The sequence below is a fragment of the Streptomyces sp. NPDC003032 genome (assembly GCF_053591415.1).
In genome coordinates, this window is record NZ_JBSFTT010000003.1 from 406123 (window position 1) to 463543 (window position 57421).

46 protein-coding genes (2 of these 46 running past the window's edge) are annotated in these 57421 nt (G+C 71.2%); 16 read left to right on the top strand and 30 right to left on the bottom strand.

Going from position 1 to position 57421, the window contains the following annotated elements; translation table 11 throughout:
* The 7 genes from ACWDZ7_RS06435 to ACWDZ7_RS06465 all read right to left on the bottom strand — a co-directional run.
* On the bottom strand, nt 1-1123 hold the 5' portion of the coding sequence (locus tag ACWDZ7_RS06435) for an ABC transporter ATP-binding protein (RefSeq protein ID WP_451795276.1). It extends 32 nt beyond the left edge of the window; the window shows 1123 of its 1155 coding nt (coding positions 1-1123); its start codon is at nt 1121-1123; its stop codon lies off the left edge, out of view.
* Complete coding sequence (locus tag ACWDZ7_RS06440; RefSeq protein ID WP_451795277.1) at nt 1116-2171, bottom strand: ABC transporter ATP-binding protein; 1056 nt, start codon at nt 2169-2171, stop codon at nt 1116-1118. The genes ACWDZ7_RS06435 and ACWDZ7_RS06440 overlap by 8 nt, the downstream gene beginning before the upstream one ends.
* 11 nt (nt 2172-2182) lie before the next feature.
* Nucleotides 2183-3145: an ABC transporter permease gene (locus tag ACWDZ7_RS06445; protein ID WP_451795279.1), complete on the bottom strand. Its 963-nt coding sequence runs from the start codon at nt 3143-3145 to the stop codon at nt 2183-2185.
* On the bottom strand, nt 3138-4064 hold the full coding sequence (locus tag ACWDZ7_RS06450; RefSeq protein WP_451795281.1) for an ABC transporter permease: 927 nt from the start codon (nt 4062-4064) through the stop codon (nt 3138-3140). Before ACWDZ7_RS06450 ends, ACWDZ7_RS06445 begins: the two co-directional genes overlap by 8 nt.
* A 78-nt stretch (nt 4065-4142) precedes the next feature.
* Nucleotides 4143-5774, bottom strand: a complete 1632-nt coding sequence (locus ACWDZ7_RS06455) for a peptide ABC transporter substrate-binding protein (protein ID WP_451795282.1) — start codon at nt 5772-5774, stop codon at nt 4143-4145.
* 501 nt (nt 5775-6275) lie between these two features.
* Nucleotides 6276-8150, bottom strand: a complete 1875-nt coding sequence (typA, locus tag ACWDZ7_RS06460) for a translational GTPase TypA (protein ID WP_451795283.1) — start codon at nt 8148-8150, stop codon at nt 6276-6278.
* Nucleotides 8151-8436: 286 nt separating this feature from the next.
* A complete protein-coding gene (locus ACWDZ7_RS06465) occupies nt 8437-10815 on the bottom strand; it encodes an ABC transporter family substrate-binding protein (protein WP_451795284.1) in 2379 nt (792 codons plus the stop codon).
* Between the two features lie 353 nt (nt 10816-11168).
* Between ACWDZ7_RS06465 and ACWDZ7_RS06470 the strand changes: the two genes are divergently transcribed.
* From ACWDZ7_RS06470 to ACWDZ7_RS06495, 6 genes are all read left to right on the top strand, one after another.
* Nucleotides 11169-11483 carry a hypothetical protein gene (locus tag ACWDZ7_RS06470; protein WP_451795285.1) on the top strand — a complete coding sequence of 105 codons (315 nt, stop codon included), beginning with the start codon at nt 11169-11171 and terminating at the stop codon, nt 11481-11483.
* Nucleotides 11484-11553: 70 nt separating this feature from the next.
* Complete coding sequence (locus ACWDZ7_RS06475) at nt 11554-12390, top strand: hypothetical protein (protein WP_451795286.1); 837 nt, start codon at nt 11554-11556, stop codon at nt 12388-12390.
* Entirely contained in the window at nt 12390-14324 is a 1935-nt protein-coding gene (locus tag ACWDZ7_RS06480) for a fumarate reductase/succinate dehydrogenase flavoprotein subunit (RefSeq protein ID WP_451795287.1), read from the top strand. The genes ACWDZ7_RS06475 and ACWDZ7_RS06480 overlap by 1 nt, the downstream gene beginning before the upstream one ends.
* Entirely contained in the window at nt 14321-15091 is a 771-nt protein-coding gene (locus tag ACWDZ7_RS06485) for a succinate dehydrogenase/fumarate reductase iron-sulfur subunit (RefSeq protein WP_451795289.1), read from the top strand. Before ACWDZ7_RS06480 ends, ACWDZ7_RS06485 begins: the two co-directional genes overlap by 4 nt.
* Nucleotides 15092-15184: 93 nt before the next feature.
* Complete coding sequence (locus tag ACWDZ7_RS06490) at nt 15185-16444, top strand: alpha/beta hydrolase family protein (protein WP_451795290.1); 1260 nt, start codon at nt 15185-15187, stop codon at nt 16442-16444.
* Nucleotides 16445-16520: 76 nt separating this feature from the next.
* Nucleotides 16521-17444: a hypothetical protein gene (locus ACWDZ7_RS06495; RefSeq protein WP_451795292.1), complete on the top strand. Its 924-nt coding sequence runs from the start codon at nt 16521-16523 to the stop codon at nt 17442-17444.
* Nucleotides 17445-17514: 70 nt separating this feature from the next.
* On the opposite strand, the gene ACWDZ7_RS06500 is transcribed toward ACWDZ7_RS06495, so the two are convergent.
* Complete coding sequence (locus ACWDZ7_RS06500) at nt 17515-17721, bottom strand: hypothetical protein (RefSeq protein WP_451795294.1); 207 nt, start codon at nt 17719-17721, stop codon at nt 17515-17517.
* A gap of 41 nt (nt 17722-17762) precedes the next feature.
* Nucleotides 17763-18356: an MBL fold metallo-hydrolase gene (locus ACWDZ7_RS06505; RefSeq protein ID WP_451795295.1), complete on the bottom strand. Its 594-nt coding sequence runs from the start codon at nt 18354-18356 to the stop codon at nt 17763-17765.
* A 141-nt stretch (nt 18357-18497) separates the two neighbouring features.
* Between ACWDZ7_RS06505 and ACWDZ7_RS06510 the strand changes: the two genes are divergently transcribed.
* Both ACWDZ7_RS06510 and ACWDZ7_RS06515 read left to right on the top strand, forming a co-directional pair.
* Nucleotides 18498-19442, top strand: a complete 945-nt coding sequence (locus ACWDZ7_RS06510) for a GlxA family transcriptional regulator (protein ID WP_451795391.1) — start codon at nt 18498-18500, stop codon at nt 19440-19442.
* 69 nt (nt 19443-19511) lie between these two features.
* On the top strand, nt 19512-20999 hold the full coding sequence (locus ACWDZ7_RS06515) for a hypothetical protein (RefSeq protein WP_451795296.1): 1488 nt from the start codon (nt 19512-19514) through the stop codon (nt 20997-20999).
* Between the two features lie 75 nt (nt 21000-21074).
* Here the strand turns inward: ACWDZ7_RS06515 and ACWDZ7_RS06520 are convergent, their stop codons facing one another.
* The 3 genes from ACWDZ7_RS06520 to ACWDZ7_RS06530 form a co-directional block, all read right to left on the bottom strand.
* Nucleotides 21075-24020: a SpoIIE family protein phosphatase gene (locus tag ACWDZ7_RS06520; protein ID WP_451795297.1), complete on the bottom strand. Its 2946-nt coding sequence runs from the start codon at nt 24018-24020 to the stop codon at nt 21075-21077.
* A 171-nt stretch (nt 24021-24191) separates the two neighbouring features.
* Entirely contained in the window at nt 24192-24608 is a 417-nt protein-coding gene (locus ACWDZ7_RS06525) for an ATP-binding protein (RefSeq protein WP_451795298.1), read from the bottom strand.
* Nucleotides 24609-24727: 119 nt separating this feature from the next.
* On the bottom strand, nt 24728-25465 hold the full coding sequence (locus ACWDZ7_RS06530) for a dienelactone hydrolase family protein (RefSeq protein WP_451795299.1): 738 nt from the start codon (nt 25463-25465) through the stop codon (nt 24728-24730).
* A gap of 103 nt (nt 25466-25568) precedes the next feature.
* Between ACWDZ7_RS06530 and ACWDZ7_RS06535 the strand changes: the two genes are divergently transcribed.
* Nucleotides 25569-26135 (top strand): MarR family winged helix-turn-helix transcriptional regulator, encoded by a 567-nt coding sequence (locus tag ACWDZ7_RS06535; protein WP_451795301.1) that lies wholly within the window; start codon nt 25569-25571, stop codon nt 26133-26135.
* Between the two features lie 14 nt (nt 26136-26149).
* Here the strand turns inward: ACWDZ7_RS06535 and ACWDZ7_RS06540 are convergent, their stop codons facing one another.
* From ACWDZ7_RS06540 to ACWDZ7_RS06555, 4 genes are all read right to left on the bottom strand, one after another.
* Entirely contained in the window at nt 26150-26335 is a 186-nt protein-coding gene (locus tag ACWDZ7_RS06540; RefSeq protein ID WP_451512573.1) for an SPOR domain-containing protein, read from the bottom strand.
* 434 nt (nt 26336-26769) lie between these two features.
* Entirely contained in the window at nt 26770-27525 is a 756-nt protein-coding gene (locus tag ACWDZ7_RS06545; protein ID WP_451795303.1) for a GntR family transcriptional regulator, read from the bottom strand.
* A 112-nt stretch (nt 27526-27637) separates the two neighbouring features.
* Complete coding sequence (locus ACWDZ7_RS06550; RefSeq protein WP_451795305.1) at nt 27638-28903, bottom strand: alpha/beta hydrolase fold domain-containing protein; 1266 nt, start codon at nt 28901-28903, stop codon at nt 27638-27640.
* A gap of 148 nt (nt 28904-29051) precedes the next feature.
* Complete coding sequence (locus ACWDZ7_RS06555) at nt 29052-30626, bottom strand: S8 family peptidase (RefSeq protein ID WP_451795306.1); 1575 nt, start codon at nt 30624-30626, stop codon at nt 29052-29054.
* Nucleotides 30627-31179: 553 nt separating this feature from the next.
* Between ACWDZ7_RS06555 and ACWDZ7_RS06560 the strand changes: the two genes are divergently transcribed.
* Entirely contained in the window at nt 31180-32361 is a 1182-nt protein-coding gene (locus ACWDZ7_RS06560; RefSeq protein ID WP_451795307.1) for a threonine synthase, read from the top strand.
* Nucleotides 32362-32480: 119 nt separating this feature from the next.
* On the opposite strand, the gene ACWDZ7_RS06565 is transcribed toward ACWDZ7_RS06560, so the two are convergent.
* Entirely contained in the window at nt 32481-32804 is a 324-nt protein-coding gene (locus ACWDZ7_RS06565) for an ArsR/SmtB family transcription factor (RefSeq protein ID WP_451795308.1), read from the bottom strand.
* Between the two features lie 152 nt (nt 32805-32956).
* Between ACWDZ7_RS06565 and ACWDZ7_RS06570 the strand changes: the two genes are divergently transcribed.
* The gene (locus ACWDZ7_RS06570) at nt 32957-34426 is read left to right on the top strand and encodes an MFS transporter (RefSeq protein WP_451795310.1); all 1470 of its coding nucleotides are present in this window, start codon (nt 32957-32959) and stop codon (nt 34424-34426) included.
* A 54-nt stretch (nt 34427-34480) separates the two neighbouring features.
* Here ACWDZ7_RS06570 and ACWDZ7_RS06575 read toward each other — a convergent pair whose 3' ends face one another.
* Both ACWDZ7_RS06575 and ACWDZ7_RS06580 read right to left on the bottom strand, forming a co-directional pair.
* A complete protein-coding gene (locus ACWDZ7_RS06575; RefSeq protein ID WP_451795312.1) occupies nt 34481-35128 on the bottom strand; it encodes an HAD family hydrolase in 648 nt (215 codons plus the stop codon).
* Entirely contained in the window at nt 35115-35849 is a 735-nt protein-coding gene (locus tag ACWDZ7_RS06580; RefSeq protein ID WP_451795314.1) for a hypothetical protein, read from the bottom strand. The genes ACWDZ7_RS06575 and ACWDZ7_RS06580 overlap by 14 nt, the downstream gene beginning before the upstream one ends.
* Before the next feature lie 218 nt (nt 35850-36067).
* Here ACWDZ7_RS06580 and ACWDZ7_RS06585 point away from each other — a divergent pair, with 218 nt between their 5' ends.
* Together ACWDZ7_RS06585 and ACWDZ7_RS06590 are read left to right on the top strand one after the other, a co-directional pair.
* The gene (locus tag ACWDZ7_RS06585) at nt 36068-36499 is read left to right on the top strand and encodes a hypothetical protein (protein WP_451795316.1); all 432 of its coding nucleotides are present in this window, start codon (nt 36068-36070) and stop codon (nt 36497-36499) included.
* Between the two features lie 580 nt (nt 36500-37079).
* A complete protein-coding gene (locus tag ACWDZ7_RS06590) occupies nt 37080-37682 on the top strand; it encodes a TetR family transcriptional regulator (protein WP_451795318.1) in 603 nt (200 codons plus the stop codon).
* Here the strand turns inward: ACWDZ7_RS06590 and ACWDZ7_RS06595 are convergent.
* Nucleotides 37659-38681, bottom strand: a complete 1023-nt coding sequence (locus tag ACWDZ7_RS06595) for a ScbA/BarX family gamma-butyrolactone biosynthesis protein (RefSeq protein ID WP_451795320.1) — start codon at nt 38679-38681, stop codon at nt 37659-37661. The two genes, ACWDZ7_RS06590 and ACWDZ7_RS06595, sit on opposite strands and share 24 nt — an antisense overlap.
* A gap of 307 nt (nt 38682-38988) precedes the next feature.
* Between ACWDZ7_RS06595 and ACWDZ7_RS06600 the strand changes: the two genes are divergently transcribed.
* Nucleotides 38989-39642 carry a ScbR family autoregulator-binding transcription factor gene (locus ACWDZ7_RS06600; protein ID WP_451795322.1) on the top strand — a complete coding sequence of 218 codons (654 nt, stop codon included), beginning with the start codon at nt 38989-38991 and terminating at the stop codon, nt 39640-39642.
* Between the two features lie 12 nt (nt 39643-39654).
* Here ACWDZ7_RS06600 and ACWDZ7_RS06605 read toward each other — a convergent pair whose 3' ends face one another.
* The 10 genes from ACWDZ7_RS06605 to ACWDZ7_RS06650 all read right to left on the bottom strand — a co-directional run bounded on the left by ACWDZ7_RS06605 (nt 39655) and on the right by ACWDZ7_RS06650 (nt 55465).
* On the bottom strand, nt 39655-41208 hold the full coding sequence (locus tag ACWDZ7_RS06605; protein WP_451795324.1) for an MmgE/PrpD family protein: 1554 nt from the start codon (nt 41206-41208) through the stop codon (nt 39655-39657).
* A gap of 104 nt (nt 41209-41312) precedes the next feature.
* Complete coding sequence (locus ACWDZ7_RS06610; protein ID WP_451795325.1) at nt 41313-41681, bottom strand: nuclear transport factor 2 family protein; 369 nt, start codon at nt 41679-41681, stop codon at nt 41313-41315.
* An 89-nt stretch (nt 41682-41770) separates the two neighbouring features.
* Nucleotides 41771-42727 carry a diacylglycerol/lipid kinase family protein gene (locus ACWDZ7_RS06615; protein ID WP_451795327.1) on the bottom strand — a complete coding sequence of 319 codons (957 nt, stop codon included), beginning with the start codon at nt 42725-42727 and terminating at the stop codon, nt 41771-41773.
* A gap of 109 nt (nt 42728-42836) precedes the next feature.
* The gene (locus ACWDZ7_RS06620) at nt 42837-44048 is read right to left on the bottom strand and encodes a cytochrome P450 (protein WP_451795329.1); all 1212 of its coding nucleotides are present in this window, start codon (nt 44046-44048) and stop codon (nt 42837-42839) included.
* Nucleotides 44049-44283: 235 nt separating this feature from the next.
* A complete protein-coding gene (locus tag ACWDZ7_RS06625) occupies nt 44284-45792 on the bottom strand; it encodes an MFS transporter (RefSeq protein WP_451795330.1) in 1509 nt (502 codons plus the stop codon).
* Nucleotides 45789-46550: a thioesterase II family protein gene (locus ACWDZ7_RS06630; RefSeq protein WP_451519606.1), complete on the bottom strand. Its 762-nt coding sequence runs from the start codon at nt 46548-46550 to the stop codon at nt 45789-45791. The genes ACWDZ7_RS06625 and ACWDZ7_RS06630 overlap by 4 nt, the downstream gene beginning before the upstream one ends.
* 35 nt (nt 46551-46585) lie before the next feature.
* Nucleotides 46586-47599: an LLM class flavin-dependent oxidoreductase gene (locus tag ACWDZ7_RS06635; protein WP_451519604.1), complete on the bottom strand. Its 1014-nt coding sequence runs from the start codon at nt 47597-47599 to the stop codon at nt 46586-46588.
* A 73-nt stretch (nt 47600-47672) separates the two neighbouring features.
* On the bottom strand, nt 47673-49337 hold the full coding sequence (locus tag ACWDZ7_RS06640; RefSeq protein WP_451795332.1) for a fatty acid--CoA ligase: 1665 nt from the start codon (nt 49335-49337) through the stop codon (nt 47673-47675).
* A 57-nt stretch (nt 49338-49394) separates the two neighbouring features.
* Entirely contained in the window at nt 49395-55112 is a 5718-nt protein-coding gene (locus ACWDZ7_RS06645) for an SDR family oxidoreductase (protein ID WP_451795334.1), read from the bottom strand.
* A gap of 32 nt (nt 55113-55144) precedes the next feature.
* The gene (locus tag ACWDZ7_RS06650) at nt 55145-55465 is read right to left on the bottom strand and encodes an acyl carrier protein (protein WP_451795336.1); all 321 of its coding nucleotides are present in this window, start codon (nt 55463-55465) and stop codon (nt 55145-55147) included.
* Nucleotides 55466-55726: 261 nt separating this feature from the next.
* Between ACWDZ7_RS06650 and ACWDZ7_RS06655 the strand changes: the two genes are divergently transcribed.
* Both ACWDZ7_RS06655 and ACWDZ7_RS06660 read left to right on the top strand, forming a co-directional pair.
* The gene (locus tag ACWDZ7_RS06655; RefSeq protein ID WP_451519600.1) at nt 55727-57367 is read left to right on the top strand and encodes an aldehyde dehydrogenase family protein; all 1641 of its coding nucleotides are present in this window, start codon (nt 55727-55729) and stop codon (nt 57365-57367) included.
* Between the two features lie 34 nt (nt 57368-57401).
* Nucleotides 57402-57421, top strand: the beginning of a protein-coding gene (locus ACWDZ7_RS06660; protein WP_451795338.1) for an acyl-CoA dehydrogenase. Its footprint extends 1120 nt past the window's final position; 20 of the gene's 1140 nt are visible here — the first part of the coding sequence; the start codon lies at nt 57402-57404; its stop codon lies off the right edge, out of view.

Genomic DNA, 57421 nt, shown 5'->3' on the forward strand with positions numbered 1-57421 from the left:
CGAAGTGACACGCCGACTCATGCGCGGCCGGCGTGTCCTGGCCCTTGAAGCGCTCCGGGACGGCGAGCAGCGGGGTCTCCTTGGCGCACTTGTCCTCCGCTTTCCAGCAGCGGGTGCGGAAGCGGCAGCCGGAAGGGGGATTCGCGGGCGACGGTACGTCACCCGTCAGAATAATCCGCTCGCGGCCCTCGCGGGCCTCCGGGTCCGGGACGGGGACCGCGGAGAGCAGTGCCTGCGTGTAGGGGTGCGTCGGGTGCTCGTAGATCTGCTCGTCCGAGCCGATCTCCGCCATCTTGCCGAGGTACATCACGCCCACACGGTCCGAGATGTGCCGGACGATCGACAGGTCGTGCGCGATGAAGAGGTAGGAGAGGTTGAACTCGTCCTGGAGCTTCTCCATCAGGTTGATGACCTGGGCCTGGACGGAGACGTCCAGGGCCGAGACCGGCTCGTCGCAGATGATGATCTCGGGGTTGAGGGCGAGGCCGCGCGCGATGCCGATGCGCTGGCGCTGGCCGCCCGAGAACTGGTGCGGGTAGCGGTTGATGTACTCGGGGTTGAGGCCGACCACGTCCAGGAGGTCCTGGACCTTCTGACGCCGCGAACCCTTGGGGGCCACCTCGGGGTGGATCTCGAAGGGCTCCCCGATGATGTCGCCCACCGTCATACGGGGGTTCAGGGACGTGTACGGGTCCTGGAACACCATCTGGATGTTGCGCCGGACCGCCTTCAACGCGCGCCCGGACAGCTTGGTGATGTCCTGGCCCTTGTAGAAGACCTCGCCGGCGGTGGCCCGCTCCAGGGTCATCAGGAGCTTGGCGACCGTGGACTTGCCGCAGCCCGACTCGCCCACGATGCCCAGCGTCTCGCCCTGGTACAGGTCGAAGGAGATGCCGTCGACCGCCTTGACCGCGCCGACCTGCTTCTTGAGCAGGATGCCCTGGGTGAGAGGGAAATGCTTGACCAGGTTGCGGACCTGGAGGATCGGCTCGCCGCGTTCGACCGGGGCCTCGATGGCGGCCACGGCCTCCGTCTCAGTGGCGACGTCGACCAGCTCCACCTCGGAGACGTTCGGCATCGCGTCCTGCGGCTCCTCGGGCACGAGCTTCTTCGGCTCAGCCATGGATCGTCTCCTTCCAGAAGTGGCACGCGCTGCCGCGGCCCGGCAGCTCCGCGCCGTCCCGCTCGCTGACCGGCACCAGGGCCGGGATCTCCGTGCGGCAGATGTCCTGCGCCTTGGGGCAGCGCGGGTTGAACGCACAACCGCTGGGGATCTTGAGCAGGTTGGGCGGCAGGCCCTTGATCGCGTAGAGCTCCTGGCCCTTCTGGTCCAGGCGCGGGATCGAGTCGAGAAGGCCACGGGTGTACGGGTGCGCGGGGCGCTTGTACAGCTCGTGGACGGGAGCCGTCTCGACGATGCGGCCCGCGTACATCACCGCGATCTTGTCCGCGACGTCGGCGACGACGCCGAGGTCGTGGGTGATCAGGATCAGACCCATGTTGTACTCGCGCTGAAGCTCCGCGAGCAGATCCATGACCTGGGCCTGGACCGTCACGTCGAGCGCCGTGGTGGGCTCGTCCGCGATGATCAGGTCCGGCTCCAGGGCGAGCGCCATCGCGATCATGATGCGCTGGCGCATACCGCCGGAGAACTGGTGCGGGTAGTCGTTCACCCGCTCCTTGGCGGCCGGGATCCTCACCCGCTCCATGAGCTCGATCGACTTGGCCTGGGCCTCCTTGCGGCTCATCCCCTGGTGGACGCGGAACATCTCGCCCAGCTGGTAACCGACGCTCAGCACCGGGTTCAGAGAACTCAGCGCGTCCTGGAAGATCATGGCGATCTTGCGACCACGGATCTTCCTGCGCTGCTCGTTGGACATCTTGAGCATGTCCTCGCCCCTGAAGAGCACCTCGCCCTTGGGTATACGCCCCGGCGGCATGTCGAGGATGCCCATGATGGCCTGCGCTGTCACGGACTTGCCGGATCCGGACTCGCCGAGCACGGCGAGCGTCTCGCCCGCGGACACGGTGTAGTTGACGCCGTTGACGGCCTTGGCCACGCCCTCACGGGTGTGGAACTCGACATGCAGGTCACGCACTTCGAGCAGTGGGCTGCTGTGGGCGTCGCCCTGCGGGGCAGGCACGCCTGCCGGTTTATCGATGGTGGTCACGTACGTCTCCCTCAGCGCAGCTTGGGGTCGAGGGCGTCGCGCACCGCGTCGCCGAGCATGATGAAGGCCAGAACCGTCAGGCTGAGCATGCCGGCCGGGAAGAACAGGGTGTACGGGTTGTTGCGGAGCTCCCCGGAGGCATCCGAGATGTCACTGCCCCAGGAGATCGCGTCGTCCGACAGCCCCATGCCCAGGAAGGAAAGGGTCGCCTCGGCCGTGATGTAGCCGCCGAGCGCGATCGTCGCGACGACGATCACGGGTGCGGCCGCGTTCGGCAGGATGTGCCGGATCAGGATTCTCCGGGTGCCCGCACCCAGGGCCTTGGCCGCCACCACGTAGTCGGACTGCTTGGTGGTGATGACAGCACCCCGCATGACACGGGTGATCTGCGTCCAGCCGAGCAGGGTCAGGGCGCCCACCACGGACCACACCGAACGGTCGGTCACGGAGTTCAGCACCACCATCGTGCCGAGCAGGAAGGGAACGCCGAAGAACACGTCCGTCAGGCGCGAGATCAGCGCATCCCAGATGCCTCCGAAGTAGCCGGCGAGCATGCCGAAGACGGAGCCGATGAGGGTCACGGCGAGCGTGACGCAGATGCCGACGGTGACGGAATTGCGGGCGCCGTAGATCACCCGGGCGTAGACGGAGCGGCCCTGGCGGTCGTAACCGAACCAGTCGTCCTGGAAGACGTGGCTGTAATTTGGCTTCTGCAGGAAGTGATTGCGCAGATCGCCCTTGGTCGGGTCGGCGCCCGTGAACAGTCCCGGCCAGAACGAGATCGCCAAGATCAACAGGATGAGCAGCCCCGATATCACGAAGAACGGGTTACGGCGCAGATCCCGCCAGGCGTCCGCGGCAAGCGAGCGGGGCTTGCCCGGACCCGGTCCCGCGGCCTCGGCCGGCGCCGTGTCGACTGCTGATGCCGGGTCCGTCTCGGCGAGCGGGTTGGTGGTCTTGGTGACGTCAGGCATAACGGATCCTCGGGTCCAGGACCGCGTAAAGCAGGTCGACGATCAGGCTCGCAGCCAGGTAGACGAGCACGAGGATGGTCACAGTGCCCACGATGACCTGGCCTTCGCGGCGTGCGAGCGCGTCGAACAGGGTGTTGCCGACGCCCGGCACGTTGAAGATTCCTTCGGTGACCACCGCGCCGCCCATCAGGGTTCCGATGTCGGTGCCGAGGAAAGTCACCACCGGGATCAGGGAATTGCGCAGCAGATGCCGGGTCATGATCCGGCTCGTGGGCAGCCCCTTGGCCACCGCCGTGCGGATGTAGTCGGCGCGCAGGTTCTCGGCGATGCTCGTGCGGGTCAGTCTCGCGACATAGGCGAGCGAGAGCGAGCCGAGCACAGCGGCGGGAAGGATGAGCTGAGTGACGTCGGTCGCGTCCTGGACCGTGGGCGAGACTATCTTCAGTTGGAGTCCGAAGAGCGTCTGGAAGATATAGCCGAGCACGAAGACCGGCACCGAGATGACCAGCAATGTGAAGACCAGGATCAGCGTGTCGACGACGCGGCCGCGCCGCACGCCCGCGAGCATGCCGAGGGCGATGCCGAGGACCAGCTCGATACCGAAGGCGATCAGCGTGAGGCGCACGGTGACCGGGAAGGCCTGCCCCAGGATGTCACTGACGGGCCTGCCGCCCATGTTGGTGCCGAGATCACCGGTCAGCAGGTTCTTCATGTAGTGGAAATACTGCTCCCACAGCGGAAGATCGAGGCCACGCTGGTGACGGATGGCCGCCATCTGCGTCGGGTCCGGCGGCTTGTCCCCCCACAGCGCCCTTACCGGGTCCCCTGGGAGCACGTTGACCATCAAGAAAATGAGAATTGTGGTCCCGATGAAGACCGGGATCATCTGGAGCAGTCGCCGCGCGACATAGCGCCCCATGGGTGCCTCCGTCCTGGGCGAAGCTGCCCGTGGGGGCGGCCGGTGATCCCGGCCGCCCCCACGGGTCGAGCCGCGCGGTTACTTCTTGAACACCTCGACGTCGGTGAAGATCGGGCTGCCCTGCTGGTCGAAGTGAACGTTCTTCACGTTGTTCGAACGACCGGCTTGGAGCTTTCCGTACCACAGCGGGATGCCGGGCATGTTGTCCTTCAGGGACGCCTCGGCCTGCTGGTACAGCTTCGCGGACTCCTCGATGGTCGGAGCCGCGTCCGCCTTCTTGGTCAGCTCGTCGAACTTCTTGTTCGAGTAGCCGCTCTGGTTGCCGGCGACGCCGGTGCCGTAGAGGTCACGGAGGAAGTTGCCGTTGAACGGGTAGTCGAGCACCCAGCCGGAGCGGTAGAACGACTTGACCTTCTTGGCATCACGCGTCTGCGTGTCCGCCTGGAAGTCGGTCTTCGGGTCACCCACGCAGTCCACGCCCGTGCTCTGCTTGATGCTGTTGCAGACCGCGGTGACCCAGCCCTTGTGCGGCTGGTCGGCGTTGTACTGGATGGAGATCTTGTTGCCCGGGACGCCGCCGCCCGCCTTGATGAGCTCCTTGGCCTTCTTGGCGTCGAACTTGCAGAACTCGCCGCAGGCGCCGGCCTTGTAGCCCTCGATGTTCTTGGCGACCCAGCCTGTCGCGGGCTCACGGGTGTTGTTGAGGACGGTCTTGATGATCGTCTCGCGGTCGATCGCCATCGACAGGCCCTGAATGACCTTGTTGTCGATGTTCTTCCACTGCTTCGAGTAGAAAGCAGGGTTGATCGTCTGGATCATCGCATAGTCCTGGTTGATCGCTCGATCACCCAGGTCGCTCTGGTAGTTGGCCAGTTCACCGTCGGGAATCTGGGGCATCGAGTCGACGTTGTTGGACACCAGGTCCTTGTACGCGCCGTTGGGGGACGAGTAGTTCTTGAACGTCACCCCGCCGTTCTTGGCCTTGTCAGGACCCTTGTAGTCGTCGTACCGCGTGACCTTGATCGCCTTCTTGTGATCCCACGAGGCGAACTTGTAGGCGCCGTTGCCGACCGGCTTCTCGCCAAAGCCCTTCGGGTCCTTGAAGAAGCCCGAGGGCAGCGGGGAGAACACGTCGTAACCGAGCTTGAAGGCGAAGTACGGGATGCCCGTGTTCAGCGTGATCGTGAACGTGTTGTCGTCCACGACCTTCAGGCCGGACATCTTGTCCGCCTTCGGCTTCCCCTTCGCGGGGTGGACATCCTCGAAGCCCTTGATGTCGGCGAACCAGGAGCTGTTGACCTGGTTGTTCCTGACATCGGCGGCCCAGTTCCAGGCGTCGACGTACGACTTGGCGGTGACCGTCTCACCGTTGTGGAACTTCCAGCCCGGCTTGAGCTTCACCGTCCAGACCTTGCTGGCCTTGTCGGGGGTGACCGACTCGGCGTTCACATAGGTGAGTTCGCCCGTGTCGTTCTTGTAGCCCACCAGCTGCGAGAAGAGGGAGCGAATGACGTCGCTGCCGTACGCCTCCTTCGTGTTGGCGGGCTGCAGCGGGTTCTGCGGCTCACCGCCCGAGTACACGAAGATGCCGTTCTTATCAACAGCCCGACTGTCATCGCTGCTGCCGCTGTCGCCGCCGCCACAAGCGGTGGCAGTCAACGCCACAACACCGGCTATCGCGACCCACTTGGCGCTCTTGGCACCACGCATGGGGTTCCTCCTCATGAGTCCACTGTTCACTACAAGAGGGGGTACGTGTGATCGCGCCGACACCCCTGACGGCGAAGATCCAGTACCCCAGTGTGCTCGTGAGTCGGCGCTCCCCACAGCGCGTGACCCATTGACCCGAGCTATACGCGGTCAACTATTAGCCATGCGGTACCGGTCGACCACACCCTTTTGGTCTCGGTTCAATCACACCTGGCACGTACAACTTCCAAAATCCGGACAAACCGATCCGAGATAGATGGTTGCGAAACGGACGTGTTACACATCTAACGGTCAGTGACGTCCGCATAGCGGACGCTTCGCGGTCAAAAAGGAGTTGCCGCGGACGTCTTCACACGACAGTGGCGGGACCGTGGCCACACCGTACCGCCAGCGGAAACGCGAGAGGCCGGCTTCCGCCCAACTCCCGTGGGAGCGGCGGAAACCGGCCTCATACGTCCCTGACGCACCACCGGAGGTTTACCCTCCGGCGGTGAGGGGGCGTCAGCTGTGCTTCGCGCGCGACGCGGTGCGGCCGCGCTGCTTCTGGTCCAGGACGACCTTGCGGATGCGCACGGTCTCCGGGGTCACCTCGATGCACTCGTCGTCGCGGCAGAACTCCAGGGACTGCTCCAGCGACAGCTTGCGCGGCGGCACCACGTTCTCCGTGGAGTCCGCCGACGCGGCGCGCATGTTGGTGAGCTTCTTCTCCTTGGTGATGTTCACGTCCATGTCGTCGGCGCGCGAGTTCTCACCGATGATCATGCCCTCGTACACCTCGGTGCCGGCCTCGGTGAAGATGACACCGCGCTCCTGGAGGTTGATCATCGCGAACGGCGTGACCGTGCCCGAGCGGTCGGCGACCAGCGAGCCGTTGTTACGCGTCTTCAGCTCGCCGAACCACGGCTCGTGGCCCTCGAAGATGGAGTGCGCGATGCCCGTGCCGCGGGTCTGCGTCAGGAACTCCGTACGGAAGCCGATGAGGCCGCGGGACGGCACGATCCACTCCATGCGGATCCAGCCCGAACCGTGGTTCGTCATGGTCTCCATGCGGCCCTTGCGGGTCGCCATCAGCTGCGTGATGGCGCCGAGGTGCTCCTCGGGCGAGTCGATCGTCATGCGCTCGATCGGCTCGTGGACCTTGCCGTTGACCTCCTTGGTGACCACCTCGGGCTTGCCGACGGTCAGCTCGAAGCCTTCCCGGCGCATGGTCTCGACGAGGATGGCGAGCGCCAGCTCACCGCGGCCCTGCACCTCCCAGGCGTCGGGGCGCTCGGTGTCGAGGACGCGGAGCGAGACGTTACCGATCAGCTCCTTGTCCAGGCGGTCCTTCACCTGGCGGGCGGTGACCTTGTGGCCCTTGCCGCCCTTGCCGACCAGCGGCGAGGTGTTCGTACCGATGGTCATGGAGATCGCCGGCTCGTCGACCGTGATCAGCGGCAGCGCGATCGGGTTCTCGGGGTCGGCCAGGGTCTCGCCGATCATGATGTCCGCGATACCGGCGATGGCGCAGATGTCACCGGGGCCCGCCTTCTCGGCGGGCTTGCGGGTGAGCGCCTCGGTCATCATCAGCTCGGTGATGCGGACGTTCTGCTGGGTGCCGTCACGCTTGATCCACGTGACGGTCTGGCCCTTGCGCAGCTCGCCCTGCTCGACGCGGCAGAGCGCGATACGGCCGAGGAAGTTGTCGGCGTCCAGGTTGGTGACGTGGGCCTGGAGGGGGGCCGACTCGTCGTACTCCGGAGCGGGGACGTGCTCCAGGATCGTCGTGAAGAACGGCTCCAGGCTGTCGCTGTCCTGCGGGACCGTGCCGTCCTCCGGCTTGGTCAGCGAGGCGACGCCGTCACGCGCGGTCGCGTAGACGATCGGGAACTCGATCTGCTCCTCGTCCGCGTCCAGGTCCAGGAACAGGTCGTACGTCTCGTCGACGACCTCGGCGATCCGGGAGTCGGGGCGGTCCGTCTTGTTGATGCAGAGGATGACCGGCATCTTCGCGGAGAGCGCCTTGCGGAGCACGAAGCGGGTCTGCGGGAGCGGGCCCTCGGAGGCGTCGACGAGCAGCACGACCGCGTCGACCATCGACAGGCCGCGCTCGACCTCACCACCGAAGTCGGCGTGGCCGGGGGTGTCGATGATGTTGATCGTGACGGGGTCGCCGCCGTCCTTCGGGTGGTACTTGACGGCGGTGTTCTTCGCCAGGATCGTGATGCCCTTCTCACGCTCCAGGTCGTTCGAGTCCATCATGCGGTCGTCGAGCGACTCCGCTGCGTGCGCGGCGAAGGCACCGGCCTGCTTGAGCATGGCGTCGACCAGCGTGGTCTTGCCGTGGTCGACGTGGGCGACGATGGCGACGTTACGAATGTCATGGCGCGTGGGCATACAGCTGCGCTTCTCCCGGGAAGACGTGGACGGCGGCGCGTACGGTCCGGTACGCGTGCCCTGCCGGGCAGACAACACGCCACGGCCTTACCCCAGTCTACGTGGCCCGCGCGGAGGCGGCCTCCGCGGGGGGTTTGCGGGCAGTCGCGAGCAGACGTTCCGTACAGGGATGTCAGGGGTGAAACCGCAGGTCAATGGGTTGATACGACCTTGCCCGCCGGGGTGGCCGACGAGCAAGGGAGTTGAGCGGAATCTGAGCGTCGGTCCCGTGAAGAGATGGTGTACGTCACTTCGCCGAGGGCGAGCCCGACGGCTTCACGCCCGGCCTGAGGAAGCCGATGTCCTCGTAGCGCGGGGCCTGGAATCCAAAGGCTCCCGCGTTGGCCAGGTTCGGGCGGGCCGCCATCAGCTGGGGGCGCTGGTAGAGCGGGATGGAGCCCGCCTCCGCCCAGATGCGGGCGTCCGCCTTCTTCACCAGGGAGCGGGACGTCTCCTCGTCGAGTTCGCCGAGCGCCTGGTCGAAGAGCTGGTCGATGTGGTCGGTGCCCACGCGCGTGTAGTTCTGCTCGACGTTCAGCGAGCCGTCCGCGGCCGGGATCGGCTTGGCGAAGATCGGGCGGGCGTCCGTGGCCGGGAAGGCCGAGGCGGGCCAGGAGTAGAGGGCGAGGTCGTACTGGCCGGACGCGATGTGGTCCTTGAAGTAGCTGGTGTCGGCGACCTTCGACGTCTCCGTGCGCACGCCGATCTTCTCCAGCATCCGCGAGATCCGGTCGGCCACCGCCCGCAGCGGCTCCGAGCCGTCCCCGGAGGGCAGCACGAAGCGCAGGGTGAGGGGCTTGCCGTCCTTGCCGAGCGGTCCGCCGGCGGCGGGCGCGGCGGTGCCCTTGGGTGCGTACGCTCCCTGGGCGCCGCCCTTTGCCTGGTCCCTGGAGCTCGACCTGGCCGCGGACTGCCGGTCACCGTGCTGCGCGGTGCTCTGCCCGGTGCTCTGCCCGGTGTGGTCCGCCGGATCCTTTCTGCTCTTGTCCGCCCTGCTCTTCTCCGCCTCGGCCTCGCCCGGCAGCCGCAGGACGTCGGCCTGGCGGGTCAGCGCCGCCTTCTGGTAGGCGGCGGCGGGCGCGGGGGCGAGCACTGAGGCGCTGTTGTCGGCGGGCTTGCCGTCGTCCTGGCCGACGATGTAGGTGCCGTCGTCGGAGCCTTGGCCTGAGCCTTGGCCTGTCGCCGACCCGGACCCGGAGCCGGACTCCTCCGTCTCGTCCGACTCCGCGTCGCCCTCTCCGCCCGCCGTCTTCGTCTTCTTGTCCTTCAGTTTCTCCTTGAGGGCCCCGCCCGGCGTCCAGCCGGCGTCCGCGAGCAGCGCCCGCGCCTCCGCGGTGTCCTGCTCGCCGAGGGCCCCGCTGCTGTCCGCGTACGCCTCCTGCCCGGCGAGGGCCAGATGGCTGCCGACCGGCTTCGCGGGCAGGCCGAGCGGCTTCAGTACCGCCTCGGCTAGCTCCTCGCGGTCCAGGGCGCGGGCCACCGCGCGGCGCACCCGGTCGTCGGCGAGCGGCCCTTCGGAACCGTTGAGGGCGAGCTGGGTGTAGGCGGGCTCCAGGGACTTGCGGACCGCGTAGCCGGTCAGGCCCGCCTGCTCGGTCGCGTACTTCCTGACCGCCTTGCGGGTCTTCTGGCGGGCCCGGTTCTCGGCCGTCGCGGCCTCCTCGTCGGAGCCGTTGGCGACCGCCCAGGAGCGCAGCGCCCTGGCGGGCGTGAGCTGCGTGCCGGGGCCGTGGGTCAGCGGGCCCTGCTCTCCCTTGTCACGGACGGCGAGCGAGATCCGCCCGGCCTCCGCGGCGTCGATCTCGGCCAGGTCGACCCTGCCCCTGGCGAGGGCCTCCGCCCGCTCGGCGCGCGTCACCTGGCGCAGCACCAGCTTGTCGAGCTTGACCGGGCGCCCCCACCAGCGCGGGTTGCGCACCAGTGTCACCTCGCCCGCCTTGCGGTCGACGTCCGAGAGCGCGAAGGGTCCCGCGGTCGCCTTCAGCTTGCGGCGGGCGCCGTCGTTGAAGGAGTCGGGGACGCCCATGACCTGCTTGGGGTACAGCGGTGAGAAGAGGGAGCGCCAGTCCGCGTACGGCTTGCCGAAGGTGACCCGGACCTCCAGGTTGTTCGCGCCGCGCTCGATCTTCTCGATGCGGTCGTAGCCGGCGTTCCTGGCCGTCCAGTACGCGGTGTCCTTGCCGGACAGGGCCCGCCACTGCGCGGCGAAGTCGTCGGCGCCGATCTCCCGGCCGTCGCTCCAGACCGCCTGCTGGTTGAGCTTGTAGAGGACGACCTGCCTGGGCTCGCGCTCGACGACCTTCGCCGACTCCAGGAAGTCGGCGTTGCGCTCCGTCCTGCCCTGCGCGTCGAGGCGGAACAGGGACGGCAGGACCGCGCCCGCGATCCGCGAGGTGCCCGCGTCGGCGTCGGACTGGAAGGTGTTGAGGGTCTCGGGCAGCGTGTCGATCGCCCAGTTCATGGTCCCGCCGTCGGCGACCATGTCCCGGGCCGCGGGGGCGATGTCCTGGCCCGCGGTCGGCCGGCCCGCCTCGTCGTTCGAGCTGCATCCGGCGAGGGTGGGCAGGGCCAGCACCCCCGTCGCGAGGAACACGACAGATCTGGCCCTGACGCGGTCGTGGGACATGGGTGGTACCTCCGGGGTCCGGGGCTCGCCCGGCCGCCCGCTACCAGGACCGGGCCGGGTTTGATCACGTTTGGCGGTATATGGAGCTGATCACATCTATGGCCCCACTGAAGGTGACCGGACGGGCGGCGCGGCGGAGGCACGGCGTGGGGGCGCGCGGATGCCACTCGTGCGGCCCAACGGGCCGGGCCGGTCGGCGATGGTCGAGATCGGCGCGATAGGCGCGTGTTCCGGCGCATTCACCGCCCCCGATCCGGCAATCGACGCAGATCTCTTCACAAGCCGGGATGTGGCGCGCGACACTCGCAGGCGCATGAGCGTTGCCACCGCACCCCCCGAAGTGAGGGCAAGTCATGGCTCTGCACGATGAATTGACGGCCGTACAGCGCTGCGTCGACGACTTGGTCCGCACCGTCGGCAGGCTGGAGCAACAGGCCGGTGACCAGGTGGCGGCCGTCGACGTACGCCGGGTGCGCACCGACACCGACCGGCTTCGCGAGAGCGTCGCCCTCCTGCGCGCCACGTCCACGCCACCGGCTCCCCGTGAGGAGCCGCGCAGGACCGACCTCGTGACCATTACCGACACGCCGTACGACAGCTCGCTGTGGACGAACGCGGGGGACATCGACGACGAGGGCCTGGGCGGCCGCGACCGCCGCGCCCCCTGACCCATCGCCCCGCCGAGCCCCTCCCGCACGACCGACCCGAGGTACCCGAGGACGAAGGAGTGGAGCCTCGTTGGCCACCGGCACGGAACCTCAACCGAAGAGCGGAACAGCCCCCGGCGGCGGCGTGCGCGACGGCACGCGCGCCTCGATCGCCGCTGCCCACCTGCGCACCGACCGCTGGTGGCTGGCGCCCGCGGCGACCGCGGCCGGGCTGCTCGCCTTCGTCGTCTACTCGACCTGGCGGGCCTTCGCGAACGCGGATTACTACCAGGCGCCCTACGTCTCGCCGTTCTACTCGCCGTGCCTGGCCGACAACTGCGCGCCCATGCGCTCGGGCCCCAACTGGGAGATCTTCGGCGGCTGGTGGGGCCTGTCCCCCGCGCTGCTCGTCCTGATCTTCCCGCTCGGCTTCCGGCTGACCTGCTACTACTACCGCAAGGCCTACTACCGCGGCTTCTGGGCGTCACCGCCCGCCTGCGCGGTCGCCGAGCCGCACAAGAAGTACACCGGTGAGACCCGCTTCCCGCTGGTGCTCCAGAACATCCACCGCTACTTCTTCTACGCGGCCGTGCCGGTCGCGGGCATCCTCACGTACGACACCGTGCTGACGTTCCGCGACGAGCACTACGAGTGGGGCCACATGGGCCTCGGCACTCTCGTCTTCCTCGTGAACATCGTCCTGATCTGGGCGTACACGCTCTCCTGCCACTCCTGCCGGCACATCGTCGGGGGCAAGCTCAAGCACTTCTCCAAGCATCCGTTCCGTTACCGCATGTGGCAGTGGGTCGGAAAACTGAACGCACGCCACATGCTCCTCGCCTGGGCGTCGTTGGTGAGCGTCGCGCTCGCCGACTTCTACGTGTATCTGATCGCGTCCGGCGCCTTCGACGATCCGAGGTTGTTCTGATGTCTCAAGTGGAGCGACAGCAGTGGGACGTCGTCGTGGTGGGGGCCGGGGGCGCCGGTCTGCGGGCCGCGATCGAGGCGCGTGAGCAGGGCGCTCGTACGGCCGTGATCTGCAAGTCGCTGTTCGGCAAGGCCCATACGGTGATGGCCGAGGGCGGCATCGCGGCCTCCATGGGCAATGTGAACTCCGGCGACAACTGGCAGGTCCACTTCCGTGACACCCTGCGTGGCGGCAAGTTCCTCAACCAGTGGCGGATGGCCGAGCTGCACGCCCGCGAAGCGCCGGACCGGGTCTGGGAGCTGGAGACGTGGGGCGCCCTGTTCGACCGTACGCCGGACGGGCGGATCTCCCAGCGCAACTTCGGCGGACACGAGTACCCGCGCCTCGCGCACGTCGGCGACCGCACCGGCCTCGAACTGATCCGCACGCTCCAGCAGAAGATCGTCTCGCTCCAGCAGGACGACTTCCGCGAGTTCGGGGACTACGAGGCGCGGCTGAAGGTCTTCCAGGAGTGCACGGTCACGCGCGTACTGAAGGACGGGGACCGGGTCAGCGGGACGTTCTGCTACGACCGCGAGTCGGGCCGCTTCTTCGTCCTTCAGGCGCCGAGCGTGGTCCTCGCGACGGGCGGCATCGGCAAGTCCTTCAAAGTGACGTCGAACTCGTGGGAGTACACGGGCGACGGCCACGCGCTCGCGCTGCTCGCCGGATCGCCCCTGCTGAACATGGAGTTCGTGCAGTTCCACCCGACGGGCATGGTCTGGCCGCCGTCGGTCAAGGGCATCCTCGTCACCGAGTCCGTGCGCGGCGACGGCGGGGTCCTCAGGAACTCCGAGGGCAAGCGGTTCATGTTCGACTACGTGCCCGACGTCTTCAAGGAGAAGTACGCGCAGTCGGAGGAGGAGGGCGACCGCTGGTACGACGACCCGGACCACAACCGCCGTCCCCCCGAGCTGCTTCCCCGTGACGAGGTCGCGCGGGCCATCAACTCCGAGGTGAAGGCGGGCCGCGGCTCACCCCACGGCGGTGTCTTCCTGGACGTGTCGACGCGCATGCCCGCCGAGGTCATCAAGCGGCGGCTGCCTTCCATGTACCACCAGTTCAAGGAGCTGGCGGACGTCGACATCACCGCCGAGGCGATGGAGGTCGGGCCCACCTGTCACTACGTGATGGGCGGCATCGCGGTCGACTCCGACACCGCCGCCGCACACCGCGTGCCGGGGCTCTACGCCGCGGGCGAGGTCGCGGGCGGCATGCACGGCTCCAACCGGCTCGGCGGCAACTCCCTGTCCGACCTGCTCGTCTTCGGGCGGCGCGCGGGGCTGCACGCGGCGCGGTACGCGGCCGGGCTCGCCGCCGACAGCAGGCCCGTGGTGGACGAGGTGCAGGTGGACACCGCGGCGGCCGAGGCGCTGCGGCCGTTCAGCGCGGAGGGCCCCGAGGACGGGGCGACGCCGGAGAATCCGTACACCCTCCATCAGGAGCTCCAGCAGACCATGAACGACCTGGTCGGCATCATCCGCCGCGAGGCCGAGATGGAGCAGGCCCTGGAGAAGCTCGCCGAACTGCGGGTGCGGGCGCGGCGGGCCGGGGTCGAGGGGCACCGCCAGTTCAACCCCGGCTGGCACCTCGCGCTCGACCTGCGCAACATGCTGCTGGTCAGCGAGTGCGTCGCGCGGGCCGCCCTGGAGCGCACGGAGAGCCGCGGCGGCCACACCCGCGAGGACCATCCGGCGATGAACCGCGAGTGGCGGCGCGCCAATCTGCTCTGCCGGCTCGTCGACCCGACCGGCGGTCTGGCCGCCACCGATCCCGTACGCGGTCAGATCGACCTCGTCCGTGTGACGACCGAGCCCATCCGCCCGGACCTGCTCGCCCTCTTCGAGAAGGAGGAGTTGGTCAAGTACCTGGCTGAAGAGGAGCTGTACGAGTGAGTTCGTACGACGCGCGATTCAAGGTCTGGCGCGGGGATCCGGACGGCGGTGACCTGGAGGACTTCAAGGTCGAGGTCAACGAGGGCGAGGTCGTCCTCGACATCGTCCACCGCCTCCAGGCCACCCAGGCGCCGGACCTCGCGGTGCGGTGGAACTGCAAGGCGGGCAAGTGCGGTTCGTGCTCGGCGGAGATCAACGGCCGGCCACGGCTGATGTGCATGACGCGCATGTCGGTCTTCGAGCGCGACGAGGTCATCACGGTGACGCCGCTGCGGGCCTTTCCCGTGGTGCGGGACCTGGTGACGGACGTCGGCTTCAACTACACGAAGGCGCGCGAGGTCCCGTCCTTCGTCCCCCCGGCGGAGCTGGGGCCCGGCGAGTACCGCATGCAGCAGGCCGACGTGGACCGGCCGCAGGAGTTCCGCAAGTGCATCGAGTGCTTCCTGTGCCAGGACACGTGCCATGTGGTGCGCGACCACGAGGAGAACAAGGGGGCCTTCGCCGGGCCGCGCTTCTTGATGCGGGTCGCCGAGCTGGACATGCATCCGCTGGACGCGGCGGCGGAGGCCGGCCTCGACCGCAAGCGGACCGCGCAGGACGAGCACGGGCTCGGCTACTGCAACATCACCAAGTGCTGTACGGAGGTGTGCCCCGAGGGGATCAAGATCACGGACAACGCGCTGATTCCCTTGAAGGAGCGGGCCGTAGACCGGAAGTACGATCCGTTGGTGTGGCTGGGGAACAAGATCCGGCGGCGGGCGGAGTAGAGAGCCCCGGGGGTTCTGGGGGTAATCCCCCAGCTGGGATTTCCGTGATTTCCCCCATGGTCGCGAGGGGGCGGTGACGATCAGCATGGAGGCATGACTTCTCGTGCTTCCCTGACCCGTCGTTCGCTCATCGGGCTCGCCGCCGCGGGGCTCGCGACGGCCACGCTGTCCCTGCCCGCGCCCGCGGCGGCGGCCCCGCGGGCGCCCGCCACCGCCGCCGCCGCCCGCCTGCCCGCGCCCACCGGGCCGTACGCGACAGGGACCGTGTCGGCCCGGCTAGTGGACCGCTCGCGGCACGACCCGTGGGTGCCCTCGCAGCCGTACCGGGAGCTGATGATCAGCGTCTGGTACCCGGCCGCGCCCGCCTCTGCCTCCGGCTCCGGCTCCGGCGAGGGACACCCCCGGGCCCGCTATATGGCGCCCGGCGCCGCCGCCCGCTGGGACGCCACCTCGCCGCACGGCATCCCGAAGGGCGCCCTCGACTTCGCGGCCCTGCGGACACACGCCCGGGAGGGAGCCCCGGCCGACACCCGCGGTGGGCGGCGCCCCGTGCTGGTGTACGCGGCGGGGGCGGGCGACCCGCGCACATGGGGCACGGCGCTGGTCGAGGAGATGGCGAGCCGCGGCTATGTCGTGGTGACCGTCGACCACACCTATGAGAACCCCGGAGTGCAGTTCCCCGACGGCTCGGTCAAGGACGACGGGCCGCTGCGCGAGGCGCTCGCCGAGGCGAAGCGGAACGGCACCATGTCCGCCCTGCTCAAGAAGACCCTGGACGTCCGGGTCGCCGACTCCAGGTTCGTCCTCGACCGCCTCGGCTCGCTTCCGCACGGCCTGTCCGCGGTGGTCGACCGGCGGCGGGTGGGCATGTTCGGCCACTCCGCGGGCGGGATCGCCGCCGCGCAGACGATGTACGAGGACCGCAGGGTCAAGGCGGGCATCGACCTGGACGGCACGCTGGAGTTCAACCCCGAGCCGAACGGCACAAACCTGATGCCGGTGGCGCGGCACGGCCTGGACCGGCCGTTCCTGCTCATGGGCCGCGAGGGCAGCGACCGCACGACCGAGCCGTCCTGGCGCGAGTTCTGGTCCCACAGCACCGGCTGGAAGCGCAACCTCACGCTGCGGGGCTCGCGGCACCAGACGTACACCGACCTGACCGCGCTGCTGCCACGGGCCGGCGTGGACCGCGCGACCGTCGAGGAGCACATAGGCACGGTCGTCCCGGCGCGGGCGGTGACGGCGCAGCGGGCCTACGTGGTCTCGTTCTTCGACCGGTGGCTGAAGGGGGAGGACGACGGACTGCTGGCGGCGCCTTCGAAGCGGTACCCGGAGGTGGGGTTCGCGGGGTGAGGTCTGCCGGGGGGGGGACGATCGCGCTCCCGCGCCGCGCGCCGCGCGCCGGGGCCCCTGTGCCACACTGCCGCGCATGCGAATATCCCGCACCGTCCGCCCCTGCGTGGCCGTGCTGCTCACCGGCGCGTTGAGCGTGGGCACGGCCGGTTGCTCCCTGCCCGGCGGTGACGGTGACGGCGGCGAAGGCACCGGGCTGGAGCGTGCGCTCGACGCGGTCCCGGCCTCGGCCGCCGACCAGGCGGTCACGTACCGGGACGTGCGGACCGTGCGACGGCTCCTTGCCAAGGAGCCGTCGCTCTACCGCGGCCTGGAGGGCTTCGGCATCCTCGAAGTCCTCCAGCGCGACTACACGGGCGGAAACATCCGCGCGGACTGGGGGTTCGACGAGAAGGACGTGCGGGCCTCCGTGCTGGTCGGCCAGAGTTCGCTGCTGACCGGCGAGTTCGACACGGAAGCGGTCGGGCGTGCGATGAGGAAGCAGGGCTACAAGGCGGCGGACACGGAGGGAGGCACCCGTTTCAAGAAGGGCGGCGAAGCGGGGACCTACGAGGTCTCCGGCTCGGCCCGTGTCGCCAACCGTTCGGACGTCAGGCTCGGCCTCTCCGCGCCCGGCACGTCCCTGCGCGACGACAAGGCGTACGCGGCGGTCGCCGACTGCCTCGGTGACGTGTACGAAGCGACGTTCTACTCGAAGCGGCAGGACGCGGACGCCGTGCTCTTCGCGATCGGCGGACGGCTCGGCAAGGACGGCACCTCCTCCTCGGAGACGCTCTGCGCGCGGACCGCGTCGAAGAAGGCGGCCGAGACCACCGCCGCCGCCCTGCGCGAGAAGACGGCCCCCGGGGAGCGCTACGCGGGCTCGAAGGTGACCGTCGGCAAGGGCGAAACCCCGCTCGTCACGATGACCTGGAGGAACCGCCCCAAGACCGGCCTGCGCCCCAGCGACAACGACAGGACGGCGGAGCTGCCGGGGTTGCTGGCGTGGGGGCGGGGGTGACGTGGCCGGCTTCGACGCCGGGGCCGCTGGTGCCGGGACCGCTGCTCGGCTCCGGGCGCACCGCCGACGTCTACGCGCTGGACGAGGCCTGGGACGCCTGGCGTCCCGCGTGGTTCAGCCAGTGGAGGTACCAGGGAGCGAAGGTGACCTTGCCCGGCTTTCCCACGGACTCGACCGGGAGCAGGCCCTCGGCCGCCGCCCTCACGCCGTGCCACATCGTGCCGCGCTCCGGGCCCGTGGCGGCCAGCAGCGTGCCCCCATGTTCGGCCGACGTCACGGCCGATGTTCCGGTCACCGTACGCGGCCGCCGCGCAACGGCTAGCGTGGCGTGGTCCCGTCGGGCCTGAACGGGCCGCCGTGACCCGGCACGATCAGGTCAGCCGCGGCGATCACCCGGAGCCGGGAGGCGCGCAGTACCTCACGGTCAGGGGCCACCGGGTCGTCCACCGGGCCGTCCGCGTGCCACCACAGGTCGCCCGCGAAGGCCACCACGCCCGCGTCCGTGCCCGCCAGCAGCGTGATGTCCTCGACGCTGTGGCCCGGGGTGCGGATCAGCCGTAGCGACGGGGTGAGTTCGTACCCCTCCGCGTCGCGGTTCCGCCACTGATCGCCGAGGTACTCCACCTTGTGGTCGTGCACCCGGGCCCGCCCGAACAGGCCCACGTTCATGGTGTTGTCCGGGTGGTGGTGGCTGAGCACCACGTCGGTGATGTCATCGGGGCCGAGCCCCAACTCCGCGAGCGGCGCGAGGATGTGGTCACGGCTCGCCACCATGCCCGGGTCGAAGATCACATGCCGGCCGGCGTCGGCCATGTAGGAGACGGTGGCGGCGACCCCGGGGCCGGTGGAGCCGACGTAACCGGTGGTCAGGATCGTGTATACGGCGCTGCGGCCGAGCGGTGCGTCTGTCATGGCTTTGATCTTTCCGGGTGCGCGGACCGTCCACGAGTGGCACAGCTGCCCCTGATCGCAGGATTAGTGCCACGCTCACCAACACGCGTCAGTGCCATACGTCAGTGCCACACTGCGCAGGTGTCGCATGCGCCTCCCTTCATGACCGTCGCCGCCTACACCCCGCCCGGCGTCGGCCTGCTCGCCGTCGGCATCGTCACCGAGGTCTTCGCTCGGCACGGCGAGGCAGCACCAGGTTTCGACTTCGTCCTCTGCGCCGACCGGCCGGGGCCGGTCGCCACCGACGTCGGCGTGCCGCTCACCGTCAGGCACGGCCTGGACCGGCTCGCCTCCGCCGATCTGGTGATCGCCCTGCCCTGGGCGGACTTCCGCACGCCGCCCCCCGCCCCCGTGCTCGACGCGCTGTCCGCCGCGCACGAACGCGGCGCACTGGTCGCGGCCCACTGCGTCGGCGCTTTCGCGCTCGCCGCCGCCGGACTGCTCGACGGCCGACGGGCCACGACACACTGGCGGTTCGCCGAACTGCTCGCCCGCCGCCACCCGGACGTCACCGTCGAACCGGACGCCCTCTACATCGACGAAGGACGCGTCGTCACAGGCGCGGGAGCCGCCGCGGGCTTCGACCTCTGCCTGCATCTGCTGCGCCGGGAGCACGGAGCGGCGATGGCCAACGCGGTCGCGCGGGACGTGGTGCTGCCCTCCCACCGCGACGGCGGGCAGGCGCAGTACCTGGCCGCCCCCGCCCCCGAGGACAGCCGCGACGAGCGGCTCGTGGAGGTGCTCGCGTGGGCCCGCGAGAACCTCCACGAGCCGCTTCCCGTCGCGGAACTGGCCCGGCGCGCCATGATGAGCAAACGCTCCTTCGCCCGCCGCTTCACCGCGGCGACCGGCACCACTCCCCACGCCTGGCTGCGGAACCTGCGGCTGAGCGGCGCCGAGGAACTCCTGGAGACCACGGACCTGCCGGTCGAGGAGATCGCCCACCGCGTCGGATACGGAAGCGCGGCCGTCCTGCGCGAACAGTTCGTGCGCCGCCGCGGGGTGCCGCCCCGCTCCTACCGCCGCTCGTTCACCAGTACGCCGTGACGCCGCGACGCCGCCGGGCTCGGTCCCTCCCGGTCGCGACGCCCGGAATAGGGTCATACGCTCCACAATGTGACGCCGACCCCGTCCAGAGCCTCGCCGGCAGCCGCGGTCGCCGTGGCCGTGTTGCTCGCCTGGTCTCCGCTGCTGTCTCCCGCGCCGCCCGCCTTCGCCGAGGACCCCGTCACGCTCTCCCGCACGGGCCGGATCACCGACAGGACGGACGCCCTCGGGGGCGGCCGGCAGTTCGCCTGCTCCGTGGACAGCGACTCGCGGCTCAGCGACGCGCAGTTCCAGGAGGTGGCCACCACCGCGATCCGGCCCGTGCCGACCCCCTCCCTCACCCCCGGCCCGGCCGACCCCGGCGGCGACGGTGACTCGGTCACCGGTGATCTGGTGCTGCCCGTGCTGGCGGCGGGCGTGGTCGTGGTCGCCGCGGCGGTCGCGTACAGGCGGCGGAAGAAGCGGTTCACGACGCGTACGACGCCGGGCGGCGGCTGGGGCGGGGGTACGGGCGCACGCGCGGGCAGGGACCTCACCCCTCTGCCCGAGCTCGACAAGCAGGCCCGTCTGCTGCTCGTCGAGACCGACGACGCGATCCGCACCGGCACCGAGGAACTCGGCCTCGCGACCGCCCAGTTCGGCGAGGACGCGGCCAAGCCGTTCGGTGAGGCGCTCGCGTACGCGCAGTCGGAACTGACCGCGGCGTTCCGGCTCCGGCAGGAGCTGGACGACGCCTTCCCCGAGGACGAACCGACCCGGCGCCGCGTGCTGGACGAGATCATCGCGCACTGCACGCGGGCCGACCGGCGCCTGGACGCGGAGACCGCGGGCTTCGACGAGCTGCGCGCCCTGGAGAAGAACGCGGCGCAGGGCCTGGAGCATGCCTGGACCGCGTTCCGGCAGGTCGAGGCGCGTACCGACGCGGCCGTCAGCACCCTGGCCGGGCTCCGTCGGACGTACGCGCCGACCGCCACCGCCGCCGTGCTCGGCCATGTCGAGCAGGCCAAGGACCGCCTCGCCTTCGCCACCGCCCACCTCGACCGGACCCGGCGGTCCGTCGACGCGGGCGAGAGCGGCGGGGCCGCCGTGCATCTGCGCGCGGCCGAGTGCGCCGTCCACCAGGCGGGCACGTTCGTGGACGCGGTCGACCGCCTCGCCGCCGAGCTGGCGCAGGCCGCCGAGAGGCTGCCCGGCGCGCTCACCGACACCGAGGCCGACCTCGCCGACGCGCGCGGCCTCCTCGAAGGCACCGCGCACGGGGTCTCCACAGCGGACCTGCGGGGCCGTGTCGCGCGTGCGGAGGCGGTGATCGCCGAGGTGCGGGGCCGGATGGCCGCCGGACCCCACGACCCGATCGCGGCCCTGCGCCGCGTGGAGGAGGCCGACGCGGCGCTCGACGCGGCGCTGGCGGGCGCCCGGGAGCGCGAGGTCACCGACCGGCGCGCCCGCGACCTGCTCGCCCAGGCCCTGCCCACCACGCGAAGCTCGCCGACCTTCGGGCGCGGCGCGATCAGCCGGTGGCGCGCGCCAGGACGGCGCGGGCGCGGAACCAGATGATGGACGCGGCCCGGAACATCGACGTGCTGGACCCGGCCGGGTGAGAGTCTGCCGGGGTCCGTGGACCGACGGGCGTCAGAAGAGGCTGAGCAGCGCCTCCGCCGCGTCCATCGGCTCGCTCTCCCCGTCGGGGAGCGGCAGTTCGAACCACACCGTCTTGCCCTGCGGGGTCCTGCGCGAGCCCCACCCGGCGCTGAGCAGGCCGACCAGCTGGAGCCCGCGCCCGCCCTCGTCGGTGTCGCGCGCCCGGCGCCGGCGCGGCTGGACGAAGCCGCCGTCCCAGACCTCGCAGACCAGCGTGCGGTCGAGCAGCAGACGGAGCCGGATCTCGCCCTCGCCGTAGCGCAAGGCGTTGGTGACCAACTCGCTGACCAGCAGTTCCGCCGTGTCGCAGAGCCGCTCCAGGCCCCAGGAGCGCAGTTGGTCGCAGGCCCGTTCGCGGGCGCGGCCCACCGACTTGAGGTCGCGCGGCAGCGTCCAGTCGCCGACGTGCTCCGCGGGCAGGCCCTCGACGCGTGCCGTGAGGAGCGCGATGTCGTCCTCGCCGTGGTGGGTGTCGAGGGTGTTCAGGATGTGGTCGCAGACGTCCTCCAGGGCGGGAGGGGCGTCGTTGAGGGCGCGTACGAGCGCGTTCAGGCCCTCGTCGAGAGGGTGGTCGCGGGATTCGACGAGGCCGTCGGTGTAGAGCGCGAGGAGGGCGCCCTCGGGGAGTTCGACCTCGACGTCCTCGAAGGGCTCGCCGCCGACGCCGAGCGGCATGCCCGGGGGCACATCGAGCATGAGCGCCGGTTCGCCCGGTTCGACGAGGACGGGCGGCAGGTGTCCGGCGTTGGCGATGGTGCAGCGCCGGGTGACGGCGTCGTAGACGGCGTAGACGCAGGTGGCGAGGTAGACCTCGCTGAGGTCGGCGTCCGCCGCCTTGCGGGCCGCACGGGTGCTCTGCTGCGGTCCCGCGGGGTTGCCGAGGCCGCGGGCGATCTCGTCGAGGGCGGAGAGGACCTCGGCGGGCTCCGTGTCGAGGAGCGCCAGGGTGCGTACGGCGGTGCGCAGCTCGCCCATGGCGACGGCGGCGCGCAGGCCGCGGCCCATGACGTCGCCGACGACGAGGGCGGTGCGGTGGCCCGGCAGTTCGATGACGTCGAACCAGTCGCCGCCGACCTCCGTGGCGGCGTTGCCCGGCAGATAGCGGCAGGCGATGTCGAGGCCGGACGCCTCGGGGTCGCCGGGCGGCAGCAGAGACCGTTGCAGTATCAGCGCGCGTTCATGCTCGCGGCGGTAGAGGCGGGCGTTGTCGATGCAGACGGCGGCGCGCGCGGCCAGTTCGACGGCGAGCGCCCGGTCACGCTCGCCGAAGGGTTCGCTGCCCTTCGTACGGGAGAACTGGGCGAGGCCGACCACCGTGTCGTGGGCGACCATCGGCACGGCGAGCGTCGACTGGATGAGGCCACCGGTGAGGCGGCTCGCGGACCCGTCGTGCTCGGCGGTGGTCAGCCGGGGCCGGGCGGCGCGCAGGGCGTCGGCGCAGGGCGAGGTGAACGCGAAACGGTGCACGGCGCCGACGTCGACGGGGGCGGTGCCCGCCGGGAACGGGGCGTCGGCGACGGCGCTCGCGAAGGCCACGCGGCGCAGTTCCGCGCTGCCGTCGGCGAGGCCGGGCGGCGCCTCGTCGCCGTCGAGCAGACCTTGGTACAGGTCGACGGAGGCGAGGTCGCAGAAGCCGGGGACGGTGACGTCCAGGAGCTCTCTGGCGGTCGTCTCCAGGTCGAGGGAGTTTCCTATGCGGGCGCCCGCCTCGTTCAGGAGGGCGAGGTTGCGGCGGGCGTGGGCGGCCTCGCGGGCGGCGGCGTGCCGCCGGGTGACGTCGGTGCCGAGGCCCGCGACGCCGATGGGGCGGCCGGAGCCGCTGTGCACGCGGTAGAGGTTGATCGACCAGTGCCTGCGTTCGGTGCTGCCGGGAGCGGGGCCGACGATCTGCATGTCCGTCACCGAGTCGCCGGTCTCCAGGACCCGCTTCAGGGCGGCGGCCATGCGGTCGGCCTCGTGGCGGGGCAGGTAGTCGTGGACGGTGCGGCCGCGGTGGTCCTCGTCGCCGCCGCCGAAGACGTCGACGAAGCGGCGGTTGGCGCGCTGGACCCGTAGATCCGTGCCGAACAGCAGGAAGCCGAAGGGAGATTGGCCGAAAATCGCCTGCGAGGCGGCGAGGTCCGTCTCGATCTGCCGGAGCGCGCGGATGTCCACGACGATGCAGACCGCGGCCCGTTCGCCGTCCTCCGTGCCGGTCGGCATGACGTAGACCTCGGCGATGCCCTCCAGGCCGGTTCCGCCCGCGCCGGCCTCATCGGGCACACGGAAGGGGACGACGCCCGTCCACTCCCGTCCGTCGAGGATCTCCGCCATCTTGCGGTGGCCGCCGGCGCGCAGCTCGGGCGGTACGAAGGCCTCGATGGGGTCCTTGCCGACGGCGTCCCGCGCGGCCACGCCGAACAGCCGCTCGGCCCGGACGCTCCACTGGTCGACGAGACCGTCGGGCCCGATCGAGAACGAGGCGACCTTGATGTAGTCATAAATGGAACCGGGCGGACTGCTCTGCCAGATCTCATCAACGGCGCCCCCAGCAACCGGCACACCTGCGGACCCATGTCCCGCCACTCCACCGCCCGGCCCGGCGCCCGTGGCATCACCGGTCGGGCCGGTACCCGTCGTGCCACCGGTCGGCCCGTCACCCGACGCGCCACCGGCCCGTCCGTCGCCCCTCGCACCACCGGCCGGCCCGGTACCCGTCGTGCCACTGCTCAGCCCGTCACCCGACGCACCACCGCTGAGCCCGTCATCCGACGCACCGGTCCGCCCACCGCCCGTCGCGCCACCGCTCAGCCCGGCCCCCGCCACGCCACCGCCTGGCCCGTCGCCCCTCACGCCACCAGTCGATCCACCGGCCGCCCGATCGCCCGACGGCCGGTCGGCCTGTGCGTCGCGCGACGGACCCTCGGGCTCCGTCGCCTTCGCTGGTATCTCGCTCACGCGAACCGTCCCCTCCAGCTCACCGCGTCCGGCACCGGTCGCCGCGTACGGCTGACCGCAGTATCCAGCACTACGGACCGGCCCCACACGGCGTTCACGATCACAGCACGGACTCGACGCTTTTTGGCCCGTGCCACTCTTGTGCGACGCCCTTGGCACACTGCCAGTCTTCTAACCCGGCAGCGCCAGCTCGAACCACACCGTCTTCCCCGTCCTGCCCGTGCGGCCCGGCCGCGTCCCCCAGCGCCGCGAGGAGCGGGCCACCAACTGGAGGCCGCGTCCGCCCTCGTCGTCGAGGGTGGCCATGCGGGCCAGGGGCGGGTCGGGCAGCGGATCGGACACCTCCACCAGCAGGCTCCCCAGAGGGTCGAGAGGGCGTACGAGGCGTACGCCGATGGGGCCGGAGGCGTGCCGCAGCGAGTTGGTGACCAGCTCGCTGACGAGCAACGCGGTGACGTCACCGAGGGGCGTGAGACCCCAGTCGCCGAGCTGCGCGCGCACGACGGAGCGGGCGGTGCGGACGGCGCCGGGGTCCGCGGGAAAGTCCCACTCGGCGCAGTCGCCTTCGGTGTCGATCACGCCGATCACTTCCAGACCAGAGGGCTGAACCTGTCCGGTTTCGGGTGGTTAATTGGCACATACCCGATATCCCGGCGCCTTTACCGCGCAAGGGGGCGCCCTATGGCACGAACGGCGTAGGAGGTGCCTCAGCCGCTGCTGGTCAGGGTGCGGTCCAGGAGAGGGAGCAGGCGGTCCCAGTGGCGCTGGAGCGCGGCGGGACTGAACGCGTCGGTGTCGGACATGGTGAAGCCGTGGACGGTGTCGGGGTAGATCTCGGAGGTGTAGGTGACACCCGCGGCGTCCAGGGCCTGGTTGAGCCGGCCGAGCTCCTCGGGCGTCAGGTCCGTCGCGGCGTGGCCGAAGTGGACCTCGGCGGCGAGGCGGCGCAGACTCTCGGGCCCGTCGGCGCCCACGGGGCCGTGGAACGCGGCGAGGGCGGCCACCCGGCCGGGGTGGGCCGCGGCGGTGCGCGTCGCCAGGAGGCCGCCTATGCAGTAGCCGGTCACCGCGACCGGTCCGGCGGCGACCTCGGGCTGGGCGGTGAGGCAGCCGAGATACGCGTCGGCGTCGCTCAGGGCGCGTTCGACGGTGTGCTCCTCGATCCAGGGCATCAGCTGGGCGATGGCCGCGGTCCGGGCCTCTTCTCCGATGTGCTCGGGAAGTTCGATCAGCGGTGCGGGGCCGTGCCGGTAGAAGAAGTTGGGTACGAGTACGTAGTAGCCGTGCCCGGCCAGTTCGCTCGCCATCTCCCGCAGCGCGGGCCGGATGCCGAAGGCGTCCGGGTACATCAGCACGCCCGGGTGCCGCTCGCCATGGCCGGGAAAGGCGGCGAAGGCGTCGGCCCGGCCGTCGGGGGTGGGGATCTGCAGGGTCTTGGTGGGCAAGAGCTTCCTTCCTTGGAGTCACCGGCAAACGTTCGTTCGTCGCACTAACGTCATCGGCGCGAGCGACCGTACAACGTTAGTCCCACTAACGCAACGGAATAGGATGGGCGCCATGACCGGAACGGAAGCCGCGGACACGGAGAACAGGGAGAACAGGGAGAGCACGGAGAACACGGAGGACGTGCCGGACACGCCTGGCTACGGCGCACTCAAGACGCCCGACAGGCTGCGCCGACGGGTGAGCCGACTGCTGTCACAGCTGACCACCCGGTCGGACCGGCTGATCACCGAAGGGCTGGCCCGGGCCGACGCCCGCAAGTGGCACTACGCCGTACTCGCCTCACTGCAGGATTTCGGGCCGGGCAGCCAGAGCGCGCTGAGCGGGCGCACCGGCATCTACCGCAGTGACATGGTCGGCGTGCTCAATGAACTGGCCGAGCGCGACCTCGTCGAACGGGCACCCGATCCCGACGACCGGCGCCGCAACGTTGTCACGATCTCCCCCAGAGGCCGCCGCCATCTGCGCCGCCTCGACACCGCCCTGGACGAACTCCACGACGAACTGCTCGAACCGCTGAGCCCGGCGGAACGCGACCAGCTCGTGCGGCTGCTCACCCGCCTGCTGGACCACCACACCCGGGTCCCCGCGCCGGATCGCCGCACGGCCTGAGGCCGCTCAGGGCGTCAGCGCCCGCCGCCGTTCTGGTTCAGCTTCTCGATCCAGTACAACTGCTTGTGCCCGCGGTCGTCGAGGCTGTCCGCGATCTTCTGGGCCTCTGCCTTCGTCGCGAACCTGCCCACGCGATAGCGGTTGCCGTTGTCGTCCTGCCGTATGACGAGCCAGGGCAGCACCACCGTCCCGTCGTTCATCGCGCCCCTCCGCTCGCCGCCCCCGGCGCGCGCCACGCCTCGATCACTAAGGAAACCGCAATCCGCATATGCCCGAGCCTACGCCCGACCTTTACTCAGCGGATACGAGTTCGCACGAAGAGATACGTGCCGAAGGCGCCGGAGGGTAGGCAATCGGCCACCCTGGTCGGCGGCTGAGCGCCGCCTGCGCGCCGTGCGGGCGGCGCGCGGCCGACGGCGCCGCCGGGAGCGGGAGATGCTGACCCTCAGCGCGGCCGAGCTGGAGCCCACCGCGTCGACGAGGCGGCGGACCGCCCGCCCTGCCGGCCGCACGGAGAGGCACGGGGGAAGCGAGGACTGCCCGCGCGCCGACGCCACTTGACCGACTTGACCGGCCTGACCGACCTGACCGACCTGACCGACTTGACCGGCCTGACCGGCCTGACCGGCACCGATCACTTCACCGGCAGATGGTACGCGACCCGGTACCGGTCGGCGGGGACGACGACGTCGGCCGTCTCGATCGGGCGGCCCGAGGCGTAGTACGTCCGCTGGACGACGAGGACCACATGGCCGGGGACGCCGCCGAGCGCCGTCAGCTCCTCCGCGAGGCCGGGGCGGGCGCCGACCTCCTCCGCGACGTTGTCCACGACCACGTCGATGGCGGCCATCCGCTCCACCACCCCGCAGCCACCCAACGGGCCTTCCTCGGGGAGCATCACGGGCGTGCGGCCCGTGACGGCGAGGGGTTCCCAGGAAGTGGAGAGCATCATGGTCTCCCCCGCGTCCCGGAAGACGTACTTGGTGCACATCACGCGGTCGCCGACGCGGATGTCGAGCCGCTCGGCGATCCCGGCGCTCGCCTCGGCCTGCTCGCTGCGGGACTCCCAGGTGCCGCGCGCGCCGTCGGCGGCCTGCTCCTGGCGGAAGGGGGTCGAGCCGCCGTTCGCCGCGCGGTACCCGGTGCGGGCGATCTTGCGGGGGACGGGGCGCTCGCGTACGTACGTGCCGGAACCGGAGCGGCCCTCCACCAGGCCTTCGGCCATCAAAACCTTGCGGGCCTCCAGGGCGACGGTGTCCGAGACGCCGTACTCCTCGCGGATCCTGGCCTGCGAGGGGAGCCGGGTGTGCGGCGGCAGCGAACCGTCGACGATCTTCTTGCGGAGATCACCCGCGACGCGCAGATACGCCGGCTGCTCACCGAAAGTCACTGGCCACTCCCATCAGGTTGACAGACAGCTACAGCCTGGCAACCGCGGGTTGCCGACTGCAACCCAAGGCCAAGGAATCACTCGAAGTGATGATTTCTGCCCTCGCAGGTCTTTACGCGGCGCTCTTACCCGGATATGGCGAACGATCAAGCGCGCTCAGGAAACGTCCGGTCGCCGTGCGGGCGATCTGGCTGCCCCAGCCGCCCCAGTTCACGTCGAAGCAGTGGTCGGCCCACGGCAGTTCGACGTACACCACCTGAGCCCCGGACCCCTTCAGGCGCCGCGCCAGCTCGCGCGCCTGCGCCACGGGCACCGCGCGGTCCGCGCCGCCGTGCAGCAGCAGCGTCGGGGGCACGTCGTCCCGGACCAGGCGGACGGGCGAGCCCAGGCGGTAGCGGGCCGGTGCGGTGGCCGCCGAGCCGCCCATCAGGCGCGGGATCATGGGGTCGCCGCGCAGCGCGGTGCCGGCGATCAGGCGGCGCATGTCGGTGGGCCCGTAGAGCGAGACGACCCCGGACACGGAGGTGTCCCGCGCCGCGCAGGACGCCGGGACGCGGCTGTCGCCGTCGGTGTAGGCGGCGGAGAGCGCGAGGTTGCCGCCGGCCGAACTGCCCGCAAGGAGGAGCCGGTCGGGGTCGACGCCGTACACGCGCGCGTGGCGTCTGACCCAGCCGATCGCGCACTTCACGTCGCCGATCTGGTCGAGCTGGGTGGCCCGGGGCGCGAGGCGGTAGTCGATGTCGAAGACCGACCAGCCGCGCGCGTTGAACCACCTGTTCCACTCGGGGGTCTGACTGCGGTGGCCTTTGTTCCAGCCGCCGCCGTGCACCCAGACGACGGCGGGATGCCGCACCCCGGCCCGCTTCGGCAGGGCCCACAGATCCAGCTCCAACGTCTGCGGCTGCGACCGCGCCCGAGGCTGAGAGTGAGGGTGAGGGCGAGGCTGCGACCGCCCGGGGTGCGCCTCATGACCACCGCCCACGCGCGCGTACGTGACAGTGCGGGCGAGGTCGGGTGCTTTGGTGTAGTTGACACCGTCGAAATAGCTTGCGAGGGAGATCCGTTGGCCATGCCGCGCGGCCGTGCCGTACGCGGCGGCGTACGGCATCACTCCGTAGACGAGGGCCGCGAAGGAGGTGAGCAGCGTGAGCCCCGCGCACCAGGGGTGACGGTGGGCGGCGAACGCGGCGGCGACGACGCCGAGCAGCCCCGGCGCCACGAGCACGAGCCCCCAGGAGGTGATGGCGGCCGCGACGAGCACGAGGAGCGGAACGCGCGGCAGCGGGGCGGCGACCAGAACGGCGAGCGCCGTGTTCAGGAGCCCGGCGGCGAGGAGCAGGACCCGGGCCACGACGGGCGGTGGCACGACGGACGTCACACCGAAGAACTATCACAGAAACGGACAAAAACCCCGGAGCCGCAGTCGGCACCGCCTCGTCCTGGCGGCAGACCGGCCGGGTCACCGACCCGGAGCCGTACCGCGAGGACGAGGGGTGCTGAGTCAGGCGTTCACGAGGGGTCGCAGGTCAGAACTGCAGGCTCCACGTGTCGATCTTCCCGGTGTCCTGCGCCGCGTTGTCGCTGACCCGCAGCTTCCACGTGCCGTTGGCCGTCTCCGAGGAGGCGTTCACGGTGTACGTGGTGTTGATGTTGTCCGAACTGCCGCCGGTGCCGTAGCCCTTGAGGGTGTAGGCCGTGCCGTCGGGCGCGATCAGCTGGACCTGGAGGTCGCCGATGTACGTGTGCTGGATGGTCACCGGCACGCTCAGGGCCGAGGGCGCGTTGCCCGGGACGCCGGTCACGGTCACCGCGGACTCGGCTGTGGCGTTGTCCGCGATCGCGTAGTCCGTGTCGTTGGTGAACTTCGGGCCCGGCGGGTTCGTGGTGCCGCCCGTCACGTTCAGCAGGCGGTTGGGCGAGCCGGTGCCGGGGCTGGTGACGACGCCGGTCGACGAGGCGTCGACCAGCGCGGTGGAGACCTGCGCCGGAGTCGCCGAGGGGTTCAGGCCCACATAGATCGCGGCCGCGCCGGCCACGTGCGGGGACGCCATCGACGTACCGTTGATGGTGTTGGTCGCCGAGTCGCTGGAGTTCCACGCCGAGGTGATCGCGGAGCCCGGCGCGAAGAGGTCCAGGACGCTGCCGAAGTTCGAGTAGCTGGCCTTGGCGTCGGTGCTGGTCGTGGCACCGACGGTGATGGCCTCGGTCACGCGCGCGGGCGACTTGGTCGAGGCGTTGGTGGACTCGTTGCCCGCCGCGACCGCGTACGTGATGCCGGACGCGATGGAGTTGCGTACGGCCGTGTCGAGCGCGGTGTCGGCGTTGCCGCCGAGGGACATGTTGGCGACGGCGGGCTTGACCGCGTTCTTGGTCACCCAGTCGATGCCCGCGACGACCTGGGCGGTGGTGCCCGAGCCCTGGTTGTTCAGGACGCGGACGCCGACGATCTTGGCCTTCTTGGCGACGCCGTGCAGGGTTCCCGCGACCGTGCCGGCGACGTGCGTGCCGTGGCCGTGGCCGTCCTGCGCGGTGTTGTCGTTGTCGATGGCGTCATAGCCGTAGGAGGCGCGGCCGCCGAAGTCGCTGTGGGTGATGCGGACGCCGGTGTCGATGACGTACGCCGTGACGCCCTCGCCCGCGGAGTCCGGGTAGGTGTACTTCTGGTCCAGCGGCAGGGTCTTCTGGTCGATGCGGTCCAGACCCCAGGAGGGCGGGTTGTTCTGGGTCGCGGAGGCAGTGAACGTCCGGTTCTGGACGACCGCGTCGACCGCCGGGTCCGCGGCGAACTTCTCCGCCTCGGCCTCCGTGAGCTCGACCGCGTAGCCGTTGAGGGCCTTGTCGTAGATCCGCTCGATCTTGGCGCCGTACTCCTTGGCGAGGGCCTTGCCCTCGGCGGAGCGGGCCTTCGGGCCGTTCTTGTCGAGGCTCACGATGTAGCTGTTCTTGATCGTGCCGGGTGCGCCGGCGTTCTCGATCCTGCCTTCCGCCTGCCGCGCGTCGGCGGTGGCCGGGAGGGCGGAGACGACGCCGAGGGCGAGGGCCGCGACCGCTGTCGCGCTGATCCCGGCCAGTCTTCGGCGGTTGTGACGCATCACTGCCATCTGAGGGGTCCTCCTCAATAGGTGGTGCGTTGGTGGGGGATTGGTGCTTTGTGGTGCCCACACGCGCGGAGGCGGGACGCCGCGCCCGGCAGGGGCATGTCAATCGGCCCGCCTCCGTCGGGACGAAAGATTGGCGGATCCATAGGAATCCCACAAGGGTCAGGACAGGACGTGACACGCCTGCCATGCGCCCTTCACGAACCATCGCCATCAGTCGCCTCACGCGTTACGTGAGGGGCCAACAAAAAAGGCCGGTACATGGCTGGTTGGGCGCGGACGGCTGTGAGCCCGGCCGACGACGGTCATCCGACGCGCGCGGCGACGGCTTGGGCGGGGTCCCGGGGGCCCGGGGGGGCCGTGTGCGCGGCGACCGCCCCGGACGCGGTCCAGGGAGTCCGGGTGCGCGGTGATGGCCCCGGCGGGGCCCACAGACTCCATATGCGCGGCGACGACCCCGGCGCGGCCCAGGGACTCCATGTGCGCGGTGTCGACCTCCAGGTAGTGGATCACGCACCTACGCGAACCGTCCCGGTCACGGCACTAACCTGCGCGCATGACCGCCAAGCCTGCCACCCCTGCCGCCCCTGCCACCGCTGCCACGCCCGCCGCGACCGCTCTGCCGGGCCGCTTCTGCCCCGCCGACGGCACCCGCGTGGCCGCGGACTCGCTCGAATGGGCCTGCCCCGTCTGCCGCGGGCCTCTCGACCTGGACTTCTCCCCCACGCCGGCGCCCCTCAAGTCCCTCGCGGCACGCGTCAACTCACTGTGGCGGTACGCGGAATGCCTGCCGCTGACCGCTCCCGCGATCTCGCTCGGCGAGGGCCGGACGCCCCTCGTGGAGCTGACGGGGGGAATCTGCGCCAAGCTCGACTTCCTGATGCCGACGCTCTCCTTCAAGGACCGCGGCGCGGTCATGCTCGCCGCCCTCGCGCAGCGCCTCGGCCCGGACCGCGTCATCGCCGACAGCAGCGGCAACGCGGGCACGGCCGTCGCCGCGTACTGCGCGCGAGCCGGGCTTCCCTGCACCGTGTACGTCCCCGCCGGGACCTCACCGAAGAAGCTGGCGCAGATCGGCGCGCACGGGGCGCGGCTCGAAGTAGTCGACGGGGACCGGGAGTCGGCGGCGCGAGCGGCCCGTGCCGCCGCCGACGCGCCCGGCACGTTCTATGCCTCGCACGTCCACAACCCCTACTTCCTCCAGGGCACCAAGACCTACGTCCACGAACTCTGGGAGGACCTCGGCGGCCGGCTCCCGGACGCCCTGGTCGTGCCCGTCGGCAACGGAACGCTGCTGCTCGGCGCGGCGCTCGCGGTACGCGAACTGCACGCGGCGGGGCTCATCGCGAAGGCGCCCGCGCTGTACGCGGTGCAGTCCGCGGCGGTCGCCCCGCTCGCCGAGGCCTGGCGGGCCGGCGCGGACGACCTGGTCGGCGAGACGCCGGCGGCGGCCACGTCGGCGGCCACCGCGGCGGAGGGCATCGCGATCCCGCGCCCGCCCCGCGCGCGCCAGATCCTGCGGGCCGTACGTGATTCCGGCGGCGCCTTCTTCACGGTCACGGAGGAGCAGATCGCGGCGGCCCAACTGGATCTGGCCGCGCGTGGCCTGTACGTGGAATCGACGGGGGTGGCCTGCTGGGCGGCCGTACGGGACGGGGCGCTCGGTGAGCGGACCGCGGTGGTCCCGCTGTGCGGGGCGGGGGCGAAGACGGGGCTCGCGGAGGCCGTGGCGGTTTGATGCCGCTCGGGATACCGCCCGGCCTCGACGAGGACGACACGGCGCACGGCTGCATGTCGGTCCCGGCGGGCACCGCCTCATCTGGGCCCGACCGTGAGCTGACGCTGCCTTCAGCGGCGTCAGTTCTCCGAGGCCTCGTCCGTGCGGGCCGCCGAGAGGATCGAGTCGAGGAGCCCGGGGTAGCGGGCGTCGAGGTCGTCGCGGCGTAGCGACAGCAGGTTTTCGCGGCCCGAGGGGCGCTGCCGGATGACGCCGCTGTCGCGCAGGACCCGCCAGTGGTGGGTGAGCGTCGACTTGGAGACGCCGGTGAGGATACTGCCGCAGTTGTGCTCGCCGCCGTCCGCCAGGACGCGCACGACCTTGAGCCGCAGGGGGTTGCCCAGGGCGGACATGACCTCGTCGACACGGATCTGGTCCGGGGTGGGGTGGTGGCGGGGCGACATGGTCCCAATGTACTGCGACATTCGCACCGGGAACAGTTCGAGTATTGCCGTACCGTCCGACTGTCCGTATGTTTGCGTACAGTCGCAGTAGTCGACGTCCAAGCCCACCTCCGGAACTCCTCACCGGAGACCTTGAAAGGACGTACTCCCGCATGCCCAGGACCCGTGCCGTCCCCGGCCGTTCGAAGCCGGGGATGATCCTCGCCCTCCTCGCCCTGGCTCAACTGACCTTCGCGCTCGATCTGAACATCGTCTTCGTCGCGCTCCCCGACATCGGGGCGGACCTCGGTTTCCCGGGCCAGACACAGCAGTTGGTGGTCAGCGCCTATGTCGTCCTGGCCGGCGGCTTCCTGCTGCTCGGCGGGCGCGCGGCCGACCTCTTCGGACGGCGCCGCGTCTTCGTCCTGGCCCTCGCGCTGTACGCCGCCTCCTCGCTGGCCGGCGGCCTCGCGAACAGCCCGGCGGTCATCATCGCCGCCCGCGCGGTGCAGGGCGTCGGGGGCGCGCTGCTACTGCCCTCCACGCTGTCGCTGCTCAACACGCTCTTCGAGGAGGGGCCCCGGCGCAACAGGGCGCTCGCCGTATGGGGTGGCGCGGGCGCCAGCGGGCTGACCCTGGGCGCGCTGCTCGGCGGTCTGCTCACCGAGAGCTTCGGCTGGCCCGCCGTCTTCTACGTCAACGTCCCGCTGGCCGGGCTCGTGGCGCTGGCGGCGCTTGTCGTCATCCCCCGCGACCAACCGCGTACCAAGGGGCGGAGGTTCGATCTGCCGGGCGCGCTCACCGTCACCGGCGGATCGACCCTGCTCGTCTTCGCGCTCGTCGAGGGGCCCGAACTCGGCTGGGGATCGCCCCCGGTCGCCGGCTCCGCCGTCCTCGCGGTCGTGCTGCTCGTGGCGTTCGCCCTCATCGAGAGCCGCAGCGCCGATCCGCTGATGCCCTTCCGCCTCTTCCGCAACCGCAGCCTCACCGTCGGCTCCACCGTCACGTTCCTCTACATGGCGACCTTCGGCACCCTGCCGTACTTTCTGACCGTGCTGCTGCAGACGGTGCACGGCTTCAGCGCCCTGGAGACAGGGCTCGCCTTCCTCGTGCCGTCGGTCGCCATCGCGGCGGGCACCCAGCTGGGCGAGCGGATGACCACGCGGCTCGGCATCCGCACCACGCTGACCGGCGGCTTCGCCGTGGGTGTCGTGGGGACCGCGATTCTCGCGTTCGGCTTCGACAGCGACGCCACGTACGCCGCGCTCCTGCCCGGCCTGGTGATCTCCGGCATCGGCCAGGGCGTCGTCTGGACCGCGATGTGGATCGCCGCGGCGAGCGGCGTCGCGCCCCAGGAGCAGGGCATCGCCAACGGCATGGCCTCCACCGCGCTGAACATCGGCAACGCCATCGGTCTCGGGGTCCTCATAGCGATCGCTGACGCCGGTACGGAGGGCAAGGCGGGGGCGGTGCTGCGCGCGGCCGTCGCGGACGGCGAGTTCCTGGTCGTCCTGCTGGCCGCGGCGGGCATGCTGCTCGGCCTGCTCGCGGTGCTTGCCCTGCCCCGGGGGACGGCGTCCACCGAGGTGCGGCGGGCCGAGGCGAGGACCGACGCGGCGCAGAGGGCCGGCACCTCGGCGTGAGGGCCCCGTGGCGGGGGCCTAGTCGCCAGGTCCGTCGGCCCGCGCCCCGAAGCCCTAGCCGCGCGCCGCCGCCCCGACCATCACCGCGTGCCCCACCTCCGACAGCATCGGCAGGTCGGACGGATCGTCGCCGTAGCCGTAGCAGTCCGCCGGGTCGATGTGCTCGTACCGGGTGAGCAGTTCGCGGACCAGGCGGCGCTTCTCGTCGCCGATGACCGGGGCTCCGAGGAGTGCGCCGGTGTAGACCCGGCCGCACCGTTCCAGGCGTGCGCAGAGCACGTGCTCGGCGCCGACCGCCTCGGCCAGGGGTTCCAGGAGCGGTCTGAACGAGCCGGAGACCAGGGCGATGCTCGCGCCCTCGGCCCGGTGCCCGCGCAGCTCCGCGGCGACACCGCGTACGTAGAAGCCCTCCGCGGCGCTGCGTTCGGTGAACCAGCGGCCGGCCCACTCCTCGACCGCCGCCACCGGCTCGCCCCGCCAGGCCCGGTAGTAGGCCCGGTTGGCCTCCGAACGGGGCAGGCCCGCCGCCGTCCTCGCGCCGAGGTCCTCGCGGACGTGGGCCGCGCGGAGCGCTCCCTCGGAGCCGTATCGGCCCGCCAAGTAGTAACCGAGGAAGTCGAAGAGGCTCTTGCAGGTGATCAGCGTCTCGTCGACATCGGAGAAGACCAGACGGGGACGGGTACGGCGTTCAGACGTCGGCATGAGGAGCCTCCAGGGCCAGGTCGGGGGTGGGGGCGGGGGCGGGGGCGGGGACTTCCGACAGGGAGCGTTGTTGGGAGAGTTCGGTCAGTTCGGACAGTTCCGAGAACACGCTGCGGGCGTAGTCCACCGCCGCCTGTTCCCTGCGCAGCATCCGGTGGCCCGCCACCGTGCGTACGTCACGGCGGCACCGTTCGACGACGTCCGGGCCCGGATCCGCCGTCGGGTCCGGCCGCACGTCGGTGCGGTGGAGCCGCTCGACCGCGCGGGCCAGCAGTCCGACGACCGAGGCCGCGATGCGCCGGTTCCGCGCGACGTCCCGAGCGGTCCAGGCGTCGGCGTCGGCGCGCTGTGCGGCGTCGCGCAGCAGGAGTTGCGCGGCCTCGATCTCGTCCGACGAGAGTGCCAGGACCCTGTGCAGTCGCAGGGCGGCGGAGTCGGGGAGGTCGCGCGCGCGGCGCGCCGCCCACTGCGACCACGCCTCCAGGGCGTGGCGTGCGGCGCCGAGGGCGGGGGCGCAGAAGAGGAGGCCGCCGCCGAGCTGGGCGGGGACGGTGTGGCACCGGGCCCGGCCGGGGCCGGGGGTACCGGCGGTCAGGTCGGCCATGAGAAAGGAGCGGTGCCGGGGCACGGCGACGGACTCGACGACGACGGTATGGCTACCGGTCCCGCGCATCCCCTCGGCCCGCCAGGTATCAAGGACAGCAACCTGCGCACGCGGCACGGCGAAGACCCTGCATCGACCACCGCCCGGTTCGCCGGGTGCGCCTTGCTCGGGCTGCTCGGCGGGTCCGGCCGACCTGGCGGGTGCGGCGGGTCCGGCCGACCTGGCGGGTGCGGCGGGTCCGCCCGGCTCGGCGGGCCCGGCGTGACCGGCGCGACCGGTGGGCCCAGCCGATTGCGCGGGCCCAGCCGGTCCGACAGGTCCAGTCGGCCTGGCGGGTGCGGCGGGTCCGGCCGACCTGGCGGGTGCGGCAGGTCCGCCCGGCTCGGCGGGCCCGGCGTGACCGGCCCGACCGGTGGGCCCAGCCGATTGCGCGGGCCCAGCCGGTCCGACAGGTCCAGCCGACCTGGCAGGCCCGGCAGGCCCGGCCGTTCCAGTCGGTCCGGCAGGCTCAGCGGTTCCGGCAGGCCCGGCCGTTCCAGTCGGTCCGGCAGGCTCAGCGGTTCCGGCCGACCCAGCAGACCCAGCAGACCCAGCAGACCCAGCAGACCCGACCGACCCAGCAGTCCCGGCAGACCCGACTGACCCAGCAGACCCAGCAGACCCAGCAGACCCGGCAGACCCGGCAGACCCGGCGAGTTCGGCAGACCCGGCAGGCCCGCCGAGTTCGGCACGCCCAGCCGATTCAGCAGGCCCGCCCGGCTCCATAGACGTAAGCAGCAGCCAGTCCGCGAAATCCACCCCGCTCGCGTACGTCCACGTGCCGCTCAGCAGCCAGCCGTCCCGGGTGGGTACGGCCTCGCCCGATGCCGTCATCACGGCGGTGATCCGCGTGTCGGGTGAGGCCGCCCAGAGGTCGCGCTGGCCGTCGGGGGGCAGATAGGCGGCGAATCTTCCGTGGGCGGCCCACAGCGTGCCGCACCACGCCGCCGACGCGCAGCCCGCGCCGACCGCGGCGGCCGCGTCGAGGAGGGTGCCGAAGGTGCCTTCCGTCCCGCCCCAGGCCCGTGGCACGAAGTGCCGGGCGAATCCGGCGCGGGTCAGCAGCCCCGCGGTCTCGTCGTGCAGCCGTCGCTCCCGCTCCGCGCCGCCGGCGTGGACGGCCGCGGACCTGGCGGCGTTCGCCACCGCGGCGGGCGGCAGCACGGGGCCGTCGGCACGCCGATGTCCCGCTGCTGAACTCTGTGACTGAATCATCTGTGGCATACACCCCTAGGGCCGATTAGAATTCGTTCTTGAACGTATCTTTAACGCCGTCGGTCCCTCGCCGCTCGATCCCCAGTGAAGGAGGTGTGCACCTTGCCGAAGCAAGCACGGGCCTTGCGCACATACGACGCCGTCCTGGACGCCGCCGCCTATGAGTTCGCGCGATACGGCTACGCGAACACCAACCTGCAGAAGATCGCCGACCAGATCGGCCTGACGAAGGGCGCCCTCTACGGCCACTTCTCCAACAAGGAGGAGCTGGCCGCCGTACTCTCCGCCCACCTGGCCGCCGCGGTCGAACTCCCCCTCGGTGAGGCGAAGGCCTCCACCGGTCCGGCGCTCGACCGGCTGCGGAGCCTCATGCTCACTCTGGGAGAGCTCTTCCAGGGCGATGTGCGCGCCCGCGCCGCGCTGCGGCTGACGCTGGAGACCGCTCAGGCCTCAGGGGTCACCGCCGGCCTGCTGGAGGAGACCCACTCCGTCGTGCGGCGACTGGTGGGCGAGGTGCAACAGGAGGGGCACTGGGAGCCCTCGGCGTCCGCCAAGGCCGTGGCCGACCTGCTCGTGGCCGCGTTCTTCGGTGTGTTCTGGATGGGCTCGGCCGCCGAACGGCCGGAGTCGGGCAGCCGGGTGGCCGCCATGTGGAACGTCCTGGCCCACGCCCTACGGGGCAAGCCCGGTCAGTGAGGCAAGCTCGGGCCGGTGGTCCGTCGGCCGTGGCTCGTCGCGCGGGCCGACGCCCGCCCATGTCATGTCGGTCCTGGCCAGCAGGGTGTCCCCCTGGAGGGCCGCGACGCGCAGCCGGAAGGCGTCCGCCGGCGTGGCGCCGGGCACGCTCTGCTCCACCAGGAGACTGATCGGCGCGTCCAGCTCCGCGAAGGCCGCGCACTCCACCTGGGCGCCGACCAGCGCGAACACCCGGTCGCCGAGCGGCTCCTCGATCCTCTCGTGCACACAGAGGTGGCCCAGCTGGCGGAACCCCTCCATCAGGACCATGAGCGGCACGTGGTCGGTGGGGTGGTCGAAGAGCACCGCGTGGTCGCGGTCGAGGCGCAGCCGCCAGTCCCCGTCCGGCCAGCAGCGCTCCAGGACGCAGTCCTTCCAGCGCAGCCGGCCCACGCGGCGCGGCGGCACGAGCGGCGCGGTGGATTCGCGGACCACGGCCCGGACCGGCGGGGCGTCGCCGCCCCATGCCAGCCGCCGCAGCAGGCCGTAGCGCCTGTCGTCCATGACGTAGACCCGCAGCGTGCCGATGCCGCACAGCTTGCCGTCCACGAGCATCCGTACGTCGAGCCGCGCCCCCCTGGGACGGCCCTCCTCCCAGGACCACTCCGCGTCGAGGATCACGGGGACGGGGACGCCGCTGACGCGCAGCGCGGCCGGATCGGTGATGTCGAAGGACAGGTCACGTCCGACGAACCGGTGCCCGAGCGGCACCTCGCAGTACTCGTGGGCCACGTAGAGGAGGGCCTGGCGGATGGTCTCCGCGAACAGCATCGGATCGCTGATGCCCTGCTGGTCGGGGTGGTAGAGCGCGTGGTCACGCGGCCACTGGGCCGCGATCGAGAAACGGCTGTCGCTTACACGACAGCCGTCCGTGACGAAGACCTCCGCGATCGAGCTGCGGTGCACCAGCTCGCGCGGGACGGGTCTGAGAAACGTGAGGCCAGGTGCCGTGAGAGCCATTGATCCGGCGTCCCGGTTTCTGGAACTATCGATGAGCACGACCGACTTCTGAGACAACGCTTCCCCCAAATCAGGACGAACTCTTGCCGGAGAACAGACGTGTGAAGCCTTGCTGCGCGGGAATTAATATACCTGCGAGAAGGTATATTTCAAGGGTTGAAACCATGTTCGGTCACCATCAACCGCCCGCCCGGACAGACCAGTTGGCGCACTGGTAGCCGAAAGCGCACCTCATAGGCCGCACCCACCCCTGGACCAGCGCGCACTCCCAGATCCGATCAGATCGACCGAGCACGATATGGAAGCCATGAGCAACGAACGCAAGGCACCGCTGTCCCCTCTCCAGACCGGCACCTCGGCCGACGACACGTCGCACCTCAAGCAGGAGCGGGCGCTCCACACCCGCAGGACGATCCTCGACGCGGCGGCCTCGGTCTTCGCCGAGACCGGCTTCCCCGCCGTGACCATCAAGGACGTCGCCGACAAGGCGGAGCTGACCAAGGGGGCCGTCTACTTCCACTTCGCCAACAAGGAGGCGATCGCCGCCACCGTGGCGCACGAGTTCTACCGGCGGCTGAACGAGATCATCGCCCCCGTCCTGGACGGCGACCAGTCCTCGCCGGAGACGGTGGTGAACGTCCTGATGGCGGTGGCCCGCGGCTTCCGTGACGACGACTTCATCAAGGCCGGCTCCCGGCTCCAGATCGAACGCCCGTACATCAAGGCCGACATGCCGATCCCCTACGTCGGCTTCACCGACCTGCTCACCGAGCTTCTGGAGAACTGCCGGAAGGCGGGGACGCTGGAGACCGCCGACCCGGCCGCGCTGGCCCGCGTGCTGCGGGCGGCTCTCTTCGGCGCCCAGCACATCTCCTGGGTGCAGGCGAACCGCCAGGACGTCATCGAGCGCGTGCAGGAGATCGTCGACGTCTTCCTGCCGGCGTACCGGGCGGCGCCCTGACCGACGCGGCGGTCAGTCGAGGAAGGCCGCCTCGATCCAGCGGCGCACCCCGCGCGGGCGCATGCGGTGCAGCGCGCCCACGGTGTCCGCCACCTGGTGCGCACCGCCGACGGCGAGGAACTTCTCGCGCACCATCTCCGAGTGCCGCGAGCGCGTGTCGGGTCCCGCCGCGCCGACCGGGATGAGCCGGCCGCGCGTCACCGTACGACCATCGGTCAGCCGTACGGTGACCCGGGCGCCGGTCGCCTTCGTCGAGCGGGAGAAGTCCTCGCCGGCCGCGCCGACGCTGCCGACCAGGTCCACCAGTTCGTCGCCGCCGAAGCCGCGCAGCCAGGGCGCGGCCAGCGGGCCCGCCTCGCGCACGGCCTCGCCGAACGGCGCGTCGGACAGGAAGAGTTCGCGGGTCATGTCCGTGTCGTGCTCCAGGCGCACGCGGCGGGCCAGCGCCCAGCGGTCGGGGTCGTCGAGGCGCGGCGAGGAGAAGTCGTCCACCGAGAACTCCCCGGTCAGCAGCGTGGTGGCGACCGGGTAGGGCACGTCGAGGACGAGGGCGCCCAGCGGCGACCCGGGGCCGTTCACGTACTGGGCCGCGCGCTCCCCCGCGAAGAGCGTGTAGAGCGACGCCTCCACGACGATCTCCGCCACGTCCTGCGGGCGTATCGCGCCCAGCTCCCGGTGGATCTCCGTGGCGCAGTCCACCGCGGCGTCGATGCCGGGGCCGCCCGGGTGCATCTTGAAGGACAGGGTGTCGGTGTGCCAGCGGCTGCCGAGCCCCTTGGCCACCGCCTGGGGCAGCGGCACGGTCGCGAAGCGGGCCAGGAAGCCGTCCTCGTGCTCGATGATGTCGGGGGCGCCGCGCAGCCCGGCGGCGGCCGCGTCACAGGCGTCCATGGCGGTGCGTACGGGCGTGAAGGTGTTGAAGAGCCGGGCGTCGCTGGCCAGGAAGGCACGCATCAGCGGCCAGTTGGGCATGGCGAAGGCCAGGCCGAGGGCGTTCTCCCACTGCGCGGCCGGGGCGCGGTCGCAGTGCAGCCGTCCGGCCACCGCGCCCGCGAGGTGGGTGTGCACGGCGCTCTGTCCGCGCAGCGGTCCGAGGGTCGCCGACGCGGTGATGCGGGCCGCGCACTCGTTGGCCGCCACGACGGCGGTCAGCAGGGAGAGCCCGTCGAGTTTGCGGGCGTACGCGAAGGCGAGGGGCACCGCGACGGTCGAGTTGGAGAGGTGACCGGCGTACGCGGTGTCGTCGAGGTTGAGCCAGGAGCCGAGGGCGGCGAAGACGCCCGCCGCGGCTCTCGGGTCGCGCTGCATGGGGTGGCCGAAGGCGGCGACGAGCTTGCGGCCCAGCGGGTGGGCGAGGCCCGCCCTGATGGAGGCGATCTGCGAGAGGACCTGGCTCGCGGCGAGCTTCAGGACCCGGCAGGGGATGTCCTGGGGGCGCAGCCGCGCCGCCCACCGGGACAGTTCGCGCAGCGGTGTGTCCGTGGCGGCGCGGGGCGCCGCCCGGCGGGGTGGTTCCCACTGCTCGCACAGCGTCTGTGCCACCCGTTCGGCGAGGACTGCCGCCATGTGACGCACCCTGCCTTTCCTGTGCGGGCCCGGACGGTCTCGCTGCCGGGCCGATGAGTGCCGTGGCGGCGGTACGCCGATGACGTACCGCCGCCGCGGGGAGATCAGGCCCCGGGGACCTTGTCGAGGAAGCCGTAGACGCCCTTGATCCGGCCGTCGTCGCCGGTGACCGCGACGTCGAAGCCGATGGCGATCGGCTCGCCGCCGGGCTCGGTCACCAGGCCCCACTGGAAGCGGGCGATGTTGTGGTGGGTGTCCACCGTGCCGATCAGTTCGAAGCTGAGGCCCTTGAACTGGTCGCGGGCGCCCGCGATGACCGCGCCGACGCCCTCGTGGCCCTCGACCGCGGCGAGCGGGTCGATGTACGGGGCGTCCGCGGTGAACAGTTCGGCGATCGCCGCGGCGCGCTTGTCGGCGTCGGCCTCGTTCCAGATGGCGAGGTAGCGGGTGACGGTGTTGCTGAGGTCGCTCATGAGGTCTCCTTGGTCGAGAGGGTCGTGCGGGTGGCACCGGTCGTGCGCGTGGCACAGTTCGTACGGTCGGATCGGCAAGGGGCGGGCGTTCAGACGGGGTCCGTCGGCGCCCAGGCGGGGAGCGCTCCGGGGAGCACCTCGAAGGTGGCCGAGGAGCCGATGGTGTGCTGGTACTCACCGTCGTGCTCCAGGGGCAGCCGCCCGCCGTCGGTGCGCTCGACGGTGATCGTGCGGCCGCGGGCGTACACGGTCGCCGGGTGGCCCATGTGCGCCGCGTCGAGCGTCAGTCCGGGCACGTCGGCGGCGGCGACGCCGTCACCGATGACGCAGACGTCCAGCAGTCCGTCGTCGAGCAGCGAGTCGGGCAGGACCAGGTACCGGCCGCCCCGGTGGCGGCCGCCCCCCACGTTGGCGAGGACGGTCGGGCCCTCGTGCACCACCCGCCCGTCGACGACGACCCGGCCCGGGTACGGGACGTAGCGCTCGGCGGTCTCGGTGAACGCGCGGACGTACCGCTCGCGTCCGCTCAGCGGGATGCCCTTCGCGGTGATCAGCGCGTCGGCGATCACACCGCTGCAGGCGCCCAGGTAGACGAGGTTGCGGGTCTCGGCGAGCCGCGCCAGGTCCAGATGGCGCAGCCGGGCGCTGCCGCCGGCCCCGGAGTCGGCGAGCACCGCCTTGAGGGACTCGGTCCAGGGGCGCTCGCCCCAGAGCATCTTGTACCCCGAGTTCCCGGTGCCGCCGGGCACCACCATGAGCGCGGCCCGTCCGGCGGCCCCGCCCATGCCCTGCACCACCTCGCGGACGGTGCCGTCGCCTCCGATGGCCACGACGAGGTCCGGCGCCCCTTGGGGCCGCTCCAGGGCGCGGCGCACGAAGACGGTCGCGTCCCCCTGGGCGGTGGTGAGGTGGAGTTCGGTGTGGGACAGATGGGCGGAGCACAACTCCTGAACCGCGCGCACCAGTTCGGGGCTGTGGCTGCCGGATGCGGGATTGGCTATGACCAGGGCCCTGGTGGGGCCCACGGCGTCGCTGCTGTCGGCCATGTCGGGCGTACTCCTTGATCTGGTAGCACCTGCGAAGGACTCTTTCACCGGGCGCTGATACGGATCTGACGCCCCGCTGACGGCCTCATCAGGCGGCTCACCAGGCGACTTACCAGGTCACGAGCAGGGAGTTCAGCCCGTAGTTGATCGTGTTCTCGCGGAACGAGACAGCCCCGGGGACATCTGCCACGCGCAGGCCCGGGAAGCGGCCCACCAGGGCGCGCAGGGCGACCTCCAGCTCCATGCGGGCCAGCGAGGCGCCCGGACACAGGTGCGGGCCGTGGCCGAAGGCGATGTGCCGGCTCGCGTCGCGCTCCAGGTCGAGGCGGTCGCCGTCGGGGAAGACGGTCTCGTCGTGGTTGGCGCTCGGGTAGGCCAGGATCACGCCGTCGCCCTTCGCGACGCGGGCGCCGCCGATCTCCGCGTCGTCGACCGCGACGCGGACCTGGTTGTCCTGGGTGATGGACCAGTAGCGCAGCAGCTCCTCGACGGCCGGGGCGAACAGGTCCGGGTCGCGGCGCAGCCGCTCCAGCTGCTCCGGCTCGCGCAGCAGGCTGAGCACGCTGAGGCCGATCTGGTGGGCGGTGGTCTCGTGGCCGGCCACCAGGAAGAGCCGGGCCATCGCCACCAGGTCGTCGTGGGAGAGCTCGCCCGTCGCCACGTACCGCGTGACGAGGCGGCTGAGCAGGTCCTCCTGGGGGTCGCGGCGCTTGCGCTCGATCAGCTCGTCCAGGTACCGCGTCATCTCGACGAAGGCCGCGTAGATCTCCTCGGGCGTGGCGTCCTGCGAGAGGACGGCCTGGCTCAGCTCGGTGAAGTCGCACTCGTCGGCCTCGGGGACGCCCAGCATGCTGGCGATCACCAGGGAGGGCAGCCGGACGGAGAAGCGCGCCACCAGGTCGACCGGGCGGGGCCCCCGCTCCAGCTCGTCGACGAGGCGGTCCACCAGGAGCTCCACCGAGGGCCGCAGCGCGCGGGTGCGGCGGGCGGTGAACTCGGTCATCGCCATGCGGCGCAGCCGTCCGTGCTCCGGGCCGTCCATGCGCGTGAAGGACATGACCCGGGGCGCGGGCGGCAGCTGTATACGAACGGGGAATCCGGGCCGGGTGTCGTCCGAGCTGAAACGCGGGTCGGTCAGAACCGCGCGGACGTCCGCGTAGCGCGTGACAAGCCAAGCCTCGCCTGTCCTGATACGGACCTTGACAGGCGCGCCTCTGCGGAGTTCGGCGTAGGCGTCCGGTGGCGCGTACGGGCAGGTGCGCGGCATGGGCCAGGCGGCGAGCCGCTCCTGGATCCCGGGCATGACAGGAGTGACCGTCATGACATTTCCCCCTGAGTCGTGGCTGATTCCTTTCCGTCATGCTGGCCGAAAGCCCTGATGCTGCTCTGACGTCCTGCTGATCCTCATGGCCGGATCTCGACCCTGCCGTGGCGGGACCGGGAAACGTCTCCGTAATACGCGCGGTCACGCCCTCACGACACGCGAACGGCGGGTGCCCCGGAGCGAAAAGCTCCGGGGCACCCGCCGTGTGGACTGCCCGGTGTCGGGCTCCGGTTCAGACCTTCTCGGCCTTGCGCGGCAGGAACTGCACCAGGACCGCGACCAGTACGCAGATGCCGGCCTGGACATACAGGCTGAACCCGAATCCGTCGGTGTAGCCCTGCGCGGACGGATGCTCGCCGACCTGGTCGAAGAAGACCACGCCGATGACCGCGATGCCCAGGGCGTTGCCCATCTCCTGCCCGGTGGAGAACACCCCGGAGGCCGCCGCCGCGTGCTCGGGCGCCACCCCCTCCAGGACCAGTGAGGTGAGCGGGGCGACCACCATGCCCATGCCGAAGCCGCAGACCACCATCGCGGGGACGCACCAGCCGACCGAGCCCGTGGTGCCGAGCTGGGAGGCGGTCTGGGCCAAGGCGATGTCGCCCCCGGCCACCACCAGGGCGCCCAGCGCGAGCGCCTGCCGTCCCAGCTTGGCGGCGAACTTGGGCGCCATGGCGGAGGCGACGAAGAACCCGAGACCCAGGGGTACGAAGAGCAGCCCCGACTTCAGAGCCGAAGTCCCGTGCCCCTGCTGGAGGTAGAGCGCGAGGACCAGGAAGAACGAGGCCATCACCGAGAAGTAGACGAGGATGGTGACGGACCCGACGCCGAACGCGCGGTCACGGAACAGGGACGGGTTCACCAGCGGCGACTTGGCGCCCGCCGCGAGCCGCCGCTGGCTGAACCAGAAGGCGGCGAGCAGCGGCACCGCGGCCGCCATGCACAGCCACGTCCAGACGGGCCAGCCCTCCTCGCGGCCGATGACCAGCGGCAGCACGACGGCGGTGAGCCCGGCGGTGACCAGCAGGACGCCGACCAGGTCGAGCCCGGTGCGGCCCTCCGACTTCGACTCCGGGACCAGCTTCGGGGTGAGCGCGAGGACGATCAGGCCGATCGGCACGTTGATGAGGAAGATGGTGCGCCAGTCCATGCCGAACACATCGGCCTTGATCAGCAGCCCGCCGATCAGCTGCCCGAAGACGGCGGCCGCGCCGAGCGCCACGCCGTACGCGTTGAAGGCCACGGCCCGGTGCTTGCCCGAGTACGTGGTCGTCAGGATGCCGAGCACCTGCGGGATGACCAGTGCGGCGGCCGCGCCCTGGACACCGCGGGCGATGATCAGCTCGCCCATGTTCTGGGCGACGCCGCACGCCAGTGAGGCGAGCGTGAAGAGCAGCACGCCGATCGAGTAGACCCGGCGCCGTCCGTAGATGTCGCCGAGCCGGCCGCCGGTGATCAGCAGGGCGGACAGGCCGATGGTGAAGGTGACGGCGATGAGCTGGATGTCCGCCGAGGTGGCGTGCATGTTCTTCTGCAGCGACGGGATCGCCACGTTGACGATGAAGAAGTCGAGGTTGGTGATGAAGAGACCGGCCAGGACGACCAGGAGCGCCCCGTAGGACGGCTTGGCCGCCGCGGCCTCATCGGGTGGCGCCGTGGTCTTGCCCGGCGGCGCCGGGGTCGTGTCCGACAGCTCCGTGGTCGTGTCCGGCAGCGCCGTGACGTCCGCTTCTGTGGTCATGACCGGCCCACAAGCCGCCGCAGCCGCTGGGCGAAGTGCATGGTGACGGCCTCCGCGTGGCTGTCGATGTAGAAGTGGCCGCCCGGGTACTCGCTGTGGCCCAGGTACTGAGGGCTGCGCCCGGCCCAGTGCGACATGGCGTCCGGGCTCTCCATGAGCGGGTCGGACTTGCCGCCGTAGGAGACCAGGGGGCAGGCGGTGCCCGCGCCGTCGTCGACGTACTGCGCGGCGACGCGCAGGTCGGCGCGGAGCGCGGGGACGACGAGGGCGAGCATCTCCGGGTTGTCGTAGACCTCGGCGGGGAACGAGCCCAGCTTCTTGATCCACTCGACCATTTCGGCGTCCGGCATCCGGCTCTGCTCCTCCGTGGGCTGGAAGAAGCCCTCGGGCGACCAGCCGGACATGCCGACGAGGACGGGCGAGGGACCGCTCTCCGCCTCCATGCGGATGGTGAGGCGGAACGCCAGCTGCGCGCCGAGGCAGTGCCCGAAGAGTGCGAACGGCCGCTCGTCCAGGTCGTCGACGACGGCCTCGTGGAGCGCGTCGAGCAGCGGGTCCCAGTCCTCGTAACTCATCTCCTCGCGGCGGTTGTGGCGGCCCGGCAGGGTCACCGCCTGCGGGGCGATGTCGCCGGGAAGGAGTCGCTCCCAGTCGCGGTAGATGATGGCGCCGCTGCCCGCGTGCGGGAGCATGAACAGCCGTACGGAGGCGTCCTCGGACGGCTGCGCCGGGTGGAACCACTCGCCCGCGGCGGACATCTCCTGGCCCAGGGCGGCGGTGGCGGTGGCGGTGGTCACGACTGTGTACTCCCAACGGTTGTCTGCTGCCCGATGGCGCGTACCGCGGGCAGCAGCACCTCGGCGATCTCCTTCAGCTGCGGCTCCGGGTCGAGCGATCCGACGCGGATGACGAGGTGGCGGGCGCCGGCGCGCACATAGGCGCCCAGCCACTCGGCGCAGCTCTCGGCGCTCCCCCAGCCGTAGGCCTGGATGGACGACATCTGCTCCAGGGAGCGCCCGTAGTAGTGCTCGATGTAGTGCTCCAGCTCGGCCTTGGCGGCCGCGCTGTCGCGGTTGACGGTGACCGTCGCGTACAGCGCGGGCGTGACCGCGTCCGGGGCGCGGCCCGCCGCCTCGGCGAGTTCGGCGATACGGGCGCGGGCCCTGCCGTACGCCTCGGCATCGGGCAGGAACGGCAGCCAGCCGTCGTACTTCTCGGCGACCCTGGCGAGCACCTTCGGGGTGTCGCTGCCGGCCAGCCAGAGCGGCGGGCCGCCGGGCGAGGCCGGCTTCGGCAGCCTCTGAAGCCGTTCGGCCTGCCAGAACTTCCCCTCGAAGTCGGACGGTCGCCCCTCTTCGCCGGAGTTCCAGGCGGTGCGCCACAGCGCGGCGATCTCGTCGAGCCGCCCCACCCGGCCGGCGAACGACGCCCCTACGGACGCGAACTCCTCCTCGGTCTCGGGCATCGGGAAACCGGAGCCGAGCCCGAGGACCAGCCGGTCGGCGGCCACGTGGTCCAGGCTCGCGATCATGTTGGCGCCGATCAGCGGGTGGCGCAGGGCGGGGGTGAACGCGGCCGTGCCGACGGTGATGCGCTCGGTGGCGGCGGCGGCCGCGGAGAGCACCACCAGCGGGTCCAGGCGCGGCCTGGCGGTCAGCGAGTCGCCCGCCCACAGCGAGTCAAAGCCGAGCGCCTCGGCCCGCCGGGCGAAGTCGAGGAGCGGGGCGGCCGCGTAGGCGCCGTTGATGGCCTGCTCCCGGGTGGGTAACAGGATGCCGATACGCAGGGGCCCGGCGAAGGACTGCATGGGGTACTCCGTTTCGTCTGGCTGAGGTGCGGTGGGGTGCGGGGTGGGTGCGGCGGAGGTCGTCCGGGGTGCGTCAGGCGTGCTGTCGCTGGGGCGGCAGCGAGGCCGCCCGCGCGGAGGTGCGGCGCTGCACGGGGAGGGTGAGGCGCTCGGCCGACGGGGGTGCCTCGGCGGCCAGCCGGTCCCGTACGGCGCGGCGCAGGATCTTCCCCGAGGGATTGCGCGGCAGGTCGTCGGCGAAGTGGAAGGCGCTCGGGATCTTGTAGTCGGCGAGGTGGCCGCGGAGCGCGACGAGCAGTTCGCGGGGTTTGACGGTGGCGCCGGGCCGCAGGACGACGACGGCGTGCACCGCCTCCCCCCAGTGGGGGTCGGGCAGCCCGACGACGGCGGTGTCCGCGACGGCCGGGTGGGCGGCGAGCGCCTTCTCGACCTCGGCGGGGTAGATGTTCTGTCCGGCCACGATGATCGTGTCGTTCATGCGGTCGCGCAGGTACACATAGCCGTCCTCGTCGAGGTAGCCGGCGTCGCCCATGTGCAGCCACTCCCCCACGACCGTGCGCTCGGTGGCCTCGGGGAGGTTCCAGTAGCCGAGCATCCTGGAGGGGGTGCGGACGCAGATCTGGCCGGTCTCGCCGGGCGGCAGCGTCTCGCCGTCCGGGCCGATGACCTTCACCTCGTTGCCGGGGCAGGGCCTGCCGACCGACTTCAGGAGCCCGGTGCCGGGGCGGTGCGCCTCGGGCGGCAGGCAGACCGCGACGCTGCCGGTCTCCGTGCTGGCGTAGATCTGTGCGAACTCGCAGCCGAAGACTTCCAGGCAGCGTTCGAGCAGCGTCTCGGACATCGGCGCCGCGCCGTAGGCGATCTTGCGCAGCGAGGTGAACGCGGCCGGTCCGGCGCCGCGTTCGGCCATCATCATCTGGAGCATGGCGGGCGCCGCGAAGGTGATGGTGACCCCGTGCTCCCGCGTCAGCCGCACCGCCTCCTGCGGGATGAACTGCGGCATGACGACGCTCGTCGCACCGGCGTTGAAGGTGTGCATGAACCAGCCGATGCCCGCGATGCCGAAGCCCGGCAGCGAGATCAGGCTGACGTCGTCCGGCAGCCAGTCGAGCCAGTCGGCGCCGTGCTCGCGCATCGCGGCGGGCAGCGTGAAGAAGCTGCGGTGGGCGAGGACCGCGCCCTTGGGGAGCCCGGTGGTGCCGCTGGTGTAGATCTGCACCACCGCGTCGTCGGGCCCCGTGCCCGGCTCCAGGTCGGTGTCGGGGTGGTTGGCGTACCAGGCGGGCAGTCCGGTGCCGCGCGCCGGTTCGCCCTCGCTGTCGGTGCCGTCGACGCGGACGACCGTACGCAGCCCCGGGAGCTGCGGCCTGACGCGGTCCGCGGTGTCCCAGAACTCGTCGTCCACGAAGAGGAGCACGGCGCCCGAGTCGCGCAGGATGTGGTCCACCTCGCCCTGCGTGAGGCGCCAGTTGACCGGGACCAGGACGGCGCCGGCCTTCGCGCAGGCGAGGATCGTGAGGTAGTAGTTCTCCGACTCGCGGCCCAGGTAGGCGACGCGGTCACCGTGCCCGAGCCCCGCGTCGCGCAGGGCGTGCGCCGCGCGGTTGCTGTCCCGGTGCAGCTTCCCGTACGTGGTGGTGCGGCCCTCGCAGATGATCGCCGCGTGCTCCGCCCGGCCCCCGGCGTGGGCCCTGGACGTGCGGTTCAGCGTCCAGTCTCTGGTGGTGTGCTCGCTCACTGTGTTCTCCCCGCTGCATGGGACATCGTCGGTGGGTGTCGTGAGGGTGAGTGGATGTCAGGGGTGCTGCTGCGTCGCCGGGGCCAGACGTCCGTCGAGGAACTCGGTGAGCCTGCGCACCGTCGGGTGGTCGAAGGTCAGCGAGGCGGGCAGCGGCAGCCTGAACAGCGTCTCCAGGCCGCCCTTGACGGTCTGGGCCATCAGCGAGTCCAGGCCGAGCGAGACGAACTCGGCGTTCGGGTCGAGGTCGTCCTCGGCGTCCATGTGCAGGGCGGCGGCGACCTTCTCGCGCACGGCCGCGCCGATCAGGGCCGTACGGTCCGGCTTCGGCAGGGCGGCCAGCGCGGTGAGGTCGAGTCCTGTGCCGTCCGCGCCGCCCTGGTCGTGGCGGGCGAGCCGGTCGTAGAACGCGTCGTCCACGGCGCCGCCCGCCACATAGCGCGCCCAGTCGAACTCACCCACCACCCGGCGGCTGCCGGGCCGCCGCCAGAGCCGCGCCAGGGTGTCCAGCGCCCTGGTGGGCGAGAAGAAGCGGACGCCGCTGCGGTCGATCTCCTGGGCCAGCTGCTCGTCGAGCCGGGCGGACATGCCGACCCTGGCCCAGGCGCCCCAGTTGACGGAGAGGCCGGGCAGGCCCTGGACACCACGCCACTCGGCGAGGCTGTCGAGGCCCGCGCTCGCGGCGGCGTAGTGGCCCTGCGTGGCGCCGCCGAGGACGGCGGCGATCGAGGAGTACGTCACGAAGAAGTCGAGGTCGGGGAAGAACTCCTCGGCGGCCTCGTGCAGCAGCCAGCCGCCGTACGCCTTCGGGGCCAGCTGGGCGTCGATGGACTCCCAGGTCAGCTCGGCGATCAGCTTCTTGTCGAAGGAGCCGGCCGCGTGGACGACACCGCCGACCGGGCGGGGTCCCGCCGCCAGCTCCTCGGCCAGGCGCCGCACGTCGTCGGCGCTGCTCACATCGGCCCGTACGACGGCGACCTCCGCCCGCTCGGACAGTTCGGCGAGCACCGGCGCGGCCTCTTCGGTGGCCCGTCCGCCGCGGCTGACCAGGGTCAGGTGCCGGGCGCCCAGCGAGACCAGCTTGCGGGCGGTGACCAGGCCGAGGCCGCCGAGGCCGCCGGTGACGAGGTAGGTGCGGTCCGGGCGGACGCGGGCCGGCGCGGGCTCGGTGTCCGGGCCGCCGGGCACGTCCACCCACACCTCGGCGCGGGAACCGGAGGCCGCGGTGCGCAGCGCCTCGCCGATCTCTTCGAGGCGGAAGGCCGTGGCCCCGGCCCGCCCCTTGCCGCTCACCGCGCCGGGAGCGAGTGCCACCTCGGCGGCGGGGACGGTCAGGGTGGCGCGCAGGGCGCCGTCATGGCGTACGTAGACCTCGTCGCCCGCGGTGAACGCGGCCTCGGCACCGGCCGCGAGGACCGTTCCCGCGGCCAGCGAACCGAGCACGGGACCGGCGCCGCCGGACTGTTCGCCGTCCAGGGCCGCCTGGGCGTCCGCGGCGGTGACGGCGACCGAGGCGACCCGCACCTGGACCTCACCGGCCGCGGGAGCGCGGTCCTCGACGGGTGCGAGGGACAGGTCGGAGAGGTCACCGGAGTCCGGGGTGCGCAGGGCGAAGCCGCCGGGCCAGGTGCGGGTTGAGTCGCCGGGCAGCAGCCTGCGGACGTGGCGCCGGCCCGCGCGGAGGGCGACCTGGTACTCGCCGGGCGCCTCGGCGCGGAACTCGTCGAGCAGCGCCGACAGGTCGCCGCCGGGCTCGACGTCGACCAGCGTCGCGCGGTACTGGGGCGACTCGGTGAGCAGCACCCGGCCGAAGCCCCACAGGGTGGCGGCGCCGAGGTGGGCGCCGCTGCCGGGCCGGTCGCCGGGCAGCCGCTGGGCGCCCTCGGTGACCAGCCAGAGCCGGGGCGGGCGCTGCTGGGCCGCGGCGTCGAGGACGGTCAGCAGGCCGAGCAGCTCGCGGTAGTTGTGCTCGCACTCGGCGCGCAGCAGCTCGGCGGACATGGTGCCGGGCAGCGGCTGCCAGTTCCAGCAGACGTCGGTGACGGAGGTGTCCTCCAGGGCGGCCTTGAGCGCGGCGGGGTCCGCGACGGGCGTGACGCGCAGACCGCCGTCGGCGGTGGTGTCGGTGGCCGCGGCGCTCTCGGGACGGCCGAGGAGCAGCACGTGCCGGGGCCCCGTGCCCGACGCGACGGCGGGCAGGGCGCGGCGCACCCACTCCGGACGGTGCAGGAACTGCCGCTGTCCCGTGGGGCCTTCGGGGCGGGTGAGGGTGACGCCGCCGAGTTCGAGGACGGGCGTGCCGTTCTCCAGGACCAGGATGTCGGCGAGGCGCCGGTCCTGTTCCGTGCCGACGCGGGCGACGACGCTCAGCCGCTCGCCGCGGGGCTTCTTGAAGTGACGTACGGAGGCGATCTCCCGGGGCAGGAACACCGGGCCCTCGGGGTCGAGGGCGACGGCCGCCTCCAGCGCGGCCTCGATCAGCTCGGCGGGCACCTGCTCGACGGCGGTGGTGCCCCGGCAGCTCAACTCGCCGGTGAACACGCCGTCCTGGTGGCGGCCTGCGCTCAGCAGGGCGCGGGCGCGCGGTCCGTGCGGGCGGCCCACCGAGGCGAGGTCGGTGTAGAGGTCCTCGGCGTCGCTCTCCAGGGTGGCGGATCCCACGGCGAGCCCGGTGAGGCGCGGCTCGTCCTGGTCCTGTCCGGCGGCGAGCACGGCGGTCGCGTGCGGCCGCTCGCCGCCCTCCTCGTCGCCGTCCTTCTCGGCGACGGTCAGGACGGTCACCTCGGTGCCGCCGTCCGCGCGCGGCCGCAGCCGGGTGGTCAGCGTCAGCGGGGTCTCGGCCGTCAGGGTGAGGGGTTCGAGCAGCCGCAGCTCCTGGACGGCGGCCCGGGTGTGGCCGTGGACGGCGTCCTGGAGCGCGAGCAGCAGGTCGACGTAGGCGCCGGCGGGCAGCGTCGTACGGTCGCCGGTGGCGAAGTCGGCGAGCGCGCCCAGCTCCTCGACGGTGAACTCGGCCGCGAACTCGCGTACCGGCCCCTCCACTTGCACCTCGGTGCCGAGCAGCGGGTGGTGCGCCGCCCCGCCCTGCGCGCCGCCCCTGCGGGGGGTGACGGAGGGCAGCCAGTAGCGCTTGCGCTGGAAGGCGTAGGTGGGCAGTGCCGTCTTGGCCGGGACGGCGCGGCCCTCGTGGTATCCGGCCCAGGAGACCGGCAGGCCCGCCGTGTAGTACTCCGCGAGCGCCCGCAGCGTGGTGTCGCCGCCGCGGTCGCGCCGCCGCAGGCTGGCCAGCCACAGGTGGTCGGCGACGGGCAGCGAGCGCTGGGCGAGGGCGGTCAGCGCGGTGGAGGGGCCGATCTCGACGAGGGCGTGGCGCCCGCGCCGGGCCACGGCGCGGATGCCGGCCAGGAACTGCACCGGCTCGCCGATGTGCCGCACCCAGTAGTCGGGGGTGCCGATCTCGGCGAACCGGGCGAGCCTGCCGGTGACGTTGGAGATGAGGCTGATGACCGGCTCGTGGAAGGTGATGTCGGACAGGGCGGCGCGGAAGTCGTCGTACACCTCGGCCATGAGCGGCGAGTGGAAGGCGTGCGACACGGCCAGCTGGTCGACGCGCAGGCCCTGGGCGAGCAGCTGCTCGGTGACCTGCGCCAGCGCCTGAGCGCCGCCCGAGATCACGCACTGGTCGGGCGCGTTGGCGGCGGCGAGCGCCAGGTCGGCGTGGGGTTCGAGGAGCGGCAGGACGTCCTCGGCGGGGGCGGCGACGGCGGCCATGCCACCCTCGGAGCGCACGGCCTGCATGAGCCGGGCGCGGGCGGCGACGAGCGTCACGGCGTCCGGGAGGCTGAACAGGCCCGCGACCGCGGCGGCCGCGGCCTCGCCGATGCTGTGTCCGATGAGCACGTTCGGGCGCACGCCCCAGTCCATCCAGAGCTGGGCGAGCGCGTACTCCAGGGTGAACAGGGCGGGCTGGGTGTACTCGGTGCGGTCGATCGCCTCGGGGTCGTCGGCGGTGCCGATGACCAGATCGCGTATGGAGCGCCCGAGGTGGGCCGAGAACAGCTCGTCGCAGGCGTCGACGTGGCGGCGGAAGACAGGGAAGCGCTCGTACAGGTGGGCGCCCATGCCCGCGTACTGCGAGCCCTGGCCGCTGAACATGAACGCGACCTTGCGGACACCGGCCGGGCCCTGGTGGTCGTGGTCGGCGGCCTTGTCCAGGAGCTTGGTGAGCGCGGCGCGGTCGGTGACGGGGCCCGCGACGCGGTACGGGTGGTGGGTGCGCGAGACGTTGCCGGTGTAGCAGAGCCCGTCGACCGGCAGGTCCGGAGCCCCGGCCAGCAACTGGCGATAGCTCTCCACCTGTTCGCGCAGGGCGGCGGCGGTCTTGGCGGAGAGCGTGAACATGGGCGTCGCGGGCGCCTCGCCGGACGCGCCGTCCTGTGCCACCGCCGCCGGGGGCTGCTCCAGGACGACCGCGCCGATCGTGCCCGCGAATCCGAAGCTGTTGACGACCGCGCGCCGGACCGGCGCCTTCCACGGCTCGCACGCGGTGGGCACCCGCACCGGGTACAGGTCCCAGGGGATGCGGCCGGAGGGGGTGTCCAGGTTGAGGTGCGGGTAGATCGTGGCGGACCTGATCTGGAGGACGGCCTTGATGACGCCGACGATGCCGGAGGCCGGCTCCATGTGGCCGAGGTTGGTCTTCACGGAGCCGACGAGCAGCGGGTCACTCTTGGTGTGCGAGTCGGCGAAGGTGTCGCCGATGGCGCCGAACTCGATGGGGTCGCCCAGCGGGGTGCCGGTGCCGTGCGCCTCCACGTACTGGATGTCCTCGGGTGCGAGCGCGGCGGCGGCGAGAGCGGAGCGGATCACCTTCTCCTGCGCCGGTCCGTTGGGCACCGTCAGCCCGGCGCTGTCGCCGTCCTGGCCGACGGCGGTGCCCCTGACCAGGGCGAGGACGGTGTCGCCGTCACGGGTGGCGTCCGAGAGCCTCTTGAGTACGACGATGCCGCAGCCCTCCGCGCGGGCGTACCCGTCGGCGGACTCGTCGAAGGTCTTGCACTGGCCGTCGGGGGACAGCATCTGCGCGTTGGAGAACATCACCGGGATGCGCGGGTGGTGCAGGGCGTTGACGCCGCCGCACAGCGCGATGTCGGTCTCACCGGCGCGCAGCCCCTGGACGGCGACGTGCAGGGCGGCCAGGGACGACGAGCAGGCCGTGTCGATGCTCATGCTCGGGCCGCGCCAGCCGAGGAAGTACGAGAGCCGCCCCGACAGCGGGAACATGGTGATCCCGGAGGCGAGCAGCCCGTCGAGGTCCTCGTACGGCAGGGAGTCCAGTTCGAGGGCGTAGTCGATGGAGCTGGCGCCGATGTAGACGCCGCCGTTGCCGCGGCGCAGCGGCGCCGGGTCGATGTTGGCGTGCTCCAGGGCCTGCCAGGCGGTCTCCAGCAGCATGCGCTGCTGGGGGTCCATGTACTGGGCTTCCTTCGGGGAGATGTTGAAGAAGGCCGCGTCGAAACGGTCGATGCGGTCGAGGAATCCACCGGACGTCGTGTGAATCTTTCCCTTGTCGTCCGGGCCCTGCGGGGTGAACGCTTCGACGTCCCACCGGTCACCCGGAATGGGGCCGATGCCGGAGCGTCCCTCACGCAGGAAGGCGTCGAATTCGTCGAGCGAATTACTGCCGCCGGGGAATCGCAGGCCGACGCCGACGATCGCGATCGGTTCGGGCGCCCGGCCGGACACCTGATTGTTCTCTGATTCCTCGTGCGGCATTCCGAGTCTCCTTCTCTCCGGGACCTGGTGGATCAGTTGGTGCCGGGTATCGCGCCGGCTGTCGCGTGCGAGGAATCACTGACCGCGTCGACGAGATAGTCGAGGAGCCGGCCGACCGTGGGCTCGTTGAAGAGCACGTTCGCGTTGATGGAGAGGTCGAGGATCCCCTCCAGGGTCTGCCTCATCTCGGTGAGCTTCAGCGAGGTGAGACCGAGGTCGAAGTAGCTGATGTCGAGCGGCAGGTCCTCGGTCTCGTCCATGAGCAGACTCGCCCGGAACTTGGCCACGAGGAGCTGCTCCATTTCTTCGGCGAGTTCTGGCCGGGGCAGTTCCCGGAATTGCTGAAGTGTCATGTGTACGGGAGACATGGAGCCATGTAAGCAACGGCGGCTGACGCCCCACTGACGTCGCGCGCGTACCACCTGGGCCCGCCACTCAGTCCCCCTTTCGCGCATCGCTTCGGGGGTTGGCTCAATCAGTTCGGAACCGGCGATCAGTACGGCGTCAGCGCCGGGTCAGATCGGACTGCCACGATCGAGATGCTTCGAAACAAGAGCTCACCAGATCGCCAGATCGGAATCCACTCGGAGAACCCCCACCCCGAAAGGCTGATAATGCTGCGCGGCGCCATACAGGAGGAAAGTGCTCCGGCACGCTCCGGACTCAAGAGCTACGACCTCTATATCGCGGGCAAGGACGTCGCGGGTGACGGGTGGGTCTACACCGTCAGCGGGCGTTCCCTGCTGGAAGACGTCTTCACCAGTGTGAGCCTCAAGCGCACACTGGAGCAGGACCCCGAATCCGACGCGGCCAACCACCCCTATGTGGTGGGACGGTGCGCGATCGCCGACGACTCCGCCATCGACCTGGCCACGCAGGCCGCCGCCGCCGCGGCGCCGGACTGGGCGGCCGTCCCGCAGGAGCGGCGGATGCGGCTCGGCACCCGCTTCCGCGAGGAACTCATCAAGCACCAGGACGAGTTCCTGGAAATGCTGGTCGCCGAATCGCACCCGGTGAAGCTGGCCCGCTGGGAGCTGAGCTGCCTGCTCCAGATCTACGCCCCCGGCAGCCTGCGCTGGTACACGAAGCAGATGCGCGTCGAGAAGGAGTACGGCGGCCGCAAGCTGATCCTCCAGCGCCAGCCGGACGGCGTGGTCGCCTTCAACCCGCCGCAGAACGCCCCGCTGCCCAGCGCCGCGCTCTCCGTGCTCGCCCTGATGGCCGGCAACGCCGTCGTGGTCCGGGCGCCGCGCAGCATCGCGCTGTCCACCATGTGGCTGCTGCGGGACATCGTCGCGCCGCTCCTGGAGGAGTTCGACGCCCCGCCGGGTGTCCTGAACGCGGTGTGCAGCAACCCGAAGCAGACCATGGACCGCTGGGTCACCGACCCGCTGATCAACGACATCTTCTACATCGGCGGCAGCCAGGAGGGTCTGCGCTTCGAGCAGGCCTGCGTGGCCAACGGCAAGAAGCCCATCCTCGAACTGGCCGGCAACGACGGCATCGTGGTGTGGAAGGACGCCGACGTGAAGTGGGCGGCCGAGGCCATCACCGAGTCGTTCTTCGGCTCCGGCCAGATCTGCATGGTGCCCAACTACGTACTGGCCCACCCGGCGGTCGCGGACGCCCTCATCGCCGAGGTCAAGGAGCAGGTCAAGGCCATCAAGCCGGGCTTCCCCGAGGAGGAGGACGTCCTGCTCTCCCCGGTGCGCCGCAGCGAGCGCTTCTTCCGGCTGCTGCGCCAGGCCCTGGACAACGGCGCCGAACTGGTCACCGGCGGCAACCGCACCGAACTCGACGGCACCCCTTCGGAGACCGGCGTCTTCCTCCAGCCCACCGTCGTACGCGTCGACGGCCTGGACCGGGCCCGCACCTACGACGTCGTACGCGAGGAGACGTTCTTCCCGCTGATCCCCGTCATCGTGCCGGAGGCCGACAACGACGACGCGCTCCTGGAGGACTTCCTCAGGTTCGTCAACTCCAACGAGTACGGGCTGCGCAACTCCCTGTGGTCGCGCTCCGACCACGTCATCGACACCTTCGTGCGCCGCGTCGTCAACGGCGGCCTGCTGAAGGTCAACGACTCCCACATCGGCTTCCTGCCGTACCTGCCGAGCCACGGCGGCACCGGCCGCACCGGCGGCGCCTTCGGCGAGGCCAACTACCCGATGCTCAAGACCTCCCATGTGCAGGGCGTCAGCATCGCGCGCGACGTCAGCCCCTACCAGGCGGTCTTCGGCGCCTTCGACGACTGACCCATTCCGCCCCCTCTCCTTCGGAGGTTCTGACGTGCGTTCCCTCGATGCCGC

Excerpts from the sequence above, each read along its gene's own strand:
- ACWDZ7_RS06610 (WP_451795325.1), bottom strand. The coding sequence starts at position 41,681 with ATGAGCGACCTCAGCAACACCGTCACCCGCTACCTCGCCATCTGGAAC.
- ACWDZ7_RS06455 (WP_451795282.1), bottom strand. The coding sequence starts at position 5,774 with ATGCGTGGTGCCAAGAGCGCCAAGTGGGTCGCGATAGCCGGTGTTGTG.
- ACWDZ7_RS06480 (WP_451795287.1), top strand. The coding sequence starts at position 12,390 with ATGTCTCAAGTGGAGCGACAGCAGTGGGACGTCGTCGTGGTGGGGGCC.
- ACWDZ7_RS06565 (WP_451795308.1), bottom strand. The coding sequence starts at position 32,804 with ATGTCGCCCCGCCACCACCCCACCCCGGACCAGATCCGTGTCGACGAG.
- ACWDZ7_RS06620 (WP_451795329.1), bottom strand. The coding sequence starts at position 44,048 with ATGACGGTCACTCCTGTCATGCCCGGGATCCAGGAGCGGCTCGCCGCC.
- ACWDZ7_RS06605 (WP_451795324.1), bottom strand. The coding sequence starts at position 41,208 with ATGGCGGCAGTCCTCGCCGAACGGGTGGCACAGACGCTGTGCGAGCAG.
- ACWDZ7_RS06570 (WP_451795310.1), top strand. The coding sequence starts at position 32,957 with ATGCCCAGGACCCGTGCCGTCCCCGGCCGTTCGAAGCCGGGGATGATC.
- ACWDZ7_RS06600 (WP_451795322.1), top strand. The coding sequence starts at position 38,989 with ATGAGCAACGAACGCAAGGCACCGCTGTCCCCTCTCCAGACCGGCACC.
- ACWDZ7_RS06560 (WP_451795307.1), top strand. The coding sequence starts at position 31,180 with ATGACCGCCAAGCCTGCCACCCCTGCCGCCCCTGCCACCGCTGCCACG.
- ACWDZ7_RS06490 (WP_451795290.1), top strand. The coding sequence starts at position 15,185 with ATGACTTCTCGTGCTTCCCTGACCCGTCGTTCGCTCATCGGGCTCGCC.
- ACWDZ7_RS06630 (WP_451519606.1), bottom strand. The coding sequence starts at position 46,550 with ATGTCCGCCGCGGGCGAGTGGTTCCACCCGGCGCAGCCGTCCGAGGAC.
- ACWDZ7_RS06595 (WP_451795320.1), bottom strand. The coding sequence starts at position 38,681 with ATGGCTCTCACGGCACCTGGCCTCACGTTTCTCAGACCCGTCCCGCGC.
- ACWDZ7_RS06575 (WP_451795312.1), bottom strand. The coding sequence starts at position 35,128 with ATGCCGACGTCTGAACGCCGTACCCGTCCCCGTCTGGTCTTCTCCGAT.
- ACWDZ7_RS06540 (WP_451512573.1), bottom strand. The coding sequence starts at position 26,335 with ATGAACGACGGGACGGTGGTGCTGCCCTGGCTCGTCATACGGCAGGAC.
- ACWDZ7_RS06495 (WP_451795292.1), top strand. The coding sequence starts at position 16,521 with ATGCGAATATCCCGCACCGTCCGCCCCTGCGTGGCCGTGCTGCTCACC.
- ACWDZ7_RS06615 (WP_451795327.1), bottom strand. The coding sequence starts at position 42,727 with ATGGCCGACAGCAGCGACGCCGTGGGCCCCACCAGGGCCCTGGTCATA.
- ACWDZ7_RS06445 (WP_451795279.1), bottom strand. The coding sequence starts at position 3,145 with ATGCCTGACGTCACCAAGACCACCAACCCGCTCGCCGAGACGGACCCG.
- ACWDZ7_RS06555 (WP_451795306.1), bottom strand. The coding sequence starts at position 30,626 with ATGGCAGTGATGCGTCACAACCGCCGAAGACTGGCCGGGATCAGCGCG.
- typA (WP_451795283.1), bottom strand. The coding sequence starts at position 8,150 with ATGCCCACGCGCCATGACATTCGTAACGTCGCCATCGTCGCCCACGTC.
- ACWDZ7_RS06505 (WP_451795295.1), bottom strand. The coding sequence starts at position 18,356 with ATGACAGACGCACCGCTCGGCCGCAGCGCCGTATACACGATCCTGACC.
- ACWDZ7_RS06650 (WP_451795336.1), bottom strand. The coding sequence starts at position 55,465 with ATGACACTTCAGCAATTCCGGGAACTGCCCCGGCCAGAACTCGCCGAA.
- ACWDZ7_RS06465 (WP_451795284.1), bottom strand. The coding sequence starts at position 10,815 with ATGTCCCACGACCGCGTCAGGGCCAGATCTGTCGTGTTCCTCGCGACG.
- ACWDZ7_RS06625 (WP_451795330.1), bottom strand. The coding sequence starts at position 45,792 with ATGACCACAGAAGCGGACGTCACGGCGCTGCCGGACACGACCACGGAG.
- ACWDZ7_RS06470 (WP_451795285.1), top strand. The coding sequence starts at position 11,169 with ATGGCTCTGCACGATGAATTGACGGCCGTACAGCGCTGCGTCGACGAC.
- ACWDZ7_RS06655 (WP_451519600.1), top strand. The coding sequence starts at position 55,727 with ATGCTGCGCGGCGCCATACAGGAGGAAAGTGCTCCGGCACGCTCCGGA.
- ACWDZ7_RS06535 (WP_451795301.1), top strand. The coding sequence starts at position 25,569 with ATGGGCGCCATGACCGGAACGGAAGCCGCGGACACGGAGAACAGGGAG.
- ACWDZ7_RS06510 (WP_451795391.1), top strand. The coding sequence starts at position 18,498 with ATGACCGTCGCCGCCTACACCCCGCCCGGCGTCGGCCTGCTCGCCGTC.
- ACWDZ7_RS06635 (WP_451519604.1), bottom strand. The coding sequence starts at position 47,599 with ATGCAGTCCTTCGCCGGGCCCCTGCGTATCGGCATCCTGTTACCCACC.
- ACWDZ7_RS06450 (WP_451795281.1), bottom strand. The coding sequence starts at position 4,064 with ATGGGGCGCTATGTCGCGCGGCGACTGCTCCAGATGATCCCGGTCTTC.
- ACWDZ7_RS06645 (WP_451795334.1), bottom strand. The coding sequence starts at position 55,112 with ATGCCGCACGAGGAATCAGAGAACAATCAGGTGTCCGGCCGGGCGCCC.